Below are 57,671 nucleotides of genomic sequence, written 5' to 3' on the forward strand. Positions count from 1 at the left end.
CTATCAACGAAACGATCGCGAAAAAAGGTCTGGACCTGTTCGTGCTTGTTGTAACGGACATCCTGAACAGCGACTCGATCGCGCTCTCGCTCGGTGCTAAAGCTAACGCTGTTGAGCAAGCTTACAATGTAACGTTGGAGAACAATAAAGCGCTTCTCAAAGGCGTAGTATCGCGTAAATCGCAGATCGTTCCGGTTCTAACCGAAACATTGAGCAAGTAACATAGCGAAAGGTTTCTGGTTAAACCGAAACATTGAGCAAGTAACATAGCGAAAGGTTTCTGGTTAAACCGAAACTTTGAGCAAGTAGCATAGCGAAAGGTTTCTGGTTAAACCGAAACATTGAGCAAATAACATAGCGAAAGGTTTCTGGTTCTAACCGAAACGCGGAGTAAGTAATACGCTATATAATAGAAGAAAGAGGTTGCCCCCGGTGGACAACCTCTTTTTTCTTCCCATCATCCGCTTATTTCAACCGAAGCACCATATCCTCTTCATCCCAGTATTGATCCCCGGATTTCATAGCATTCCGCTCAATGCCGAATACTTCGAACCCGCAGCCGGCGTAGAGGGCTTTGGCGGCCGTATTATCCGAAATGACGGTCAGATTAATCTGCTCGAGCCCCTCTAGCCGGGAAGCCTTTCTTACCAGCTCCTTAATGAGCTGTTTGCCTATTCCAAGGCCGCGTGCCTCTGGCGCAACGTACATCGCATAGATATTCCCTTTGTGAAAAATCTTCGGCTTATATTCTCTGACGAAAGTAACCATTCCTGCAAGCTTGTTATTGTAAAAAGCGCCTAATGTAAATCGTCCATCCTCCGGCCTGAGCTGTTCCCGGATTTCTTCGATAGGTCTTGCTGCTTGGATCTCATAAGTGGTGAGATAAGCTTCGGGACTGTCGAGTAAGGATTGCAGCCGCAGCTCATGGCATGTTTCCGCATCATTTTCGTTCAAGACTCTGATTTCCAAGGGAACCCCTCCAATAATTATAGCTAATCATGAATGATTCCATACGGGGAGCAGGTAATCCTGTGTTCCAATAAAAAAATGGATGAGCTTACATCGCTCAACCATTTTATAATAGAAAATTTAGTTTACTACGCGGCGCGCAGTAACATATTTATTTGCCCAGTAGGAGTTGTTCATGTCAGTTACCGTAATGCCTTGGCTTGTGGAGCTATGAAGGATCTTTTTCGAGCCGGCGTAAATCGCCACGTGGCTGATGCTGATGCCGTTTGTCTTGAAGAAGACAAGATCGCCTGTGCTCAGCTCCGTCTTTGGAACTTTTTTACCTACTTTTGCTTGCTCAGCTGCTGTGCGAGGAAGGTTAACGTCGAGACCGGCAAACATGAATTTCGTGAAGGACGAGCAGTCAAAAGCATATGTAATGCCGACTGGAGCACCGTATTTGTAAGGTACGCCTAAGTAGTTTTTGCCTTCGCTGATCAAGGCCAGCGTTTTTTCAGTTGCAGCATTTGCGTGATTGGCTGCTGTTGCAAGAGTGAACGCCGAAGCGGCGATCGTAGCAAGCAAACTCATGGTCATCATTTTCTTAAGGGATTTAAGTGTTTTCATGGTTGTATGGTTCCTTTCGCTTCTAAAATTCATCCGAATATAGATTCCATCTTGACTGGGATTACTATACCACATCCGAAACAGCATAAATTTTGCCAATTAGAGAGAAAGATCAATGAATTGTAAAGAAAGACACCTTTATGAGAATTAAATGAGAATCTGTTTAGAAACCTTCTCATGACAGTCTCATCATATTGACGGCTGATGGATCAGTGCCATATAATTAGGTAGCCTATTATTATTAGTCCTAAAATAATTGGTTGCTTACATATTTAAAGGATGAGGTGATCAAATGGCCGGCGGTGAAGAAGAGACCGCAGCGCGGAAACTGATTGAAGTGTTTATGCTGTTCAACAAGATGAACTGGAACCATCAGCCGCTGGATCTCAAACAGAAGCATAGCGAGCTTCGGCTGCTTGTTGTAATCAAACGTATGGGCAAAGGGGAAGAAGAAGGAATCAAGGTATCGGATTTAAGCAAGTTTCTGCGCGTAACCTCACCAACCGTCACGCAGCTGCTTAACCGGCTGGAAGAGATGGGGCTTGTTGTTCGCAAGGAGGACCCGAAAGATAGAAGAGCGGTCCGCGTATTTCTAACCGAAGAAGGCGACTTAACCGCCAAAAAGGCATTAAAGGGTTTTCTAGATCGGATGAACGGTTTGATTGATTACTTGGGCGAGGATGACACGGAGCAATTGATCCGCCTGCTCAAGAAGACCACGACGTATTTCGAACAAATGAATCTGAACGATTCAGGTGGAGATGATTAATTCATGTTGAAATTGTTCCGCTATTTGAAGCCATTTCGGCTCTTAGTAGTTGGGGTATTAGTATTCGTCTTCCTGCAGACGTTGTCGGACTTATATTTGCCGACTTTGATGGCGGATATCGTAGACAAGGGCGTTTCGGTAGGCGATAAATCTTACATTTGGAAAATTGGCGGCTTCATGCTGCTTGTTGCGGCAGGGGGCGGAATTTGCTCCGTGCTGGCGAGTTATTTCTCGGCTAAATCGGCAATGGGGTTTGGACGGGATGTCCGCACCAAAGTGTTCGGACATGTGGAGGATTTCTCCCTGCAGGAGTTCGATAAGATCGGCACGGCTTCGCTAATTACCCGGACTACCAATGATATTACGCAAGTTCAGCAAGTGCTGATTATGATCTTGCGCATGATGATTACCGCGCCAATGATGTGCATCGGCGGTATTATTATGGCGATTTCCAAGGATGCGAAGCTGTCTCTTGTCTTCGTTGTCGTGATCCCGGTGCTCGCGGGAGCCATCTTCCTGGTAGTCCGCAAAGGGATTCCGCTGTTTAAGGCGATGCAAGTGAAGATTGATAAGCTGAACCTGGTTCTGCGCGAAGGGTTGACGGGTATTCGCGTTATTCGTTCTTTTGACCGGATCAGCCATGAGAACAAGAAGTTTGATGCGGCAAACACGGATCTGACGGATACAGCGGTACGCGTCAATAAAATTATGGCGGTTCTTATGCCGCTTATGATGCTCATTATGAACATTTCGACCATCGTGATCATCGCAATCGGCGGCATGCGAATGGATCATGGCAACATGGAGATTGGTTCTCTGATGGCTTTTATCCAATACGGCATGCAAATTATGTTCTCGCTCTTGATGATGTCGATGATGCTTATTATGATTCCGCGCGCCCAGGCATCGGCCGTACGGATTAATGAAGTGCTTGAGATGATCCCTACGCTGACGGACAAAGATTCGACGAAGAAAAACAGCGGCAAAGAAGGTTATGTGGAGTTTAAAGGCGTTACGTTCAGCTATCCCGGTGCCGAGCAGCCTGCATTATCAGATATTTCGTTCCAGGCGGGACCTGGTGAGATTACAGCCATTATTGGCGGTACCGGAGCGGGCAAATCTACGCTGGTGAGCTTGATTCCCCGTTTCTATGATGTGGATTCCGGTCAGATCTTTATTGACGGCATGGACGTAAGAGACATGTCCCAAGAGGATCTCCGTCATAAGATCGGCTTTGTTCCTCAGAAGGCCGTATTGTTCACGGGAACGGTGGCGGAAAATATCCGTTACGGCCGGGAGGAAGCGACGGATGAGGAAGTGACTCATGCCGCGGCGATTGCGCAGGCTTCCGAGTTTATCGGCAAGATGGAGCAAGGCTACGATTCGATGATTGCGCAGGGCGGAAATAACGTATCCGGCGGTCAGAAGCAGCGCTTGTCCATTGCCCGCGCTTTGGTCAGAAGACCGGAAGTGTACGTGTTTGACGACAGCTTCTCGGCGCTGGACTTCAAGACGGATGCGAAGCTGCGCGCGGCTCTGAAGTCTGAAGTCGGCAATGCGACGGTTATGCTGGTTGCGCAACGCGTAAGCACCGTTATGGATGCCGACCGGATTGTCGTTCTGGATGAAGGACGCATAGCCGGAATCGGCAACCATAAAGAGCTTATGCAAACTTGCGATGTCTACAAGGAAATTGTATCGTCGCAGCTGTCTGAGGAGGAGATCGCATGAGCCAGACAAAAGGAAACGGCCGTCCGCCCGGCGGACCCGGCGGGCCAGGCAAAGGCCCTGGCATGGGTGGTCCCGGCGGATTCGGGATGCCCGTGCAGAAAGCGAAAAATTTCAAAGGTACGCTGTTTCGCTTAATGGCTTATTTGAAGCCGCATCAAACCAAGCTGTTAATGGTGCTGCTTACGGCGATACTAAGTACCGTATTTAGCATTGTCAGTCCAAAAATCATGGGTCATGCGATGACGGAGCTGGCGGAAGGGTTTTTTACAAAAAACATTGATTTTGACGCGATTAATAAAATTCTGGTTATTCTCGTCGTCCTGTATCTCATCAGCTCCGTGTTCAGCTATATCCAGCAGTATCTGATGGCGGGCGTAGCCCAGAATACGGTTTATGATTTGCGCAAGCAGGTGAATGCGAAGTTTAACCGGCTGCCTCTTAAATATTTTGACTCAAAATCCAATGGTGAAATATTGAGCCGCGTCGTTAATGACGTCGACAATATCGCCAACACGCTGCAGCAAAGCTTGACCCAGCTGATCACGTCGGTCATTACTCTGATCGGTATTATCATCATGATGCTTACGATCAGTCCGCTTATGACGTTAATCGTGTTCTTAACCATTCCGGTGAGCTTGGTCGCAACGGCTGTTATTGCAAAGCGCTCGCAGAAATATTTCGTCAAGCAGCAAGCGGAGCTCGGCAAATTAAACGGTCACGTGGAAGAAATGTATACGGGGCATAAAATTGTTAAAGCCTTTGGCCGCGAGCGCGAATCGATGGAGAAGTTTAATGAAATGAACGATCAGCTGTATGATGCCGGCTGGCGTGCTCAATTTATCTCCGGCATTATTATGCCGATCATGAGCTTTATCGGAAATATCGGTTACGTGTTTGTCAGCATCGTTGGCGGTATTCTTGTTACGAATCGGGCCATTCAAGTGGGGGATATCCTGGCCTTCATTCAATATACCCGTCAATTTACATGGCCAATCACGCAGCTGGCTACGATCTCGAACGTAATCCAATCGACTATCGCATCTGCGGAACGCGTCTTTGAGCTTCTCGATGAGGAAGAGGAAGTACTGGAGGCTAACCAAGCGAAGACGGTCTCGCGTCCGAGCGGCTCCGTGAAGTTCGATCATGTGAAGTTCGGCTATACGGCTGACAAGACCTTGATCGACAACATGAACATCGACGTGCTGCCCGGTCAGACGGTTGCGATTGTTGGTCCAACCGGTGCCGGCAAAACAACCCTCGTTAACCTGCTCATGAGGTTCTATGAGCTGAACGACGGTAAAATCACAATCGATGGCGTTAACATTACCGACCTGAGACGCAGCAATTTGCGGGGCATGTTCGGAATGGTGCTGCAGGATACCTGGCTCTTTAACGGCTCAATACGCGACAACATCGCTTATGGACGTGAAGGCGCAACGGAAGAGGATGTCGTGAACGCTGCTAAAGCTGCCCATGCCGACCACTTTATCCGGACGCTGCCGGATGGTTACGATACGATTCTGAACGAAGAAGCTTCCAATATATCGCAAGGGCAAAAGCAGCTGCTTACGATTGCCCGGGCAATATTGGCTGATCCGTCTATTCTGATTCTTGACGAGGCAACCTCCAGCGTTGATACGAGGACAGAGGTTTACATTCAGAAGGCAATGGGCCATCTGATGGAAGGCCGAACAAGCTTCGTTATCGCGCACCGTCTATCGACGATCCGCGACGCCGATCTGATTCTCGTCATGAACCAAGGCTCGATTATCGAGCAGGGTACACACGAAGAGCTCCTCGAGCAAGGCGGCTTCTATGCGGATTTGTATAATAGCCAGTTTACGGGGAAGGCAATCGAGGCGGTGTAATCGAGCAGTTGTCTTTAGAACCTAGTAAACCTAGCAAAGCCTCCCCCTGCATCGATGTGGGAGGCCAAGTGAAAAAGAGAAAGCGCGATTTATTGCGCTTTCTCTTTTTTGTTTCTTATATGTATTTTTCAAGTTCGATTTCATCTTGTATAGGAATGTTGTAATTGCCAAGAAGCGGGATGGCCGGCTTCAGCTTTCTTGATTCAATAACGGCATTAGGATAGATGGCGATCACGCGATACCCGCGCTTTTGGTAAAACCTCAGCGCGTCTATATTATCGTTTGTTGTTATCAGCCAAAATCGATTAACTCCGGATTTTTTTACAGTCTGCTCCACGGCCGTTATTAACTTACTCTCAATGCCTAAGTCTCCGGCTGTTGAGTTAATACTCGTTAGTTCACTTTCATTTGCCTCTATTCGATACGTGGCAGCTCCGACCCGTTTACCGTCTATCCAGGCAATAACGATATTCAAATCTTTAAAATGATGCTCTTTACCTTTGGATATGACGGTTTCACCGCCCCACTCACGCACCCATAGTTCTCTTAGCCATTCATGGTCGCTGTCTGTCAATGAAGGCAGTATGATTATCTCATTATTTTTTTCCATAGATATCAACGGAGACCTCCTTCTCTAATTAAGCATGGCATAGTATAATTGTTAGTTCCAAGATATGTAAGTATTTAGTGGGGGCGGGATTAAAATCAGAAATTAAGAACAACTCGACTATCGGAGGTAATATAATGAAGCCAATACGAAACTCGGCTAAAGCCATTATTATACGAGATCAGAAGATTTTGTTGACGGTTAACAAAGATGATGAGGGATTGTTTTATATTTTTCCAGGAGGAGGGCAGGAAGCGGGAGAAAACCTGCATGATGCCGTAAAGAGGGAGTGTTTGGAAGAGCTTGGTGAGGGAGTAACGGTTGGGGATCTAATGTACACCCGCGAATATATAGGGAGAAACCACGAGTATGCGGAATGGGATTCGGAAATGCATCAGGTTGAGTTTTATTTTGAATGTGCTCTTATGGCGGAGCAGCCAACCTTCGAGAATGTAACGATTCCTGATTCTAACCAAGTAGGCATTGAATGGATCGAGATCGACAAGCTGGATGAGTTCAGAGTATATCCCAAAGCAATAGTGCAGCCAATAAAAAGCATGGACCGTGACATGCGGTATCTAGGCGATGTGAATTAAAGGCGATTTGGAGTTTCGCCGGAAGGAGGGATCAGGCAGTTAATAAGGTTGTTGCTAATCTCAATTGCCAAGGGGGAACCTATGAGGTTCGAAGAGAATCAAATCCTAGAGCTGTTTAATAGTCTAAAGGCGGCAGAACAAGATGAACTAATTCGTCTGCTTACGCAAGCATTCCGGACGGAAATATCGCTAACACCAGAAGCATTGGCTGCTTCACCGTTGGAACAATTAATGCCCATGCGGGATATTATTCGCGGATATGTATTAACGAAGAAGAATGTACCCGATATTAAACAAGCTTATGCAGCGATGCATAACAAGAATCTGCCAAGGAAAATCAGATTTGGTCTCGTAAAGGAGTCAACGAAGAATGACGATTAAAGCGGCGATTTTTGATCTGGACGGCACCTTGCTCGATCGGGACACTTCGCTTGCTTGCTTTATTCGAGATCAATATGAACGATACCCGGCATTTCATAGCGTTGAGAAGGAAGCTTGGACAAAGCGGTTCATTGAGCTTGATCAGCATGGGTATGTGTGGAAGGATCAGGTGTATCGGCAGCTGCTCGCCGAATTCCGGATTCAGCATGTGCACGGGGATGAGTTGTTGGAGGATTATTTGAGGTCTTTTCAAAAGCATTGCGTTGGGTTCCCGAATCTGATCTCTATGTTGTCGTCCTTAAAGAATCAGGGTATCAAGCTCGCTTTAATCTCAAATGGGTACGGCCAATTTCAATATGATAATTTCAAAGCTTTAGGCATAAGCGAATACTTCGACGAGGTACTTATCTCGGAATGGGAAGGACTGCGTAAGCCGGATCCGGCTATTTTCCATCGTGCATTAGCCAGACTTGGGGTCAAAGCGGAGGACTCCCTATTCGTAGGCGACCATCCCGACAGCGATATTAGAGCAAGCCGTGCGGTTGGCATGAAAGCCGTATGGAAGCATAATCCTTTCTTTTCTCCGGAAGTTGAGGCAGACGGTGTCATTCAGGATTTGGAGGAACTGATCTCGTTTGTATGCTGTTGATGAATTGACCTATGACACCAAACAAACTATACCGATTGCGGATTCGTACCTTGCTTGGTATTAATCAATTTAAAAGATGGATAGGGACTTCGGATACTTGCCGAATCTCTATCCATTTTCTGCATTCCGGCAATATTTCTTCAAAATGTCATTCCCTCTATCCTCCATTCTCGAAATCTCCCATTGATTTGTACAAATCATCACTCTCTCCATCCATATAAATGGCGATATCCTCAATTGCCCCTTCCCAATTGCCCATCCGATTGCACGTTTTGCCCATATCGAGCCAAAGCTCTCTCCATTACATTGTGGATGTAGCCATTTTCACTACACAATAAACGGAGGTAGGGTCATGAAAAGATGGGTAGCAGGTTCGCTCAGCATCGCGTTGCTGGGAACCATGCTCGCAGCGTGTTCTTCTAATAATGATAAGAACAGCGGGAGCAGCAATACGGGAAATAACGGCAGCAATGCTTCGGAACAACCGGCGGAAGCAACAACCTATCCGATTAAGACGGATAAGACGCTCTCGTACTGGGGCGAGATTAACGGTCAGCTTATCGGGGTGAAGGAGTCTCATAAGGATATCCCGTTCTTCCAGGAATGGCAGAAGGTAACCGGCGTACCGCTGGAATTTACGGAGCCGCCAACCGGCCAAGTGAAGGAAGCCTTTAACGTCATGCTTGCTTCGGGCAAGCTGCCCGATATGGTGGAATACAACTTCATCGGCGACTTCCCGGGCGGTCCCGAGAAAGCGATTCAGGACGGCTATATCGTGAAGCTGAACGATCTGATCGACAAATACGCGCCTAACCTGAAGAAATACCTGCAGGATAATCCGGACATCGACAAAATGGTGAAGACGGACAGCGGCAGCTATTACGCATTCCCGTTCATTCGCGGCGACGAGTACCTTAGGGTCTTCCAAGGTCCCATTATTCGCAAGGACTGGCTTGATGAGCTTGGCCTGCCGGTACCGGAAACGATCGACGATTGGACAGCAGCGCTCACCGCATTCAAAGAGAAGAAAGGTGCAGCGGCGCCGCTTACCTTCAACAGCAAACCGCGCTTCTTCAACGATGGCGGCAACGGTGCCTTCATGGGCGCGTTTGGCGTAACCCGCGGCTTCTACCAAGAGGATGGCAAGGTTGTGTTCGGTCCGGAGCAAGCAGGCTACAAAGAGTATCTGGCGTTATTCCGCGACTGGTATTCGAAAGGCCTGATTGACAAGAACATCGCAACGGCGGATACCAAATCAGTGGACGGCAACATCGCATCCGGCGCAACAGGCGCATCGATCGGCAATGCCGGCGGCGGGATTGGCAAATGGCAGCCGCTTGTGGAAGCGAAGGATCCGAAGGCCGTTCTCGTCGGCGCGCCTTACCCGGTTCTGAAGAAAGGCGACACGCCAAAATTCGGTCAGCATAACACGGCTTACGCTTCCGAAGGCACGGTAGCGATTACAACGCAAGCGAAAGATCCCGAGCTCGCTGTCAAAATGCTCGACTTCGGCTACAGCGTAGAAGGCGGCTTGTTCTTCAACTTCGGTACCGAGGGCGTCAGCTACAACATGAAGGACGGCTATCCGACTTATACGGATCTGCTGTTGAAGAATCCGGACAAGCTGGCTCCTGCACAAGCGATCTCGCTGTATGCGCGGGGCAGCTACAATGGTCCATTCGTTCAAGATAAACGTTATGCGGAGCAGTTCTTCGCTCTTCAAACGCAGCGCGACGCTGTATCGACATGGCAGAAAACGGACGCAGCGAAATACCAGCTGCCGCCCATTACGCCATCGCCGGAGGAATCCTCCGAGTATGCGGCCATCATGAACGACGTGAATACGCTGATCGACGAAATGTCCCTCAAGATCATTCTGGGAACAGAGCCGGTTGACGCGTTTGATAAGTATGTGGAAAAGATGAAATCGCTGAATTTGGATCGCGCGATTGAGATTCAGCAAGCGGCTCTTGACCGTTATAACAGCCGTTAATAGATAGAAGTTAGAGGAGGAGAGGGCCCAGCCTTCTCCCTCTCCCTCAATATGGAGCGAGGTGAATACCGACGTGGGCACGAAAAACCGCTATATCCGCGATTTCAAGCTGAACAAACTGCTGTATCTGATGATGCTTCCTGTTCTCGCGTATTATATTATTTTTCACTACATTCCGATGTACGGGGCGTTAATTGCATTTAAAGACTATTCGCCAATGAAGGGCATTCTGGGCAGCGATTGGGTTGGCCTCAAGCATTTCCACGATTTCTTCAGCAGCTATTACTTTACTCGGATCCTTAAGAATACGCTTGTCATCAGCTTGTACTCGTTAATCTTTGAGTTCCCCGCACCTATTCTGCTGGCGCTGCTCATCAACGAAGTTCGCAACAGGACATTCAAACGGGTAGCCCAGACGATAACGTATATGCCTTATTTTATCTCTTTGGTCGTTATTTGCGGGATCATTACCGATTTTACGAACGCTGACGGCATTATTAATAGATTGTTTATGCTATTTGGGTATGACGGCCAGGCCATGCTGCAGAAGCCGGAGCTGTTCCGTCCGATTTATATTTTGTCGGAGATCTGGCAGCGGATCGGCTGGGAGTCGATTATTTATATCGCTGCGCTGATGAGTATCGATCAGGAGCAGTACGAAGCGGCAAGGATGGACGGCGCAAGCCGGCTGAAGCAGATTTTCTACATTACGCTTCCCGGCATCCTGCCCACGATTACGATCATGTTTATCCTGCGGATGGGCAATATGCTTAACGTTGGTTTCGAGAAAATCATTCTGTTATACAATCCGGTGACGTACAATACGGCGGATGTCATCTCGTCCTTCGTCTACCGGAAAGGTTTATTGGAATTTGGATGGAGCTACAGCTCGGCGGTCGGACTATTCAACTCCGTGGTTAACCTTGCCTTGCTCGTAACCGCCAATTATATCAGCCGCAAGGTGAATAAAAGCAGCTTATGGTGAGGTGAGAGTTGATGCAGATAAAAGCGACTTTTTCCGAGAGAGTGTTTGACGTCATTGTATATGCCGTTCTTACACTATTGATCGTGTCGACGTTATATCCGCTGTTATATGTCTTATTCGCTTCTTTCAGCGATGCGGGACGGCTTGTAGCTAATAAAGGCATTCTATGGCATCCGCTCGGATTAAGCCTGGATGCGTACACAAGCGTATTCAAGAACCCGGGGATTACGACCGGCTATAAAAATACGCTGTTTATTCTGGTATTCGGCACCGTGCTTAACCTGATTATGACCGCTCTGGGCGCTTACGTGTTATCCCGCAGAGACGTGTTATGGAACAATCTGTTTATGGGACTGATTCTGGTCACGATGTTTTTCGGGGGCGGATTAATTCCGCTGTACCTGGTTGTAAAAGGCGTTGGCCTTCTCAATACGTTATGGGCAACAATTATCCCGTTTGCGATCAGCACCTTTAATCTAATCATTATGCGTACAGCCTTTAAGGGCATTCCGGAGGCGCTTGAGGAGTCGGCGAAGATCGACGGGGCGAATCATTTTACAATCTTGTTCCGGATCATTATCCCTCTCTCGATGCCCGTTATCGCGGTTATGATTCTGTATTACGCGGTAGACAAATGGAACGGCTGGTTTTACGCGTCCATCTTCATCCGGAGCCGCGAGCTGTTCCCGCTGCAGCTCGTATTGCGCGAGATTCTGATCGCCAACTCGACCGACAGCATGTCGTCAGGCGCATCCGCAGGAGACCGGTTCCAGATCGGCGAAACGATTAAATACGCGACCATTATGGTAGCGACGGTTCCGATTCTATGCGTCTATCCGTTCGTGCAGCGCTTCTTCGTGAAGGGCGTTATGGTAGGCTCGGTAAAAGGCTAGCTTGTTCAAATCAAATCCGGGAGGCAGGACCATGCAGGTAAGCTCAACGCAAAGCAAATTAGATCTATCGCTTATTTGGAAACAGCTTGAAGAGAAAGTAGACCGGATGATCGTTCAAATCGGGAATAAGTCTCCGCATGTCGCAAAGGCTGACGGAATCTATGATGATCAACGAGTCGACTGGTGGACTTCGGGCTTCTGGCCGGGCATTCTGTGGCTGATGAACGAAATGACCGGCGAGGAGAAATATAAGTCGGCAGCGTGGGAATGGGACGAGAAGCTGGAGAGGCAGATGCTTGTCCCGAACTCCTTCGACCATGATGTAGGCTTCCACTTCCTGCCGACAGCGGTCGCGAAGTACCGGATCACAGGAGATAAAGAAGCACGGCGCCGCGGCTTGTACGCCGCAAACTTTATGGCCGGGCGCTTTAATCTGAACGGCCGGTTCATCCGCGCCTGGAACAGCGACATGCATGGCTGGTCGATTATCGATACCTGCATGAATCTGTCCCTTTTATATTGGGCTTCGGCGGAGAGCGGCGATCCGCGGTTTGCTCAAATCGCAAGCGCGCATGCGGATACCGTATTACGCTGCTTCATTCGCGAGGACGGCTCGGTGAACCATATTGTCTGCTTTGATCCGGAGACCGGCGATTTCGACCAGGTGCGCGGCGGACAAGGAGCAGCGCCTAATTCCGGCTGGAGCCGCGGTGCATCATGGGCCTTGTACGGCATGGCGAACACTTACCGCTATACCGGCAATATTGATTATTTGCGGGCAGCGCAGCGCGTCGCTCATTACTTTATTGCCAATCTGCCGGAGGATCATGTTCCCCACTGGGATTTCCGGGCATCCGAGCAGATGGACGAAGAGCCGCGAGATACATCGGCAGGTGCCATTGCGGCTTCCGGTCTGATTGAACTGGCTGCTCTCTTGACGGAAAAGGAAGGCCGCGTCTACCGTGAAGCGGCGCAGCGGATTCTCGGTTCCCTCTACGCGAACTACGGTACATGGAACGAGCCTTCGCATGAAGCGATTCTGAAGCATGGCACAGGTCATAAACCGGCCGGGCAAAATGTCGACGTGTCACTTATCTACGGAGATTACTTCTTTGTTGAGGCCATTGCCAAGCTGAACGGCTGGAAGCAGCGCATGTTCTAATCGCTTTACGGCTTTATCCCCTAATAGCCCGATTGGATGATTCCATCGGGCTATTTGTGCTGTTTTCGGCGGCAAGTTGAGCTATCGTCAATCGTTTTGCACATATTGCAACTTCCTCTGGCCTCTTTTCTATGCTTATAATAGGGTTCTATAAACTCTTAAGTACAGGCGAGGAGATCTTGGCTTGAATATTCGATCCATATGGCAGAAACGGAAGAGCATTATCGTGACATGGCTCATCTCCTATTGCGCGGTATTATTCGTACCGATTCTAATTAGCTTAATTGTATATTCGCAGTCGGGTGCGGCGCTTCGGAGCGAGATTCACCGCGCCAACGACTCGCTGCTTAAGCAGGTCGGATATACAATCGACAATCAGGTAGATCAGATGAAAAGGCTGACGATGGAGCTGACCTGGAATGCGCGGCTTCAGACCCTGATGTATTCGAGCAGGTCGGAGGCGGATGCGCAATTTGACGCTTATCAGCTTGTGAAGGAATTTCAAACCTATCAGACCTCTTATGCATCTATCGATGAATTCTATGTGACATGGGAGCGGGAGCATGCGGTATTGCGCTCCGGCAATGTCCGGGATATGAAGACGGCTTTTGAGACCCTTCACGATACGGGGCGGATGAAATATAACGACTGGCAGAATGCCGTCGAGAATTCGGAGCATAATCAATTTACCCTGATGCCACTTACGGAAGCCGGAGCTACTCAATCCTCGATTGCCTATATTACTCATTTGCCGAAGGATTTGAACGGCAGGCAAGCCGGAACGGTTGTCGTGATGACGGATTTGGCCAGATTCCAGAATGCGATCAAGAGCATTTCGGGCTTTAGCGGCGGATATGTATTGATCCTGAACCGCAGCAATGAAGTGCTGCTGTCCAATCTGCCGAAGAAGCAAGGCGAAGAGGTTGTGCTGCAAAAGGTGCGAAGCGGCGGCGAGGAGATGCCGACTTCGATGAAGTATGGAGACTCGGAAATCTTTTACCTGCAATCGTCCGTATCGGATCTCAAGTATGCGCTTGTTATTCCAAGCAGCATCTACTGGCAGAAGGCGGAATATGTACGCAAGCTTACGTTAGTCAGCATATTGATCAGCGTCATGGGAGCGGGCGTGCTCACCTGGTTCTTTATGCGCCGCAACTATTCGCCGATTCAGCAGCTTGTCCAGTCGCTGACGGACAAGAATAGCACCGAGGAGCATACGGAATGGAATGAGCTGAACTTCATTCAGCGGGCGGTCAGCAAGGCGAGGAACGAGAAGGATAATATTGCGATGCAGCTTCAGATGCATCATCATGTGCTGCGGTCGAATATGCTGAGCAGGCTGCTGAAGGGACGTCTGGATTCGCCTATCCCGTACGAGGAAGCGTTCAAGACGTATCGCATGGAACAGATTTCGGATGATTACGCCGTTATCTTATTTGTAATCGAGAATGATGAAAGCCTTTACGAGAAGCTGCCGGGCATCGACGGTAACGAACGGAGAAGATTCCTGCAATTCATTATCAGCAATGTCGTGGAGGAGCTTGCCGGACGTTACGGTCATGCGGGATACGTGTCCGAGGTGGATGACATGATGGCCTGCCTTGTGAATTTGACCTGTGAGAGCGTTACGGAGGAGGATTACAAGAAAGAGCTGCATGGGATCGCGACAGAGGCGCAGCGCTTCCTGAAGCGTTATGATCTGGATTTGACGGTGGCGATCAGCGGCAGGCATAGTACGCTTCCAGGTATTGCAGCTGCCTATAGCGAAGCGGTGGATGCCATGGAGTACAAAATGGTGCTCGGCAAAAAAGGCATCATTACGTATGACGATATCCGCAAGGCACCGTCGGATGCGGTGCAGTTCGGCTATTATTATCCCCTGCAGGCCGAGCAGCAGCTGATCAACCTGATTAAGATCGGCGATTTCGATCAAGCCTCTGCTTTTATGCAGGAGATAACGGAGCGGAACTTCCGGCAGCCGATGATGAACTTAACGCTGGCCAAATGCTTCATGTTTAATATGGCTGGCACCATGGTGAAGGCGATTAATGAACTAGGCGACGGCAAAGGCAGCGTTCTGAACGATAATCCGAATTGGATGGACAGGATTATGGCTTGCGATACCGTTCAGGAGATGCGGCAGGAGCTCCATTCTTTGCTGAAGGATGTATGCGCTTTCGCCTCTACAAGGCTGGAAACCAATATGACGCATGAACGAGCGGAGTCGATCCGCGATCTGTCAGCCCGTGTTGCCGGCTATATCGAGGCGAATTACGGCGATTCCAACATGAACGTGAATACAATTGGCGAGCACTTTGATCTGAAGGGCAGCTATCTGTCCAAGCTGTTTAAGACGCAGACGGGAGAAGGGCTGCTCGACTATCTGCATAAATACCGGATCCTTCAAGCCAAGCAGCGAATGACGGAGCGCCAGGAATCCGTGAATGAAGCATCGAAGGCAGTAGGCTATAACGATGCGGCAACATTCATCCGGGTATTCAAGAAATATGAAGGCATTACGCCTGGCAAATACAAGGAAATGAATTAGGGGGAACGGGCTTAATGAAGAACTATCGCATAATTACGATCCTCCTGATCGCCGCTTTAACGATTGGCTGCCTGGCAGGCTGCAAGTCGGATAATCATGCCGGCCAAGCCGGGAAGTCTCCAACAGCATCAGGCGATACGCTCACCTATTGGGCAGAGCTGAACGGCAATGCGGCTAGCGTGAAACCGCGCTTCCAGGACGTTCCATTCTTCCAGGAATGGCAGAAGCGCACCGGCGTCAACCTGCGGTTCATTCAGCCGCCCTCCAATCAGGCGAAGCAGGCTTTAAATGTGATGCTGGCGTCGGGCGAGCTGCCGGATATGATCGAATATGAATGGGCAACCTTCCCCGGGGGTCCGGAGAAAGCGATAAAAGACGGTTACATTCTAAGGCTAAATGATCTGATTGATCAGTATGCGCCTAATCTGAAGCGGTACTTGAGCGAGCATCCGGATATCGATAAGCAGATCAAGACAGCGGATGGCAGTTACTATGTGTTCCCCTTCATTCAAGGGGATGCCAAGTTGCGCACGTATCAAGGTCCAATCATCCGCAAGGATTGGCTGGAGGAGCTTGAACTGCCAGTCCCGGTGACGATCGGCGACTGGTATACGGTGCTTAAGACATTCAAGGAGAAAAAAGGAGTAAAAGCGCCTTTAACGTTCCTCAGTACGCCCAGCCCCTTGTTTGGGGTCGAGAATGGTGCCTTCGTCGGGGCGTTTGGCGTGAAAAAGGGCTTCTATTTGAAAAACGGACAGGTTAAGTTCGGACCAATCGAGCCAGGTTATAAACAGTTTCTTTCCTTGTTCCAGGAATGGTATGCGGAAGGGTTGATAGACCGCAACATCGCAACGGTGGATACCCGGACGATTGATTCCAGCATGATGTCGGGAAGAAGCGGCGCAAGCATTTGGAATGCGGGCTCCGGGATCGGCACCTGGCTGCCGCTGCTCAAGGAGAAGGATCCGAAGGCCGAGTTTATAGCCGCGCCATATCCGGTGCTCCATGCGGGGGAAAGGCCGATGTTCGGCCAGCGGGTAAATCCTTATATGAGCAGCGGGGGTGTCGCGATCTCCGCGAAGAGCAGTCATGCCGTAGAAGCCGTGCGCATGCTGGATTACGGCTATGGAGAAGAGGGCCATCTTCTGTTCAACTTTGGCATGGAAGGCGTGAGTTATACCATGAAGGACGGCAAGCCGACCTATACCGATCTGATTCTGCACAATCCCGATAAGCTTGCCCCGTCGCAGGCGATTGCGATGTACAGCAGAGCAAGCTATTTTGGACCGTTCGTCCAGGATGTAGCTTACATGGAGCAATATTATATGCTGCAGGAGCAGAAGGACGCGGTGGACATCTGGTCCGATACCGATGCGGAGACCTACATGCTGCCGCCGGTTCAGAAGACGGAGAGGGAAAGCGCGGAGTTCTCGGCTATTATGCAGGATGTCACAACGCTTGTCGATGAAATGTCATTGAGGATCATTCTTGGAATTGATCCTCTTGATTCCTTCGAGGATTACGTGGCCAAGTTCAAAGCGCTGAACATCGACCGGGCGATTGCGATCCAGAAGGCCGCAGTTGACCGCTATAACGCGGATTAGCCCATTTGATAGAATGTATACAAGTAAACAAGCATCGCGCCCCTTATGTGCATAAGATAGAGAGATTTAAGGCAGAAAGGGGTGGCGAGAGTTGCAGTTAGTCATGGTTTGCTCGGTCAGCGGAATTATCGGCTCCGTGATTACGTTTGCATTCGGCGGATGGATGGAATCTTTGACATTATTGGTTGTAGCGATGGGAATAGACTATGTTTCTGGCATAACCGCGTCAATTAAAGAAGGGAGAGGATTGAACAGCTTTTTTGGAGCCTGGGGGCTTGCGCGCAAAGGGATGATGCTTCTCGTCATTCTTCTTGCACATCGTGTTGATATTTTGCTTGAATTGGGTAATGTAACTATGGGAGCGGCTATTTATTTCTATATCGCAAATGAGATCATTTCCATTATAGAGAACTATGGCCGGATAGGTCTTCCGCTTCCTGACCGATTACGCAAAATCATTGAAGTGCTGAAGGAAAAAGGGAAGTAAGAATAGGGTTGCGCCGAACACGGTGTCTTCGCTATAATGAGAACAAGTGTTCGATTTATAGGAGGCGATAGCAATGGCTATCCGGTATGCTGATGTGCAGGTGAGGGAGCATGGGGCTCCGGCCTATTTGACGGATGAGGATACAGCGCTGGTGCAGCGCTATATCCTCCTTGGAATTGTGATGCTCATATTGGATCATGATATAGGGGTGATGGGGACGGGCTCAATAAAGCTGCCTAGGCTGTATGAATCGCTGCTGCGGGGCATACAGGACAGGGTGCTGCTGGAGCAGGCTTCACTGCGCCTGCAGTTCAGGAAGACGGGCATCAAGCTAATGGAAGAACGACGATTGAAGGACGGACTTGAGACGGTCTACATATGCCGCGGCACCCATCACCGCTGTTTCCTGCTATGGACTTATTTGAAGGCGGAATCCGAGCAGGTGATCAAGCAATTTTTTAAAGGATAAGTCACAAAAAGTTCATTGTTTTGTCATATTCGGGAAAAAACTTTTCCTGATTCTGCAGTTTAAGGTTGAGAACTTCGGACGATCTTATGTAATATAAGAATTAAATTAAACACTTAAGATCGCAAAGGGGAGCACGTAGCAATGCACAAATGGATCATGTTCGTACTATTATCAGCGGCCTCTCTTCTGGGAGTATATTTGCTGACTTTCGGCCTCCCAGCCAAGCCGGTAGACGAATCCGCTTCACTTCCTGAAGGCACTGTATTGGTTAAGGTTGAGGCGAACAGCGACTTTACTTTCAGCGAAGCAGAGTACAAAGTTAAAGTCGGCGATAAAGTTATCCTGAAGCTGCAAAATAAAAGCGGTATCCACGGTTTGAAGATCGACGCGCTGAACGTTGATCTGGAAGGTGACAACCTTGAAACAAACCTGGAGTTTGACAAGCCGGGTGAATATGAGATCCATTGCTCCGTACCATGCGGTGTTGGCCATGCCGAAATGAAAACGAAGCTGATCGTTGAAGCAGCATAATAACAAGAGAAGAGGAGCCCAGGGGCTCCTCTTTCGATTTGTATCAGGCTCTGCTGCGATCGCGGTCATTGCTTCTTCCGCGCTCAATCAATTTGTCGGCTATGAATCCGAGGAATGCCCAGGCGGCCACCGTTAGAATATACATCAGAAGTACGTTGACATCGTGGATGTCAACAAACAAATCCACGAGCCATGCCGGAGGGCTGAACATAAAAAACACGAAATTATGCGGGTCGTAACCGGTTGAATTATAGACACATAGTGCAAGTCCTATGAGGGTAGCTACAAACATAACGGGAAAGCGCATAACGTACCGATCCTTTCTCAGGCTAATGTTGCCGTAATGCGACTGCTTGGGTTATTATGTGACAAAAGGATATTTGTCATTCGACAAGTTGAAGGGAGCATTGTTCATTTATGGTTACGCATATCGTATTGTTCAAGCTGAAAGACGGAAGCGCGGATAGCGTGGAGCGCACGGCACAAGTATTGCGTGATATGGAAGGCAAGATTGATGAACTGAAATCGATCGAGGTTGGACTTGACGTTATCCATTCGGCACGCTCTTATGATATCGCGCTTATTACGAAGTTCGAGTCGCTTGAGGCGCTCGAAGCGTATCAGGTTCACCCTGTACATAAAAAGGTAATTGACCATATGAACGAAGTTCGCGAGGCTTCTGTCGCTGTTGACTTCGTAAGCTAATTCGGCAAGGGAGCGCGGACCGTTCATGGGAGACGTCTTTGAAATTATGACTTATCTGATCATCATCCTCATCAGCAGCGTTGTGATGGTGGCATGGCTCAAACGAAAAGGGAAAAAGAAGAAAGCAAGGCTGAAAGCGGGCGAATAAGGTATGTATTATGTAAATCAAGAGCAAATAGCGGTCAGACTTAACAGCATCCCGGATGTTGCGGCGGCACTCGAAGAGCTGGGTTCAAACTGGAAGGGCACTTTGCTCGAAGGCTTGGCGCAGGAGAGAGCTATACATCTCGCGATTGAGACCGTTACGGATGTTGGCAGTTACCTGATTGACGGATTTATTCTGAGGGACGCGAGCAGCTATGAGGATATTGTTGAAATAACGGGTGAAGCCGGGGCATTCCCCGAGGAGATGCTGCCATTCTTGATTGAGCTGGTCAAGCTCCGCAAACCGCTGGTCCAGGATTATTACAGCTGGCCAAGGGAAGAGCTTCATCCGATGACGCGCGATCTCCCGGGGCAGCTGCGTCTGTTTGGCGAGTCTGTCCAGAAGTATTTGGAGCACGAGCTGCCGAACGAATCCGATTTACGAAAAGATTGAAATACGATACAATGACCCTAACAATGCCTGCGAAGGTGGTGATGGGTTGATGCTGGAGAAACAGCGTGTGATGGAGACGGAATCCCGCAGCGTGGAAGGGACGACACGGGGCCGAATCCTGCTTTTGTTGAAGACAAACGGACGGTTAAGTGCAGGGCAGCTGTCCGGCGAGCTTGGTTTAACCGAAATGGCGGTTAGGCGGCATATGTATGCGCTGGAGCGTGAGGGCAGCATCAGCGTAGTCTCCGTTAAGCAGGCCATGGGGCGGCCCGTTCATGCTTATGAGCTGACGAGGCTTGCCGATGACCGGTTTCCCAAGAATTACAATTTGCTTGCGCTTGATCTTCTTGAAGAGCTTGCGGAGGACCCGGAGACGGCGGGACTGATTACCCGGATGTTCGAGGGCCGTCAGAAGAAGCTGCTAGACCGGTATGAACCGCGAATGACCGGCAAGAATCTGGCACAGAAGGTCATGGAGCTTGAAGTCATTCAGAATGCCGGCGGTTATATGGCGAAGGTGGAAGACAAGGATAACGGTCAATACGTTCTCCATGAATATAATTGCCCGATTGCGCAAGTAGCGGGTAAATACGAGCAGGCATGCAGCTGCGAGCTGTCCTTGTTCGAATCCTTGCTGCAAACGAAGGTGGAGCGGACGGAATGCCTCGCCAAGGGCGGGGGAAGATGCAGCTATCTCATTGGAACGAGTCATTAAGCTAACGGTTCTTAACGGACCGTTAGCTTTTTTTATTTGTGCCTGTTGTGTCAGGTCAAGCCCATGCTGCTTATAATGGCAATACGAAATGGGCATTCGCCCGCTTTGACAAAAGGAGGGAATGTTCATGACGGTTATGGAATGGAGTGCGCTGATTGCGGCAATCACCTTTGTTATTCTTGCTGCTGGCCTCTTGATTGGCGTTCGTACCGCTCTTGTCAGGCTGGCAAAGCTGCAGCTCTCGGCGGAGGCGATGCAGGCGGATCTGAAGCAAACTTCGGGTAAAATGGGAGCATTCGCGGATTCGGCCCAGCAAACCGTCCAGACCGCTCATCATCAGCTGCAGCAGGCGAACCGGCTGTTTGAAGCGGTCGGCGAGATCGGGGATACGATCGGGCATACAACGACCGCAATCCATCGAGTGTCCAGCGTCATTTCGCAGTCCGCAGTGAAACATGCGGAAAGCGCGGCGGCCGAGCGGCAAGCGAGCTCCATGCTGGAATGGATGGAGCTTGGTATGGCTTTCTGGCAGCAATGGCAGACTAACCGTAAACGTTATGAACCCTCCAACAACGGGCAGGGCGAATAGTTCTAATTTGAAGGGAGCGATTTTGACATGGCAAGAGGTAAACAAACAAAAGGGTTTCTGTTTGGCGCAATAGCAGGTGGCATCATTGGTTCGGTAACGGCGTTGTTGTTTGCGCCTAAAGCGGGCAAGGAGCTGCGCCAGGATATTTCGGACGGAGCGAGAAGAGTGCAGGAGCAAACGGCAAGAGCGGCTGGGCAAGTATCGGATACAACGGTAAGAATCGCGAAACAAATCGGCAATCAGGCAACTGAGCTTGCCGATACGGCCAAAGCTGCAGCCGGAGCGGCTGTATCAAGCGTGAAGCAGCGCCGCGCTGAACTGGCCGGTGCAGTTGACGAAGTAACGGATGAAGTGACGGAGGCTTTCGAAGATAAGGTCGAAGAGGTATTCGAGGACGCGAAAGAGCTTCAAACAATCAACTAATCAAGGTTTACGTAACGTATCGAAGTCGGTTGCTGCATCATCGACAGAAGCCAGCGATTTCCTTGAACCTTGTCCGCAATTGAGATAAGATGTTGTAGGTACGTTTTTGTACCTGGTTTCATATAGTATTGAAGCTTTAAGGTCCCCTTTACAACAAAGTTCAAGAAAGCGGTGTGTTTGTGCAGCAACCGATTGCGATACTAGACTCAGGCGTAGGCGGCCTCACCGTCGCCAGAGAGGTCATGCGCCAGCTGCCGCGTGAGAGAATCGTTTATTTTGGCGACACAGCCAGAGCTCCTTACGGTCCCCGCGATCCGGAGGAAGTGACTCGTTTTACGCGTGAAATCGTAGATTATCTCATTCAATTTCGTCCTAAAATGATAGTTATAGCTTGTAATACCGCTACCGCATTTGCTTTAGAGGATATTCGCGAAATGGTCAACATACCGGTTGTGGGTGTGATTAAGCCAGGTGCAAGAGCGGCGATTGGCCGTTCGCTTACTGGCTGCATTGGCGTCATCGGCACGGAAGGAACGATCAACAGCGGCGCTTACGAGGATGCTTTGCGGGAAATTTCCCCGCATGTGCATGTCATTAGCGAAGCTTGCCCTCTATTTGTTCCGCTGGTGGAGAAAGGGAATTTCCGTTCCTTCGAGACCTATGAGGCGATCCGCAGATCGATTGGACATCTTCGCAAATTTCCGATGGACAGCTTGATTCTGGGCTGTACCCATTATCCGTTCCTCTCCGAAGTCATTCAGGAGGTTATTGGTCCCAGCATTAACCTGATCAGCTCAGCTGATGAGACAGCCCGAGAAGTCAGCACGATTCTTCAAGACCAAGAGAGGCTGTCTCGCGGTGAAGTATTGCCGGTCCATCAATTCTTCTGCAGCGGCGATCCTCTTATATTCAAGTCGATTGCCCAGCAATGGCTTGGAGAACAAATTGAACTGACACCGGTCGTATGGCAAGTGCCGCAGATCGGGTAACAAATGAAATAATGGCTGTCCTGAATCGCCTTTCGAGGCGAGAGGGGCAGCTTTTCTCGTTTTACGCGCTTTGCAAGCCTTGGTCCTGGAATGCGGTGCTCTTCCCTTGAATAGCATGATAAAAGGTTACATCCAATGTACGGGATATCAAGGAGGAACGCGGGCATGACAGAGTTGGTGAACGGGCAATACGGGTACAGGGAAATGGTGGCGGATTGCGACAGGCTGATGCGGGCTTATCCTTTTGTCCGGGGATATGTGATAGGACATAGCGTGCTTGGCAGGCCGATTGTAGCGCTCAAATGCGGGGAAGGCGCCAAGCGTATTCATATGAACGGTTCCTTCCATGCGAATGAATGGATTACAACTCCACTGCTGATGAGATTTGTAGAGGAATGGGGCGAAGCATGCGCAAGGGATGGCGTTCTGTTCGGGGAACGGGCATGCCAGCTATACCGGGAGGCTGAATTATGGATCGTTCCAATGGTGAACCCGGACGGGGTTCAGCTTGCGCTGGAAGGCATCGACGCGGATAATCCGTTCCGGCAGCAGCTGCTTGCATGGAACAAAGGCTCCGGGCGGTTTGACCAATGGAAAGCCAATATACGCGGAGTGGACTTAAATGATCAATTTCCTGCCCATTGGGAGGAGGAGCGGCTTCGCAGAGGGATGGAGGGGCCGGGTCCCCGCGATTTTCCCGGTCCCTTTCCATTAAGCGAGCCTGAAGCGCAGGCGCTTGCCCGCCTGACGCAGACGCTGCAATTCGACTCCGTTCTTGCTCTGCATACGCAAGGCGAGGAGATTTACTGGAACTACCGGGAGTATGAGCCGGAGCAGGCTGAAGAACTTGCAGACCGGCTTGGCCGGGCCAGCGGCTACAAGCCGGTGAAGCTGACCGGAAGCGATGCCGGGTATAAGGATTGGTTCATTCAGCGGTTCCGGCGGCCGGGCTTCACCGTTGAAGCGGGATACGGCGTGAATCCTCTGCCTTCCGAAGAGTTCGATTCCATTTATTCCAAGATTGGACCATTGCTAACCGAGTTTTTGCGGCTGCACCGCTGATCGGCTGAAAAGATGCTTCCAAGGCACACCTATGCTATAATGTTCGGCAAAAGCTATTGAAGGTGGTGTGCCTCATGCGTAAATGGTTATCGCTTCGGCATTGGAAGAGCACATTTGTCCGGATCTATAAGCTGATCATCTCACGAGATGTTGCTATTACTGACAAATTATTATTTCTTGTTCCGGTTATTCTATATTGGGTACTGCCGGACGCGCTCCCTTTTGTTCCGGTTGACGATATCGCGGTAACGATGCTGCTTGCCGAATGGTTTGCCCGGAGAATGGAGAAGAAGTATAATAGGATCAGGTAATGTTAACCAAACGACCGTATATTTAAGCTAATTTTATAAGGAGTGGACAGGACATGAATGTCAAAATTACGCGTAACGCAGCAAAAGTACTGAAATTGGAATTGGACAAGCCTGAGAACGAAGGCAAGAAGCTTCGCGTATACGTGACGCATTCGCATGGCGATCATGCCCATTACGGGATGGCGATTGACGAGCCTAACGAGAAGGATGTCGTTGTATCGACCGACAAAGAAATCGATGTAATTCTCGAGAAGGACAACGAATTCCTCGACGGCGTACGCATCGATTACTTCTACGTGCCGGAAGAAGGCTTTGCGGTAACGAATCCGTCCAAAGGCAACAGCGGCGATCATTAAGAGCAGGAATAGATAGGCTCGGAATGGAAAGACTCAACATCAGATGTTGGGTCTTTTTTTTGAATGTTATCAGTCAGGGAAGTTGGTGTTTGCGGATGATTCGCCATGCTCGTTATTATCTCTTCGGGATGATTATTGTCTTATTATTTGTCCTGGCAGCGGAGCTGATCTGGCTCCCTGCACCGCTGCGGACTTCCTCCGGGATGCTCTGGATTGATATGATCGACGAACTGCTGTACGGGCTTGCGATTATACCGTTGTTCTGGGGATTCGGAGCCCTGACTGGGATCAGGCGGTTATGGAGTGATCGCGGTTCTTACGGCAGGCCAAGACGAAGCTGGATGCTGCTGCTCATTCGCGGGCTGCTGTTAGCGGTAAGCGCAGCTGGACTCTTGTTCCTGCTCATGAAGCCGGATGAGCTCATCATCGGGCTTGGCGTGCTTGGGGTTGCTCTCCTTCTGCTGTTTGCCGATCTGATCTGGAGCGACACGGTTTATCGCCGGCTTGTTGGTACAGGCGGAGGACTCCGATGGCCTTGGCGAAGCTTGGCATGGCTGCTGGTGACGGCTGCTCTATTTGGCTGCCTGGCTTATCCGACGAACTATAATGTCACTTATCCAGGTCTTACGATGGCGATGAACCGGTATGCGCATGTGGACGGAGGGAAGCCGGAGGGCAGCATCAGCGGGGTGCTTGTGTTCGAGCGGATTGCCGTTCCGGCGGATTGGCTCTACGCCAAGCTGCTGCCGAAGTACAGCTTCGAGAAGAGAAGCAAGGATGAGCCTCCTTTAACGGAATCCTACTCGGAAGTCGTGCAGATGAAGCAGGGCGCTGACGACGTGGCAGGGGCTATCGCGATGGGCAAGGCTGGCATTGGAAAAGGCATTGAACTGACCGGAGCCAGAGTGCTTGCCATTGCCGACAATGCTCCGGCCAAATCCCTGATCAAAGCAGGCGATGTCATTATTGCACTAAACGGCAAGTCAATCAGCAATATGACCGAGCTGACGGATTATATGGTGAATCAGGTCAAGCCCGGAGATCGGGTTGAGGTTACGCTCCGGCGCGGCCAGGAGACGGTTAAGGTTCAGGTGCCGACAGGCGAGGCTGAAGCGGCGGGAGACCTGCCGAAGCGCGCGGCATTTGGCATCGGGGCACAGAATGATTGGCATGCGGATATTCCGCGCCAGATTGAGTACCGCCACTATATCGCGCATATTGGCGGCCCATCCCATGGCGCCATGCTTACGCTGGCGCTGATTGACCAGTTAACGCCGGGCGGAGTAACCCACGGCGTGCGTGTTGCCGGCACCGGTACGATCGAGCCGGATGGCTCGATTGGCCTTGTTGGCGGCATACCGCAGAAGGCATACGCCGTCAGCCGAACCGATGCCGATGTGTTTTTCGTGCCGGTGGCTTCTCTTGAGGAAGCAAAGGCCGCTGCTCCCGGTCTAAACATCGTGCCGGTAAAGACAATTGATGAGGTGCTGGATTGGCTGAAGGCTCATCCGCGAGCATAAAAAAGGGCTGTCCCCTGAGGTCATGACGACCGGAGGGGACAGCCCTTCTTGCTGCGGCGCGGCGCTACTTGCCCGCGCCGCCTGTATCGGCGGCGGTTTCCTTGCCGCCGTCCGCGCTTGCCTCTACGGCGGCTGCGCGGAAGGACGCAATCAAATCGTGCTGTACGATTTGATCAGACATGGACAGCTCGGTGCGCGCGTCTTCCACCGCGCCGAGGCAGTTCTGCACATCGCCCAGCGCATTCGCGGCGATGTTCCAGCACTTCCCATTGCCTGCGACGTTATCGCTGGAAGGCATGTAGTAGACGGTGCCGTCGGTGAAGGCACCGTTACGCTGTACGACCAGCTTGCTATGCGGCTGGCTCGTAATAAGCGGCTGACCAAGCAGCGTCTTGTCAGCTGTCGAGATGCCAAGCAGATGCAGAATCGTTGGCGTCACATCCAGCTGGCCGCCTACGTTTGTATGCGTGCCGGCATATTTGCCGTCCGGCAGATGGACGATAAACGGCACCTGCTTCAGAATCAGTTCGCGCTGCAGGTCATTAAGCGGCTGTCCGAGGAACGTCTCGAACAAGCTCCAATCCCGAATGGAATTGTCATGATCGCCGTACATGGCAACAATCGTTTTGTCCCAGAGTCCTTCGGCCTTCAAACGTTCGATGAAGGTGCCGATGGAAGCATCCACGTAATGGACAGCCTGCAAATAATCACCCATTAAAGTGCCGTCCAGTTCGCCGACATTCAACTTTTGCTCCGACTCCGGCATCGTAAACGGATAATGGCTCGAGAGCGTAATCATGAATGAATAGAACGGCTGTTGCTGCATGGCGATAATATCGGCCGACTGGCGGAAGAAAGAAGTATCGCCAAGCGACCAGCCAACCGGCTCGTCGATTTGATAGTTCTTTTTGCTATAGAACGTGTCATAGTCCATATTCGCATACATCGTATTCCGGTTCCAGAACCCGCCCTCATAGGCATGGTAAGCGGCTGTCGAATAGCCGTTGTCCTTGAGGGTGCTGCTCATGCAGTTATACTGATGATTCGCGTACTGGATAAATACGGAGCCGCTCATCATCGGCTGCAGCGAGCAGTTGCTCAGGAAATCCGCGTCCGAGGTGCGGCCTTGCGCCGTCTGGTGATAGAACTGGCTGAAATACGCGCTTTCCTTCACCAGCTTATTCAGATTTGGCGTAATTTCCTGGCCTCCGATCGACTTGCCGATCATGAAGTTCTGGAACGCTTCCATCTGAATGAGAATGACATTGCTGCCTTTGTATTCGCCAAACGTGGGATCGGACTCCAGCGCTTGGCGGTTATCGCCGCGTGCTTCCTTCCAGGCCAGCGCCTCCGCCGTTTCCTCGGCTGAGGCCTGCTCGGAGTCGATCCAATGCAGCTTCGCGTAGCGGTACATATCATAGCCATGGAAGCCGACAATGCCGGTTACGTTATAGAGCGAGACATTCCACCAGTTGCCGTCGAAGAGACCAAGCGCCCATGTTTTCTTCGCTTCGTTCACGTTTCCAACCGACATTGAAATCCCGATCGCAAAGATCGCGGCACTGACCGCCACCCGAATGATGACTTTGCGCCATAGCGACGGCCGCCGTTGAGAGGAATAGCCATACTCATAGGAATCTTTGCGAAGATCTGAGCGGCCTTTCCAGATTACGTAAACGGCGAACGGAATGATGAGCAGCCAATCGGCTGCCAGCAGAAAATCCTTCGCATGCAACAGCGTCCCGATGCTTTCGCCAAGCGAATCCACTTGGCTTGCCTGCATAAGCACGGGTACCGAGATGAAATCCTGGAAGTAACGGTAATAGATCAGATCGGCATACATGATGAACGATAGCAGTAAGTCAAGCACGATGAGAGCTATAATTCGGCCGCGTGTCGGCAGCCAAAACGTCCAGAAGGTGACAAGTCCAAGCGTTCCAATCGCAACAACGGTATCATAACCGTCCATGTCCATATTCGGAACATGAATTAACCGGTTGAACAAGAGCTGCTTGAGCAGCATGACAATAAAAAAGAGTAAAACGTCGACGCCCTTCAGGCGGTTCAGCCAGTCCAGCGTGAAACGCGCCAAGCGGCGTGCGGCGTTAGGTCGTTCGGTATAACTTAGCATAAATATTAATAATCCTTTCAGTTATTTCCGGGGAGGCAGCGGGCCAAAGAACTGATAATAGTTACACTGGATGCGGCCGTTAAACAGCTTCCGCTTCTTGTCTGCAGGCTTGCCGAAATAATGCTCCACGCTTGCAGAAGGACTGATCGCAAAGAACGACCATGTCGGCAAATAAAGCGCGGACCGGCCGAATTGCATCAGGGCCATCTCCGCATCCTTGTCATCGCCTAACCGCTCGCCATAAGGCGGGTTCGTAATGATAACCCCGTAATCGCCCTCCGGCTTGATCTTTGCAACCGGCATCACCTTTAACTTAATTTCTTTGCCAAATCCGGCTTTTTTAACCGCGGCTTCCGCAATTTCTATCGCATAAGGGTCAATATCGGAGCCTGCAATTTGCAACGGGATATCATCCTTGACCGCATCAAAGGCTTCCTCGCGCGCTTCATCCCACAGCTCGTGAGGGACAAGCGGCCATCCTTCGGCGTTAAATGAACGGCGAAGGCCAGGGGCAATATTCCATGCGATCATCGCAGCTTCGACCAGAATGGTGCCGGAGCCGCAGAACGGATCATACAGCGGGCGTTCCGGCGTCCAGCGGCTGAGATCAACAAGAGCGGCCGCCATCGTTTCGCGGATTGGCGCCTCTGTGGATACTTTACGGTAGCCGCGCTGATGAAGGCCTGCTCCGGTTGTGTCGAGCGTAAGCATCGCCATGTCATTCATAAGGGTAACCTCAATGACATAACGTCCGCCGTCTTCATGGAACCATTCGGTACCGTAGCGGTCCTTCATTTTCTCAACAACGGCTTTCTTTACGATGCTTTGGCAAGCTGGAACGCTTGTAAGCTGCGATTTCTGCGAGCGGCCGTTTACCGGGAATTCTCCGTCCTCGGGAATCCATTCCGGCCATTCCAATGCCTTTGTTCCTTCGAACAGCTCCTCGAAGGTTGTTGCTTTGAATTCGCCCATATTCACGAGAATCCGTCCCGCGGTACGGAGCCACAAGTTCGTGCGGCAAATATCAATCGGCTGCCCGGTGAAACGGACGCGTCCGTTCTCCACCTGGAGGTCTGTGTAGCCGAGATTTTTCAGCTCGCGCGCAACGACCGCTTCCAGTCCCATCGGTGCGGTAGCGATCAGGTTAATCGTCGTCATTATCTGCATTCTCCCCTTACCTGTGAAAACATGAGTTGTATCCACACGGTCAAAATCATACAATCAAGTATAGGACAAACAGGGTAGCTTTTACAAATTGTAAAAATAGAGAGGTTGAGAGTAAATTGACGGACGAACAATATGTTGACGGGCTATTTGGCGAGGATGAGGATCTGGTCCGCACAAAAAAAGGAATTGCCGAGCGCGGCATGCCCGATATATCGATTGCTGACGGTTATGGAAGGCTGCTGACGATGCTGGCCGCAATGTCAGGGGCCAAGACCGCCCTTGAGATTGGCGCGCTTGGCGGCTACAGCGGGATCTGTATTGCGCGCGGGCTTGCCGCTGGAGGACTCCTTACTTCATTAGAGCTTAAAGCGGAATATGCGGAAATAGCCAACACGCATATGACGGAAGCAGGACTTGGCGACGCCGTCGAATACATCGTTGGAGATGCGCGCGAAAGCCTCGCGAGGCTGCGGGAAGAGGGAAGAACATTCGATTTCTTCTTTATTGATGCGGATAAGGAAGGCTACCCGGTTTACCTGGAGCACGCGATTGCGCTTGCCAATCCGGGCGCAGTGATTATCGGTGACAACATCCTGCTGAGGGGACGTACAACGGATCCGGCCAAAGAAGGTCCATCGGTCAAAGCCGTGCGTCATTTCAATCAGCAGATTGCGAGCGATGAACGTCTAATGAGTACCGTTCTCCCGGGCTACGACGGTCTGGCGATTGCGATTGTGAAATAATCATATGGGGATGCGGAAGGGCAAGCGATGCGGGAGTATCGCTTGCCCTTTTTTTGTGCTGTCCTTGCCAAGGAGTATTTTTGAATTTTAGTTCTTGCGACTTATTTTATTTGTTTGGTATCTATGAAAATAGAACTACATTTCATGGAAAATAAAGCTAGATTATAGTAAGATGGAAGTAGTTTCAACTCTATTAAAAAAGCTTGCGGATCGTAGGTGCTGATGTTGATTAGAAGCCGAAATGGAACAGAGGAATCGGGCTTCAGCCTGTTGGAGGTACTGGCTGCGCTCGTTGTGTTGTCGGTTGTAAGTCTGGTGCTCACATCCTTTTTCACGAATGCACTTACTTATGCGAAAGGCAATCAGAGCAAGACCGTGATGGTCAATCTGGCTCGCAATGCGTTGTTTTATATGGAGAAACAGTCCTTTGAACCGATTCAGGCTTATTTTGCGGACTCCTCGCACACCGCAATCAGCTGCCGGATTTCCGGCTGCGATGCTCTAGTCAGCCCATTGGCTGAAGATGCCTCCATCTTGCAGCAGATCCTTAATCCCAATATTAACGGTGTGCAGTACACGATATCCGTCATTTACCAACGGGAAATGCATAACGATATGCTTCATGATCCCGATCAGAAGAATATGGCGGAGGAGCTTCTGCCCGTCATGGTGAGGGTAGATAGGGCGGGCGGAACAGCCAGCGCGCGCAACCGGGCGGAAGTGGAGGGATATATCGCCAGTGAGAGAGTTCGTTAAGAGATGGCGTAAGGATGAGAAGGGCTTGACCTTGGTCGAGCTTATTGCGGCAATGACCTTGTTATCGATTGTAGCCGGCATTATTTTTTCGGTTGTTACATATGGCATCAAGACCTATAGCCGCATCGAGACGGAGAATGCCTTGCGCGATGACGCGGATCTGCTGATGTCCTCCATTATTACGGAGCTGTATTCTTATGGTCCGGATTCGATAGCGCGTGATGACGATGGAATCATATTGGTACGCGATAACGGCACAAAGGAAGAGCTGCGGATTTTTTTCGAAGATAGGCAGCTGCATATCGGGGACCGGATAGTTGACACTAGATCGGCTGTTGAGCTGCCGGATCAGGCCGTACCCGCGGCATCCGCTTCAGCCATTCAGCTGACATGCAGGACAAGCGCCGACGAATGCAGCAGCGGTCTTATCGAGATCCGGCTGGTGCTGGAGCAGAATCGCATCGGGCGTGATCAGCAGCTGACTCTGGAAAGCAAATTTGGTTTTTAGGGGGAAGGGTGCATGCCAAACGTGAAGGAGCGCGGTTACGCGCTGGTTATGGTCTTGTTTATGATCTTGATGCTGACGATTCTGGGCACGGCGGTTGTCAGTTCTACGCTGGGCGGGGCAACACGGGCAGAGACGCGGGAAAATGACGTGCAGAGCCTTCATTTGGCCGAGAAAACGTTAAGTGAAGCAGCCTCCTATCTCGTCACGAAGTACGACGGCAGGGAAGATATCGCTCCCGAGGAGCTCTCGCATCTGATACAGACCGGTGTGGACGAATTGGAAGATATGACGACCCATACCGATCTGCCGGGAGCCAGCGGAAGAATTACAGCCATCACAACGGAGCAGGTAAGCGTTGGCGACCAGACCAGCTACAAGCTGAACCTGACAGCAGAGGCAGTGGTCAACCATGTAAAAAGGCAGCTTACCCAGCAGATTACGATAGGGGCGTATCCGGATTTTCTGAATTATGCTTTTGGTTCGGAGAATGACGTCATAATAAACGGTGCTGCCTATGGTCTTGGCAATATTTATGCCGGTCACGAGTTTCTGATCGATAACACCGCGAAATACGTTTATAACAATGACCCGAATAAAACAAAAGAAACGAAGTATCCGTATTTTGAAAAGGGCAACATCTATATTCAGAACATGGACTCCATTAGGGTAATGGACAAGCTCAGCGGCAAATATCAGCCCTACGCCAGAACGAATCTGACTTTACAGCAGATTCTTGGGGTGGACAATAGCAAGATTCAGCTTCGCGACCAGACAAAATTCATTTCGATTAACGTAGCGGAGTCGTTTATCGATAAGGCAGAAGAAGCAACGAACGTAGATCGGAGCAACATTAAGGCCGCAGTGGATTACGGCCTGACGCATAGCGGAGAATCGGGCAGGTTCAACAATCTTTCCGCTGTCCTGAGGGCAGGAAGCGGCGTGGTAACCACCTCGGGTCCTCCGGTTAAGCCAAGCTTGCCTACGGATTTGGATGATACCGCAGCCATGGAGGCCTATAATAAAGCTCTTGCGGAGTATGAAGCCTATTTCGTACAGTTTAACTCGCTTTCCAGTACTGTCCTGTATAACGGCAATTTGACATTGGACGGCTTGGATTACACAAGCTTGGTCTATACCGAGTCTGCCAAGAAGGATTATCATAAGTGGCTGATCGTAAACGGAGATTTGACGATTTCCAACTATTCCAACGATCCGCTGGTGGTAAAGGCGAATATTCTGGTTACTGGCAATGTATTTATCAGCGATACGATTAAGGTGGACTCCACGATTTTTTCTCTGGGAAGTACAACCATTGAAGACGCGCAAATACAAGGTATTCAGAAAGATGGAGAGCGCCAAAAGCTAATCCTGATTTCAAAAGGACCGGTGCTGGTTAACAAGGTTGATTCGTTTGGGGATTTCGGCGAGTATAAACAAGATAATCCCAAGATACTTGATGCCTTCTTCTACACGGATGAAGACGCTGAGCTGTATGGAGTAGGTTCGATCTTCTGGCTGAGGGGAGGCTTCTTCTCCAAAGGTGATTTAACGATAAATGCCGTTCTGGGCAAGGCCACTGATGGAGGCTCGGATATTATGTTTGAGCAACAGAGCACTCTTGCCAAGGAAGACTCGCGATTCATCATCAACTACGACTATGATTTCTTCGAGAATCAATACGAAGGCTTGCCCCGCGTCAAGAAGCTAAGCGTTATCGTAGGGAAAAAGCAGCTGTTAACCTCATCAGGAACATGAAGCACTGCGTGAAATAATTTCAGAAGTCATTGTATACGACTTTTGAAACAGTGTTTCCTTAGAAAAAAGAAGCTGTCCCGTTAGCCTCAGGCTAGGGGCAGCTTCTTTTTCGTTAATGAATTAATATTTCTCGCCGTTGGTAGTGCTGCGCTCCACTATAATGGTCGTTTCGGCTTTGATAGACGGATCATTTTTGTGGGTGACCGTGATCTTTACGGTCCCGGCTTTCACGCCCGTCACCCGGCCATTACTGTCTACGGTTGCGATCGATGTATTGCTCGACGACCACTGAAGATCGCTTTTAATATTGGTTTTGCCTGCAGCTGGACTGGAGGCAAGGGCAGCAAACAAATCTTTGTTTTTGCCTATCTGGATCCGGTAACTGCTCTCGAGTCGAAGAGTAACCGTTTTGACGGTGATCTCCTTTTCGGTAACATAGGTTTTTCCGTTCTTCGTATGAATCGTTACTTTAATCTTGGTAATTCCCGGTTTGGTACCGGTAAAGGTCAACGATTTGCCGGTCGTTGAACCTTTCATGGCTGCTTGATCGGTACCTACTGTAATTGCCCATTCATAAGAAACGATCTCGTCAGCGGTTGCCGTGTTCAATTCGACGGAGAGAGTGCCATTTGTTCCAAGGTCTATTGTGCTTGGTCCGGAAATTTGCGGAACAGGATCAATAACCTTAATGACCGCACTGCCCGTCACTCCGCTTCCGTCCTGCGCTTGAACGGTAATGGTAGCTTCTCCGACGCCAACAGCAGTGACAAGTCCGGAGCTGTTCACGGTTGCTGCACTCGAATTGCTGCTCGGCAGCCATGCAATAGATTTATCCGTTGCGTCTGATGGATTTACAACAGGATTAAGCTGATAGGTGGAGCCTACAATCATGGTTGTGCCGGTCAATGCAATTGAAGTTACTTTTTTATATACCGTCAGGGTCATATCTTTCGTATAGGTCCGGTTCTGATCGGTTCCAACGGAAAGGCGGACCGCGGCAGTTCCAACGCTTCTGCCTGTGACGCCAACAACATTATTAGTCGATGAGCTTAAGCTGATATTGCTGCTTCCGGATACAATGCTCCACTGGTAGCTAGTGATTTTCTCATAGTCCGCAGTATACAGATTGCCCGTTAGATTAATAGTGTCTCCTGAAGCGACACGGTCTTGTCCAACGATATTAAGTCCGGGAACAATGGCGTTAACGGCTGCTGTGGCCGTTAATCCACTGCCATCCGTTGCTCTTACGGTGATTTTGGCCGTCCCGGCTGCTACGCCTTTCAAGATGCCGGAGCTGTCTACCGTAACAAGGTCCGGACGGTCAGATTCCCAAATAAAGCGGGAGCTGTAGGTTGCATTGTCCGGTGCATAAGTCGGAATCATTCTCCGGCTGTCTCCGACTAGCAGCGTTGTGTTCGTTAAACTAAGCGACGTCAGTCTGGTTACAGCCTCCAGAACATAACTTGGGAATGTCAACGATCTTGCAGTTTGCTGACCGATATCGTTAAACGATAATACTGCGTTCTGAAGCGGGTACAAGCCGTCAGCGGTTGGCTTAACTCCAATCTGGAAGGATACAGGCGATGCAATATAGCTGCTTCCGCTTAGCGTATACGTGATTTGGTTAAGCGTTCCGGAGACGGTGTAGCCGGTCGCTGCTGTACCGCTTTTTGTCCAGCCGGACGGAAGACTTGTGACTTCCAGCTTCGCAGGCAGCGTTTCGCTGAACGATAGATTTGTGATCTTCATTTTGTCTGCGGGCAAAGCATTGCTCGACTCAATAGCTTTTGGAGTAACGGTATAGGTGAATGTAGCGGTTGTATTGGTCTGCACCCGGTTATCCGTCACATTGCTCGAGACCGTCCGGCTGAGATCAATATTGGATTCTACTTTTACAATTTTGACATTAATGGTCTGGCTGACTACGGCTCCGCTTTTATCCTTGGCGGTAATTTCGACCTTGAGATCTCCACCGTTAGGAAGCGGGTTGGCAACTTGTTCGTTAATAGTGCCGCCCGAAAGCAAGGTCTTGTCTGACAGAACCGGGACAGTCTTGCCGTTATAAGTGAAATTGACCGATGTCTTAAGCTCGCGGTCCGCAAGATCAAAGTCATCTACTTGATAGTTAAGCAAAATATTCTGGTAGGACGGAATAAAGTTATTGCTTGTTGAATTGTACTCGACTGGCGAATTAACCGTCAGCTGAGGTGCATGGTTGGAGCCGATATATGCCCGGTACATCGTGTTAACAAACAACTGCTGCTCCCAATCCGGGAAGCGGCTGTTTGTATGTCCGGAGCCCGAGTAGGTGACGTTCCCCTTCGAATAAGTGTAGTAGGAGTTCCAGCTGTCGCCGGATGTCCGTTTGCCGCCGCTCATGTTATACCAAGGGATAACGCTCCGGTCTTCCAGGTTAAGCGTGTAATACTGGTTATGGGTGCTGGCGACATTTGTAGTGCCGCTTAGCAGGAATGGGAATTGGGTTAACAAACCGTCATTCACTTTTTCCGTTGTTGTTGAAGATTCCGGAGCGCCAAGGCCAAGATCCGTTCTAGGAGCGATCTGACCGGTTATCGTCTGGAATTTATTCAGCCAGTTGCTGCTGTTCGAGTTGCTGCTGTTATAAATCGTATCATGAGTAAACATGACGCTTTGTCCGGTGTTGATGAATTGAATAACGGCCGCGGCGGCATTATTGCTGATCGGAGCGTTATTGTTATAGATGTCGCCAAATCCAAATATCAGCATATCGTATTTGCCGTTCAGAGTGGTGTAACCCGTGTTGTTAAAGGTCGTCATATTCATGACATCAATCGCAATGTTATACGCATCTTTCGTATTGCCGGAGGCAGGCGAGAGGTAGGAAGCCTTCATATTATTTGTATCCTTCAGCGTACTGGCATTGCTGTCCGTAGGCATAACCTGAAGAACCTTGATATTGATCTTTTGATCCTGGAAGCGGTAAACCCCCGAAGCATAATCCTTCAGCTTGGTATTGAAATCAACCGCCTCAAGCCGCCAATATTGAATGCCGGAATAACCCTTGGGCAGCGTGTAAGAGATCGTTCCCGTCGCGCTGTCAGCCTGCTTGGTAGCTACGACCTGCTCGGCACCAAAGGGCAAGGCACTGTCCGTACTGATGTACAGGTTGACCTCGATATTTTTCTGGCTGATATCCCCTACGTTATCAATCGTGTAATTAAAGGTGATTTTGTCTCCCGCCTTGTACTGACTGGCCTGATTGGCCGTATAGTCGGTTGGTTTGCTTGTCACCGTCAATTGCGGACGAATATTGGCTTTCTCGAGCAGATTTGTCTTGCTCATAAAGTTTGCTGCCGAAGAGATATGGGATGAATCAACAAAAATAGCGCTTGTCGTGCTTTGTTTATCTTTGTAAGGAAGGAAGTTTTGCTTCAACAAGGCTTTCGAGCTTGAGCTTAAATCCGCCTGATATTCAATGCCGTTCTTGGTGGAAGAATCATTGTAAAAGATAACCGGCAGCCCTTTGCCAATAAAATCTTTCGTTATCTCATCGGCTTTAAGCTGCGTAATGTCGTTTTGAATGCTGCTTGTATTATGGTTGTTGCTTTGCGTCGTGCCTTGAGATTGCGTGCCTAACAAGGACATATTGTACGGTGTCTTCGTCTTGTTGTCCTTATCAACCAATGTACCTTTTCCTATGTATACCGCATCGTATTTCCCGTCCAAATCATCGCGGGATGCTACAAATTCCTTCATGCTGTATGTATGAATGGTGAACGGAACAGGGGAACTGCTGCCGAGAATGGAGGAAAGATCCGATGTTCCGGATTCGGTTACCTCGAGAATACGAATAGAATCGCGGTAGGAGGTAAGCTTGAATTTCTGGGAGCTCTGAATGGTGGAACCGCTGCTAAGACGCAGACTGCTGCTTGATGAGGTGGTACTCATATATCGGTTCTTGCTTAAAGAGTAGAAAGAAACCGTTCCGTCCGAATTGGATGTGACCGAAAATTTCTGGTTATTGTTCGTATTGGTATCGCTGCTTGCAGTCAGTGAACTGCTGCTGTCGCTGCTCGCTGTCAGATATTTTCTCGTATTGATGGACTTTAAAGTGTAATAGCTGCCGGACTTTTCAAGGACAAATAGTTCCTCTGTCCAAACGTCATCCGAACTGGCAGAAGCCGAGGTGCTGTCCGACGTTACTCTCACGTAGTTCCCTTTTTCGACCGATTTCAGTGCCACAAGACCCAGGTCAAACGTATCCGCTGCTTCAGCTTGTTTCACGGGGAAACCAATAAAAGCGAATAACGTTGCAAGGAGTGTAATGACTAGGGTGATGGAAATTCTTTTCTTAAATTTTACGATTTTCATAGTCCCAACCTCCTGTTTTTACATCTGGTTTACATAGTACAATATACCTAAAATAAATCTTGAAATCTAGTAATAATGAGCTATAATCAGTGTAAGTCAGCAGGTCAATGGATGCAATATATAATATTATAAATTTTGTAAAAAATGGTTGCACAGTTCGATGTTCTCTGACATATTGACACATAATTCGACGAATTTTGATACTGATACCTGCAAGTCTATTGTGATGAGATAAGAGATTGGGGCTGTTAAGAGATGGTGGCTATCAAGAAGAGACTAGGGGATCTATTGGTCGAGAGTGCCATAATATCCGAGGAACAGCTGCAGAAGGCGCTGCAGGAACAGAGTAAATCGAAGCAAAAGCTAGGCGACTTGCTTATTGCGCAAGGATACATAACCGAGCAGCAGCTCATTGAAGTATTGGAGTTCCAGCTTGGAATTCCCCATGTAAGCTTGTATAAATATCAAATCGATCCGGAAATCACCCAGATCATCCCCGAAAGCATGGCCAAGCGTTATCAGGCGATTCCGCTCCACAAGGACGGCGGCAAGCTGATGGTTGCAATGGCAGATCCTCTAGATTACTTCGCGATTGAAGAGCTGCGCATGAGCACGGGCTTCCGAATCGAACCGGCTATTTCAAGCAAAGACGAGCTGCAGCGGGCAATTGCAAGGCATTATGGTCTGCAGGACTCGATGAGTCAGATGATGATTGATCTTCCTACGCAGGAAGAGATCCGAGAGACCGAGATCACCGATGAAGATTCACCGGTGGTCCGTCTCGTGAATCAGATGATACAGCAGGCCGTACAGCTGAGAGCCTCGGACATTCACGTTGACCCGGGCGAGACAAGCGTGACCATCCGTTACAGGATTGACGGCGTCCTTCGAACGGAACGGGCAATCCCGAAGCAGATGCAGGGGTTTATTACAGCCAGACTCAAAATCATGTCCAAATTGAACATTGCCGAGCGCCGGCTGCCGCAGGATGGCCGGATGAAGATGCAGTTTGAATTCAAGACCGTTGATATCCGCGTCTCTTCCTTGCCTACCATTTACGGGGAGAAAATCGTACTCCGGCTTCTTGATCTGAGTACCGGCGTTAAGGCAATCGATCAGCTTGGCTTTAATAACCATAATGTCCAGGTCTTCAAGGAAATGATTGAGCGGCCTTATGGCATTTTGCTTATTACTGGTCCAACAGGCAGCGGAAAAACAACGACTCTGTATTCCGCCCTCAGCCATCTGAACGAGGAAGACACCAATATTATTACCGTCGAGGACCCGGTGGAGTATCAGCTAGACGGCATCAATCAGGTGCAAGTAAGTCCAACGATCGGATTAACGTTCGCAACGGGTTTGCGATCTATTTTGCGGCAAGATCCTAACGTCGTCATGGTCGGAGAGATCCGGGATACGGAAACGGCGGAGATAGCGATCCGCGCTTCCCTGACCGGTCACCTGGTATTATCGACGCTTCATACGAATGATTCCGTCAGCTCCATTACGCGTTTCAGGGATATGGGGGTTGAACCTTATTTGATTGCTTCCTCCCTCATTGGGGTTGTTGCCCAGCGTCTCGTTCGCCGGATATGCAACGACTGTAAGGACGCGCATGAGCCTACCGATCAGGAAAGGCTGTTCTTCAAGAGCCGAGGCATCCACGTTGATAAGCTGTACCGAGGCAGAGGCTGCGGGAACTGCGGCAGTATGGGATATCGCGGCAGGGTGGCTATACATGAAGTGTTACATATCAATAATGAGATTCGCGAGTTAATTACCTTATCCGGTTCGCTGGGCGAGCTCCGCGAGGCTGCTGCGAAGCAGGGCATGATTCAGCTGATGGATGACGGATTGGAAAAAGTCACCAAAGGAATTACGACGCTGCAGGAAGTCCTCCGCGAGACAGTGGCCAATTAAGGGGGAGAACAACATGCATAACGAACTCATCTTAAATTGGCTGAAGCAGACATATGAGCTCCGGGCTTCGGACCTTCATCTATCCGTTGGCAATGTGCCGGCATTCCGGATTAACGGAGAGCTTCGAAAGTTAGGCGACAATATCCTTACCGCGCAAGCCGCAGAGGCGATGGCGGCCAGTCTGATGACAAGTGATCAGGCAGAGAAGCTCCGTTTGAATGGAGAGGTGGATTTTTCGCTAGCTCTGCCGGGGTACTGCCGTTTTCGGATTAATGTGTATAAGCAGAGGGGCTTCGTAAGCCTTGCTGCCAGAACGATTTCAACGCAAATCCCGTCCTTCGAGCAGCTTCAGCTGCCGCCATCGCTAGCCTCGCTGTCAGAGAAGCCTCAAGGGCTGATTCTGGTGACAGGCCCAACGGGAAGCGGGAAGTCTTCTACGCTGGCAGCGCTTATCGATCATATCAACCAGACGCAAGCCAAGCATATTGTCACTCTTGAGGATCCCATTGAATTTGTACATAAAAGCCAGTCATCGGTAATTGATCAAAGAGAGGTTGGCCAGGATACAGGCAGCTTCTCTAGTGGCCTTCGGGCTGCGCTCAGACAAGATCCCGATGTCATTCTGGTAGGCGAAATGCGTGATCTGGAGACGATATCCGCTGCCATTACCGCAGCCGAGACGGGCCATCTTGTACTGGCAACCTTGCATACAACCGATGCGCCGCAGACGATTGACCGGATTATTGACGCATTCCCTGCGCATCAGCAAGGACAGATAAGAAGCCAGCTTGCGGCAGTGCTCGTTACCATCGTCTCGCAGCGTCTGCTTCCGAAGCGGGGCGGAGCCGGCAGAGCTTGTGCGACAGAGATTCTGGTAAATACGCCGGCCGTATCCAATCTGATCCGGACGGAGAAGGTACATCAGATCAAAAGCATTATGCAGACAAGCCGTGCCTTAGGCATGCACACGTTGGAAATGTCCGTGAAGGAGCTGCTTCAATCCGGCGTTATCCATCCATCTGCGGCTAAGCCGTATATGGCGGAAGGAGGCTTCTAATGCCGCAATTTGCTTATCATGTCAAGACGGGCGGGGGAAAGCAGCTGCAAGGAAAGCTGAACTCCATGGATAAGTCCTCGGCGGTCGAGGAGCTGCGCAGGCGGGGACTGACGGTGTTGTCCGTTGAAGAAATCCGCAAAAGCGTATTGTCCACTGAAATTTACATAGGCAATCCGGTTAAGAGCATTCATTTTATTATTTTTTGCCGCCAATTCTCTACGCTTATCCGCGCAGGGGTAACGATTGTAGAAGCAACCAACATCCTTGCCGAGCAGACGGAGAGCAAGCCGCTCAAGAAAGCGCTAATGGAAGTAAGCTCAGCACTGCTGAGAGGGATTCCCTTCTCGCAGGCGGTTCAGGAGCATAAGCGGATTTTTCCGCCGCTGTTCGTCAGCATGATCCGTGCCGGAGAAGAGACGGGTGATCTGGAAGGAACCTTGGATAGGCTGGCTTTGTTCTTTGAAAAAGCTCATACGACCAAGGAAAAGATCAAGTCCGCGATGACTTATCCAACGGTTGTTGGGCTGATGTCTATCGCTGCGGTTATTTATTTGCTGCAGGGCGTTGTGCCGCAATTCGTGACCATGTTCGAATCCTTCGATACGGAGCTCCCGGCTATTACGAAGATCGTTCTGGCATTAAGCAAAAGCTTGTCCCATCAATGGTATTTCTGGGCAATAGGACTAGTTCTCCTCATAGTGGCTTATCAGCTGTACAAGCGAACGGAGCGAGGCAGGTATGTACTCGATTATGCCAAGCTGAAAATGCCTATCTTCGGCAAGCTGGCGCAGAAAGGCGCAATCGCGCAAATGTCGAGGACATTGTCCTCGCTTTACGCAAGCTCCGTACCGGTGCTCCAATCCTTGACGATTGTGGAGGAGGTGGTAGGAAACAAAGTAATTGGCGGATACATACGGAAGTCAGGGGAGTCATTGCGGCAAGGCAATTCCTTGTCGGAGCCGTTCAAGAAAGCTTGGGTATTCCCTCCGCTAGTGACGCAGATGATCGCAGTAGGGGAAGAGACGGGCTCGCTCGATCAGATGCTGGCCAAGATCGCGGACTTTTACGAGATGGACGTCGATAACACGGTTGACCGTCTGAAGTCGCTGATCGAACCGTTGCTCATCGTATTTTTGGCGGGAGTTGTTGGCCTAATCGTTATGGCGATTATTTTGCCGATGTTCACTTTGTATTCAAATGTTCATTAATTCAATGGGCTTTAAGAGCATTACAACATAGAAGAGACAAACAATTAATATTTAGGAGGAAACCATTATGTTGAAAAAAGTGATGAAACGTCTCAAAAAAGAAGAGAAAGGCTTTACTCTGATCGAGCTCCTGGCCGTAATCGTTATCCTGGCTGTTATCGCGGTGATTGCGGTTCCGTTGATTGGTAAGATCATTGATAATACGAAAAAAGATGCGGATGTTGCGACAGCGCAACAATTGTATGATGCAGCAAGACTGTATGTTACAGGTGAACTAGATGGAGACTTTAACGGCAAGTCCGTTACTTTCAAAAATTTAGTGGATGCTGGATATATTGCTTCTAATACTTCATTGCCTAGTACAAAAGCTCAACTGAATGATACTTCATCTGTAGTAACATTTAATGCTACTGGTGAACTTCAAAGCGTTGCACTAAATGGAAAGTCATACACTGCTGCTCAAATAAAAGATGGGAAAGCTCCGGCAACTACAGCAACACCTACCGCGACCTAATTTTACTTAAGTATATCTAAACTCACCAGAAATCCAATCCGATTTCTGGTGAGTTATACCATCACATCGAAAGCGAACCCGCCTATGACTCTATTTCTCACGATCTATCTATTCTTTTTAGGCTTAGTAGTAGGCTCCTTTTATAACGTTGTGGGACTGCGCGTACCGATCAGGCTATCGGTTGTATCGCCGCCGTCGCAATGTCCAAAATGCGGCATGCGCCTGAAGCCGCGCGATTTGATGCCCGTTGTCAGCTACATTTTGTCCCGGGGCCAATGTCGTCAGTGCGGCAAGCGGATCTCTCCCTTGTACCCGATGGGGGAGCTTGTAACCGGATTATTGTTTGTATGGATTTATCTTACCTTCGGAAACAGCTGGGATACGGTAATCGGACTGCTGCTTGTCAGCATGTCGGTGATCCTTACCGTGTCCGATTTGAAATATATGCTTTTGCCCAATCGTATTTTGCTCGTTTTTGCACCCTTCTTTCTTGTGCTAAGATGCTTATTCCCAGCGGGCTCGATCTGGCTTCATATCGGGGGAGCACTCGCAGGAGGCGGCGTTCTGCTGTTGGTTGTCATCATTACAAAAGGTGGCATGGGACTAGGCGACGTTAAGCTGATCTTCTTGCTTGGCTGGATACTTGGCCTGCCTAACCTGATCCCGGCGTTTATACTGGCCTGCTTCTTCGGCAGCTTGATTGGCGGCCTGCTGATGTTGTTCAAGATTGTGAAAAGAAAGCAGCCTATTCCTTTTGGACCGTTTTTGCTGCTAGGCGCGTTATTGTCCTTTGCCTATGGGGATACCCTAATCGATTTCTACCGTTCAATTCTGATGTAGTGGGATGTGATGAAGAATGCTCGACAGCAATAAGCGAGTTGGTCTTACGATCGACCATGGCGGTGTGCGTTATGCGAGAGTAAGAAAGAGAAAAAAGGGCTGGGAAATCGAAAAAACCGGCTTTCTGCCATTTGCCGACGGAGTTATTCTTGACGACCAGTTCACTTCCATCGAAGAACTGCGAACCAGTCTCAAGGACTGGGTTAAGAAAGAAAGACTGAACGGCACATCGATTACGCTAGCCATACCAACCTCGCAAATTATTATCCGGAAGCTTCAGGTCGGAACCGTCCATCCGAAAGAGCTTAACCAGCTTATTAATCTGGAAGTGGAGACAGCGCTTCATCTGCCGTTTGAAGATCCCGTCTATGATTATATTGCGGCCGGCTCGGCCGAGCAGTCTACGGATGTGCTGGTGTACGCTTCTCCGCAAAAATGGATCAAGCAATGCATCGAACTGCTTGAAAGCGCAGGGCTGAAAGTAAAAATTGCCGAGCTGGCATCAACGGCTTTTGCCAGAGCGATTCAAGCCCGGTATAAAGATTCGCTCGAGAATACCATGCTCATTCATCTGGATAAAGCAAATGTTGAAGTCTATATGTTCCATCAGGGACATCCGGTCTTTATGCGGGTTATTAACGAATATGACTACAGCGGCTCTGAGGACGGAATGTTCACCCCGGAGCTGATCTCCAGCATTAACGCGGAGATTTCCCGCTTGCTCAGCTTTTATCAATACAGTATTCATGACGGTCAGGCACGCATTGTTCAGGCTATCATTGCCGGAGAGCTGGCAGGGCGCACCCAGCTGGCAGCCGAGCTGCAGCAGGCGCAGCCGGACATGAGAGTCGAGACCGTCGAGCTGGAATCGCCTCTTCGCAAGAGGGTACGCAGAAAGCTTGACGAGTATATGATTCCGTTTGGCCTTGCCATTCGCGAGAAGACCAGCCCGGGCATTAACCTGATGCCGGAGAAGGTCAGGAAGACGAAGCAGATTCCGGCCAAGCTGTTAATAGCGGGTATTGTGTGGCTGCTTTGTCTTGGAGCTATTCTGGCTCTGAACACGAACAACAGGCTTCAAATCTCGGATTATGAGCATACGGTACAGGTGTTAAGGGATAAAACCTCTTTGCTTCAGCAGCAGCTTTCCTCGCAAAATACGGAGGCGGAAGCCGACAGCGATCCGCAAGCCGTTGTGCAATTTATTAATGAGCATAGGCAGGATGCCGCTGCCGTGTTGGACGAATTAACGAATCATCTTCCGTACGGCTCCAGGATTACGGCGTTGGAATACAACAACCCCGGCAGGCTTGCGCTCACATTCAAAAGCGCGGATTTAACCGCGTTGTCGACCTATTTGACAAGCCTTCGCGCGATGACATTCGCAGGCAGCGTAGAGCTGCAGTCTTTTGCCGATAATAACGGACAATGGTTTGGAAGCTACGAGATTACCTGGAAGACGGCGCCTCCGGATACCCAAGAAGCGACGGGAGGGACGGATAATAATGGATAACACGAAAAACCGCTCGCTAGGCTTAATCATTATGATGCTGCTCTTCCTTGTCCTGCTGCTCCTGTATGTCGCCTTGCTTCAGCCGTCCAGCAGCAAGCTGTCGGATCAGAAGGAGCTTGCCAATCAGACCGAAATGCAATTAAACGCGCTGCAAGCCAGCGTAAACAAACAAAATGACGGGAGCAGCCTGCCGGAGCGGGACATTCAAGCCGCTCTGCCGCTATGGGATAATTCGGAGCAGCTAGTGGTCACGATCAAAAGCTTAAGTCAGCGGACAGGGGCGAAAGTCAACAGCGCAACCATGGATCTGCCCGGCGACAATAAGCTGAATGCCTTCACCGGCGTCAGCGACCCGTTATATCCTACCGTCAAGGAAGTCAATGTCCACGTCTCCCTGCTTGGCACTTATGCGCAAGTGAAGGGATGGATGAGCCAGCTTCAGCAGCAGCAGCGTCTCATTGTTGTGAATGCCTTTACCCTGCAGCAAACGGACAGCGGGATAAATACGGCGGAGCTGTCCTTTACCGCTTATTTTGACCCATCCTATGAACAGATGCTGAAGGATCCAATCCTGCCGGCAAAGGCAGATTAAGAGAAGATAGACAGCAGTAACGGCGCTCTTTGCTCGCAGGGAGATCCGTGCTGTTGTCTTTTTTTATGACGGGGATTATTCATCGGTTCTTCATGCAGGGATGGTTTGATTGTCATACTATTGTCATAGGAAGTCAGGCGAGAACGGTTGTTAGGGGTAACGAAAACGGGCATAATGGAAATTAGTGAAAAAATACAGAAATGAGGAACGGCAACATGAGTTATAACGACCGTTTCATTCGGGCATGCCGGAAGGAACTTGTAGACCGCGTACCGGTGTGGTACATGCGTCAAGCAGGACGATATGATCCTGAATACCGTAAAATCAAAGAGAAATATTCTCTTCTTGAAATTTGCAGTCAGCCTGAGCTTGCGGCAGAAGTAACGATGATGCCGGTACGCAAGCTGGGCGTGGATGCGGCTATTTTATATTCGGATATTATGAACCCGGTCGCTTCGATCGGGATTGATTTCGACATTGTCGCCAATGTCGGGCCTGTGATTGCGAACCCGATTCGCACGGCAGCCGACGTTGAGCGGTTAAAGCCGATTGACGTGGAAGGCGATCTGGGCCATGTACTGGAGACTATCCGTATATTGGACCGGGAGCTTGAGGTTCCGCTTATTACTTTCGCGGGAGCTCCTTTTACGATTGCCAGCTATCTGATTGAAGGCAAGCCTTCGAAAAATTATTTGCGCACCAAAGCGCTCATGTACAGCGAGCCCAAAGTATGGTTCAGCCTCATGGACAAGCTTGGCGACATGGTTATCGCGTATTTGCGCGCCCATATGGCTAATGGCGGCAAAGCGTTCCAGCTGTTCGACAGCTGGGTTGGGGCACTCACGCCGGCTGACTTCAGCAAATTCGTGCTGCCGACGATTGAAAGAATTTTCGCAGAGCTGTCGGATCTGCCGCAGCCTAAAATCTACTTCCCGGGCGTAAGCTCAGGCGAGCTTCTGCCGGAGCTGCACAATTTGCAAGCTGATGTGATTGGTCTCGATTGGCGCGTAACGATTCCGGAAGGCCGCCGCCGCCTAAACGGCAAGTTCGCGGTTCAGGGCAATCTGGATCCGGTTATTCTGACCGCGCCTATGAGCGTCATTGAATCGTATGCGGCAGAAATTATTGACCAGGGGCTTGAGCAGCCGGGCTTTATATTTAATCTGGGTCATGGCTTGTTCCCGGAAGCTTCACTTGAGAAACTGACAGAGTTAACGGCATTCATTCACTCCTATTCGGAGAAAGCTATTGCAGCGCGAGAGGGGAAGGAAACGAGTCATGTCTGAGATCCATAACAAGATTGGTGTCCTTGTCATGTCCTATGGGACACCACAAAGCCTGGATGATGTCGAAACCTATTACACCCATATCCGCCGCGGCCATGCGCCAACGCCGGAGCAGCTCAAAGAGCTGACGGACCGTTATGAAGCGATTGTTGGCGGGGTATTCCCGCTGCGCGAGAATACCAACGGACAAGTGGCAGGACTGCAGGATAAGCTCGAGCAGCTTGCGCCCGGCCGTTATGTCTGCTACCAAGGCTTGAAGCATGCCGTTCCCTATATTGAAGACGGTGTGGAGCAAATGGCGCAAGACGGCATCAAAGAAGCGGTGGGAATCGTGCTTGCGCCGCATTATTCGGTCATGAGCGTAGGCTCTTATATCAAACGCGCGCAGGAAAAAGCAGCCGAGCTTGGCATCAAGATGTCGTTCGTCAAGGAATATCATCTTCATCCGAAGCTGCTTCAGGCTCTTAGCGAGCGCGTAACGGACGGTTTACAGCGTCTGGCCGCATCGTCCGGTAACGCTAAGCCGGTTAAAGTGTTATTCAGCGCCCATAGCCTTCCGGAGAAAATCCGCGAGATGGGCGATCCGTACGAGCAGCAGCTGCTTGCCACATCGGAGGCGGTTGCAAAGCTGGCTAACGTCGACGAGTCGACTTGGCAGTTCACTTGGCAAAGCGCGGGACGCACAAGAGAGCCTTGGCTTGGGCCGGACATTCTGGATACGCTGAAGACTCTTGCGGATGATGGGGTTAAAGCCGTGCTGGTAGCGCCAGTCGGATTTGTATCCGATCATCTGGAAGTGCTGTACGACCTCGATCTTGAAGCCAAGCAAGCTGCAAGCGAGTTGGGAATTACGCTGGAACGCATTACGATGTTGAATAAAGATCCCCTATATATGGAAACGTTAGCTGAATCGGTACGGACTGCCGGTTCTTTGGAATAGCGAAAGGATGAAGAACATGCGGAGAATCGGAATGATTGATCGAATTGTCGTTATCGGCGGAGGGATCAGCGGACTGAGCTCCGCTTTTTATTTGCAGCGGGAAGCGGAGCGGCAAGGGAAAAGAGTGCGGTTGACCATCGTGGACGGCGCGCCTGACCTTGGCGGGAAAATTAATACGCTGCAGCGTGACGGCTTCGTCATCGAGAGAGGACCGGATTCGTTTCTGGCGCGCAAGCTGCCAATACTTGAGCTTGCAAAGGATCTGGGAATCGAGCATGAATTGACCGCACAGAACGAAAATGGCAAAACCTCGTATATTATGCGGGACGGAAAGCTGCACCCGATGCCGAAAGGTATGGTACTCGGCATTCCGACGAATCTGGATACGTTTATGCAGACGACCCTTTTGTCCGAGGAGGGCAAAAGGCGGTCTCTTCAGGATCTGGAGATGGCAAGCGCGGCACCGGAAGGGGATGAGTCGCTGGGTGATTTCCTGTCGCGCAGAATTGGACCCGAGATCGTTAAGCATATCTCGGAGCCGCTATTGGCAGGCATCTACGCGGGTGATCTGAGCAAGCTGAGCATCCAAGCGACCTTCCCGCAATTCGCGGAGGCTGAGCGCGAGCATGGAGGCTTGATTCGCGGAACGCAAAGCCAGCAGCAGAATAAAGCGCCTCATCAGGCGCCGGACTATTTGCCGGAGGAGCTAAGGAACAGCGTGTTCTTAAGCTTCAAGCAAGGGCTGTCTACGATGGTTCGCGCTCTTGATCAAGCCCTGCAAAGCGCGGAACGGCGCATGGGCGATGCCGTGGCGGCAATTAAGCCGCTCGGCGACGATGCTGATGCCAAATACGAGGTTGTCCTGGAGTCGGGAGAAGTCCTGCTTGCGGATCAAGTGCTTGTAACCGTACAAGCCTTTAACGCGGCGGATCTGCTCGAACCATTGGTTGACGTGACAGAGCTTCGTGCGATCAATTATGTGTCTGTCGCAAACGTGGTAATGGCTTTCGAGAAATCAACGTTTGACAAGACCTTTGACGGCTCCGGCTTCCTGGTTCCCCGTTCGGAAGGGCTTCGGATTACAGCGTGCACCTGGACATCGAACAAATGGCTGCATACCAGCCCGGATGATAAGGTACTGCTAAGATGTTATGTTGGCCGCGCGGGCGACGAGGAGGTGGCTATGCTGCCGGACGAAGAGCTCAAGAAAGCGGTATTGGAAGATATTCAGAAGGTGCTCGGTATAGATGCCGTGCCTATTTTTACGCAAATAACACGCATGCCGCGTTCGATGCCGCAATATCCTGTAGGGCATCTAGACAATACGGCAAGATTCCGCAAGCGTCTATCGGAGGAGCTGCCTGGCGTGCATGTGACGGGTGCAGCCTTTGGCGGCGTAGGTCTGCCGGACTGCATTCGGTCGGGGAAAGAAGCGGCGCTTGAAATCCTAGCAACTCTATGAATCTTTCGCAATATACAGACAACCTTGTTATAATGGAAGAGATAGCCTAAAAGAATTGCGAAGCAATTCTTGCATCGTAAGCATTAGCTTTAAAAGAATTGCGAAGCTGAAAAGGAGCCGATTCATGTACGCATCCCGTTCTGAAGCACATCAACATGAAAAACGAAGACGTAAGAAGAGATTTCGCCTTCTGTTAACTGTGAATTTGATGATTGTTGGCCTAATTGTCGTAGCAATCGCAGTATGGGCCTCTTTGCAGGACGGTGGCATTTTTCATAAGGACAGCAAGCCGCAAACGGAAGAATCAGCCAATGCGGGCGGGCCTGCCGCTAATAATGCCGCAGCCGAAGACGAACCCGAGATAAGCGCGGCTCCCGATGAATCTGCTGCTCCGGGTGAAGAGAATACCGACGGAACGGCAAGCGAAGGAACAAAGGAAGAAGACAGCCCGAGCGGGCAGAACGATCCAAGCCCATCTCCGGATGACAGCGTCTCCGCCGGGGCAGGGACAAGCGATACGGTTAGTCTGGCCTTCGTTGGAGATATTTTGCTGGCTGAAAGCGTTGGCGATATGATGAAGCAGTATGGAGACGCATATCCATACAAGGAAGCTTTATTCCATCTAAGCGAGCCGGATTTGACGGCTGCCAATCTGGAATATCCGGTTACAAAACGGGGCATTCCCGCCGAGGACAAACAATTTGTATTCAAAGGCGATGCTGGTGCTTTGCCGGCATTAAAGGATTCGGGCATTGATATTGTGTCGCTTGCCAATAACCATACGCTGGACCAAGGCGTTGAGGGATTGCTTGATACGATGACTCATCTTGATAAGGCAGGCATTAACCATATGGGTGCCGGCAACAACGACACGGAAGCTTTTGCCCCGGTTATTAAAGAAGCAAATGGCATTAAGGTTGCTTACATAGGCGTCAGCCGGGTGGTGCCAACCGGTGAATGGAAAGCGGATAAGAACCGCGCTGGCGTTGCCGAGACTTATGATACAACGAGAACAAAAGCGGCGATCAAGAAAGCGAAGAAGCAAGCGGACTTGGTTGTCGTAATGGTTCATTGGGGGATCGAGAAGTCGGAGACGCCGGAGCAGTATCAGCGTGATTTTGCCCGGGAATATATTGATTCGGGTGCCGATCTGATCATTGGCAGCCATCCCCATGTCCTGCAGGGCTTTGAACAGTACAAAGGCAAGTGGATTGCTTACAGCCTCGGTAATTTTATTTTTAGCGCATATCCAAAAGGGGCTACGGCGGACACGGGCGTTTTGAACGCGGTGTGCGCCAAATCCGGCGATTGTGATCTGACGTTTGATCCGATGAACAATAACCTCGCGCAACCGAAGCCGGTTGAAGGCGAACAAGCGAAGACGCTGCTGCAACATCTGAGTGCGATCTCGTTTGGCGTAAAAGTGCGTGAGAACGGTACCGTTCTACCGAAGTAAGGAATGCGAAAGGATGGTCGGCGCCTATGAGAAATTCATGTGTAGCGCATCGGGGCTGGTCCGGACGCGCACCGGAGAACACAATTGCAGCTATTAAATTGGCCATTAACGAGCCGGATGTAGAATGGGTGGAGCTTGATGTGCAGCTGTCAAAAGACAAGGTACCCGTTGTTATCCACGACTACAAGCTGAAGCGGACGACTAACGGCCGCGGCGAAGTGAAAAATTTTACCGCGGCAGAACTGTGGGCCCTTGATGCGGGAAGCTGGTTCTCGCCGCTGTACAGGGGCGAAGGGGTTCCCTCGCTTAGTCAGGTGCTGGATATATCCCGCGGGCGTATCCGGCTTAACATCGAGCTGAAGACGGATGGCATCCGCTATCCGAAGCTGGAGGACCATGTCGTTCAGCTTGTTAAAGACTATGGCATGGAAGACAGCGTTGTGCTCACTTCGTTCCATGCCGGAACGCTGCATAATGCCCACAAGCTGACGGGGGGAAGCATTCGAACAGGTTTAATTCTGGACGGCTGGCGCAATTCGCTGCCGGTGGAGCTGGAGCAGCTAGGCGCGGAATTCTTGTCGATTGAACATGGCAGGCTTAACGCTGTCCGGATGGAGCTGTTGAAGAAATCGGGCATTCAGGTCATGGCGTGGACAGCGAACGACGAGCGGTCAATTCGCAAGCTGATTAACCTGGACCCGGATCTGATGATCTGCACGAATTATCCCGACCGCTGGCATAAGGCTATGCTAACGGCTGGCGTGTTGTAGATAGTGTTGCGAGTTAGGCTAGGGAGGCGCTGTTAGTCTGTTATGGGCTTAGCAGATGCCGATCTGGCCAACTGGTGCTTTGCCAGGTAGAGAACCGCCTCACAGGCGCCGGTGTTGAGACAAAGATTGAAGTTTGAGAGTAGCGTGGAGTATTGAGGAGCGTAGATTATGGTTGGATGGATAGATGAGTGGTGGCTGCGGCTGCTTGCAGGTCTTGTCGGCAGCGGACTTATTGCCGTAGCGGCTTACCGTACGCGTTCGTTATCCGGCTCGGGAGCCTGGTCGGCCTTAATTATGGGGACAGGCTTCGTTACGCTCGGGGAACCGGTGTGGTTTGGCTGTTTAATTGCTTTCTTCGTATCTTCGACCATCTGGTCAAAGTGGAAGAAACGCCACCGGGCCAAAGCAGCCGCGGAAGCGAACTACGAGAAAACCGGCAGACGCGATGCGGGGCAAGTATGGGCGAATGGGGGCATTGGCCTGGTCCTTTGCGCCGGCCATGCGCTTCAGCCGGACATTGCCTGGTTATTTGCTTATATCGGCGTGATGGCCGCCGTAAACGCGGATACATGGGCCACCGAGATCGGGGCCCTGAGCCGTACCGCGCCGCGGTCGATCACGACCGGCAAGCGGGTGAAGCCGGGCACGAGCGGCGCGATAACGCCGCTCGGCACGCTTGCAGCGCTGGCTGGCGCCGCCTTCATCGGCGGCGTCGCGGCAGCGCTGCTGGCGCTCCCGCAGCAGGCAGACGCCGCTGCGATCAGCGCCTCTGGCGGCGCGGCGGCGGTAGTCATCGCCGCCGCTGCCGCCGGCCTGGCCGGATGCTTCGCCGATTCTCTGCTCGGCGCCACCGGCCAGGCCATGTACCGCTGCCGGGTCTGCGGCAGCGAGACCGAGCGCGCCGCCCATTGCGGGCAGGCGGCGGAGCGGGTGCGCGGCTTGGCCGCGCTGAACAACGACAGGGTAAACCTCCTGTCGTCGGTCTTCGCCGGCCTGCTCGGCTGGGCCATCGGCGCCCTTTTCTAAAAACCAAACCCCTGCAAGATGCAGCTTGACGGAAAGCTGCATCCTGCAGGGGTCTTTTTCATATTTTTTCGTTACGACATGCGACTGCTGTATTCGCTTGCGCCGTTTTCGTTAACAGTAAAAAAACAGTGGAATCCTAATTGTATTTCCTATAAAATGGGATTATATATTGAAACTGTGTTTCATACTGTGAAACATTAAAGGGTGGTAGGTACAATGTCTTTCCATTTCACTGGTATTGATCACGTTCAATTGGCCGCCCCTGAAGGCTGCGAACCGGAAGCAAGAAGCTTTTTTACCGGCTTATTGGGATGGATGGAGGTGCCGAAGCCTGCAAGTCTGATGAAGCGTGGCGGCGTATGGTTTCAATGCGGAATGCATCAAATACACATTGGAGTTCAGAAGGACTTTATTCCCGCGAAGAAAGCTCATCCTGCATTTCATGTGCGGAACATTGATGCCTTAAAAGAGTATATACTCCAGAAGGGCATCCCAGTGATAGAGGACGATACCCGCCCTAATGAAGGCGTAAAACGTTTTTTTCTAACCGACCCGTTTGGAAATCGACTTGAATTTTTGGAATGGCTTTAGTTATTAATTATATAAGGAGATGAAAGCATGAACAGCAAAGAACGTTTCTCCGATCGGGTAGATCAATACGTGAAATACCGTCCGAGCTATTCGGAAGAGGTTATCCACTATTTATACGAGACTATCGGGTTTCGGCCGGAATCCGTCATTGCCGATGTGGGAGCAGGAACGGGAATTTTCACCAGGCTGCTGCTCGAACAAGGAAGTGCCGTCATCGCGGTTGAGCCTAATCCCGATATGCGAAAAGCGGCCGTAGATCAATTAAGCGGACATCCGGGCTTCCTAGCTGTATCAGGCTCGGCAGAAGAGACCGGTCTTGCCGACGGCTCCGTTGATTTTATTGTCTGCGCACAGTCCTTTCATTGGTTTGACCGTACGGCGGCCAAGACGGAATTCAACCGGATTCTGAAGCCCGGCGGCAAAGCAGTGCTGATCTGGAACTCCCGTTTAACGACCGGCACACCATTCCTCGAGGGCTACGACCGGCTGTTACGGACCTACGGTATCGACTATGAAAAGGTAGGCCACAAGAACATTACCCAGGATGCGCTTACCCCATTCTTCGAGGATGGAGGACTGCATAAAGCATCCTTCCCGCTGTTACAGCCGCTTAACTTCGAGCAATTAAGCGGACGAATGTCATCTTCCTCTTATATGCCGCTGCCTGGCCATCCTAATTACGAGCCTTTAATGGAGGAGCTTCAGCAGCTGTTTAATGCCACCGAGCAAAATGGGATTGTCTCCTTCGATTACGAGACCGAGATCTATTGGGGCGAAGTTTAACTTCATCTTCATTTGACTCAAAAAATTTATAAATCCCGCTGTTTCCGCAACTAAACGATGTCTTGCATCGTAAAGATTATTAATACCTGGCATAGCGGCCGCCTTAACGATGTACCTTATCGTTAAGACGAATATTCCATATAAAGCTCCTTTACAAACTCTTTAAAAAGGAGAGTCCTGACCATGAAACCTAAAACCATCGAGAGCATAACCCCAACGATTCTGCAGGCTATCCCGGATTTATTGCGAATTCTGTTCCGTTTAATCAAAGGATTGTTAAATTAGTCCCTGGCTAGTGAATTTAAGGATTGTGGTATAATGGGCTTGAATCGGGATACAAGGGAGACATACGTGATGAAACTGATCGATTTAAGCGTACCAATTAGTCCAAGCATCCGGGAACCATTACCGGCGAAGATTGAATATTCTAGCCATGAGGCTGGAGCACAGCAAGCAGCGGCCATACTGGGGCTTAAACAGGAGGATTTTCCGGAAGGCAAAGCGTGGGCGACGGAAACCGTAACCTTGAATACGCATGCAGGCACTCATATCGACGCGCCATGGCACTATTGGCCGACTTCGGAAGGGAAACCGGCTAGAACGATTGACGAGCTTCCGCTCGAATGGTTTTACTCCGATGGCGTATTGCTGGATTTCAGCAACAAGCCGCCTGGATACGAGATTACGACCGATGATTTGAAAGCCGAGTTAAATCGGATCGAATATACGTTGAAGCCGTACGATATTGTTCTTATTCGGAACGATGCCGACAAACGGTTGTACCATGAGCATTACGCGTTCCTGCATGCCGGTGTATCTGCCGAAGCAACCGTGTGGCTGCTCGATCAAGGCATCAAGGTAGTTGGTACGGACGGATGGGGCTGGGATATCCCGCTTAATCTGCAGGCTGAAGCATATAAGCGGCAGCCAAGGGACGGCGTCCTGTGGGCGGCGCATTTTGTCGGCAAGGACCGTGAATATTGCCAGATCGAGAAGCTCGCTAATCTGGATCAAATTCCGAAGCCATATGGCTTCAAAGTGAGCTGTTTCCCGATCAAAGTCGAAAAAGCCAGCGGAGGCTGGTCGCGTCCGGTCGCAATCATTGAAGATTAATAGGCAAACGGCAGCATGGTAGATATAAACCTGCTGCCGTTTTTTTAGTTTATTGCGTTGTCCGGGGCAGCCAGAACATATCTTTGGCCACCGCTTTGACATCCCGTTGCATAGAATGCATTTCTTCCTTCCTCGGTCTGCTGCACGATGTTCAAGCATTCCGTTTGGGAAACGCCTTTGTCGCCTCCGGCAAAAGCATCCTCGCTGTTATCACTCGCGTACCGCAGCTTGTTGCCGTCCGTCAGCAAATAAGTATAGATCGGATCCCCTTCGATCGTTAACGATGTTACTTTCAATTGATCCGCTTGATGATTGTTGAAGCTGTTTATGAAGCTCTTTAATTTAGCGATATTATAGAATTTAGTGTGCTGGACATAGATTTCATCGCCTAAAAGTTGTTCAATAGAGTTTTCGATAGCGGTATTATAGGCGGTTCTTTCTTCGGGACGAACACCGCCTACATGGTGCTGGTACAGGATTAATGCGTTTTTGACGTTATAAAATAGAGGCGAATTCATGTCCATTAGCTTTGTTTGCTCCGCAAAATCGAGTCTTGCCTTTTTCGTAGCTTTGGCATTGTCATATACGTACAGCATGATTCTCTCGTTGCCAGGGAGCGCGTAGATAGAAGCCTTTACTTTGTTTAGCTTAAAATAAGAGGCCGAAGGGTCGACCTTCAACTCGATTTCGTTTGTCTTTAAGGCTGTAACGATATCCTCCTCGTTTAACGGAGTTTCTTTATACGAAAGACCGGCATTCTTGATAGCGTCTGGAGCAGTAGGATCAGGCTCCGGTTTGCAGCCGGCTAGTCCAACAAGCAGTATCATTATAATAAGCATAATTAGATATCCTTTTCTCCAGCTTTCAAGCATCTTATCACCCTTTCTAACTCTTCTAAAATAGACGCAGGGAATAACTGGGAAGTTACGCGAAGGTATCAACAAAAAAGACAGACTCGAAATCAATCGAGTCTGTCTTACGATCCAAGTAAAGCACCAATCGAGCCGTTTACTTCGTCAACTCTTCCATTTGCTCAATCAAGCTCTCGAACACGCTCATGGCCTGCTCGATTGGCTCCGGAGAAGACATGTCGACGCCGGCCTTCTTCAGGATGTTGATCGAGAAATCGCTACCGCCGCTCTTCAGGAAGCCGAGGTAACGGTCAACAGCCGGAGCGCCTTCTTCGAGAATTTGCTTCGAGAAGCTTGTAGCGGCGGAGAAGCCCGTCGCGTATTTATACACGTAGAAGCTGTTGTAGAAATGGGGAATACGCGCCCATTCCATCTCGATATCCTTGTCTACGACCATGTCTTTGCCATAGTAGAGCACGTTCAGGTCATAGTAGATTTTGCTCAAATCCTGCGGAGTCAGCGACTCGCCTTGTTCGGTTTTTTCATGAATGATTTTCTCGAACTCGCCGAACATCGTTTGACGGAAGACTGTCGTGCGGAACTGGTCTGCATAGTACGTCAGCAGGTACATTTTTTCCTTCGCATCCGTTGACTTGCCGAGCAGATAATCCATCAGGAGCGCTTCGTTCAGCGTGGACGCTACTTCCGCAAGGAAGATCGTGTACTGCGCGTCACGGTAGTTCTGATTCGTATCCGAGTAGTACGAATGCAGCGCATGGCCCATTTCGTGGGTCAGGGTGAACATGCTGTTCAGGTTGTCTTTATGGTTCAGCAGCACATACGGATGCGTGCCGAAAGCTCCCCAGCTGTAAGCGCCGCTGCGTTTGCCTTCGTTCTCGTAGACGTCGATCCAGCCGTTATCAAAGCCGTCCTGCAGCACGGTCAAGTAATCCTCGCCAAGCGGCTTCAAGCTTTCTTTTACGGTCTTTTTCGCGTCTTCGTAAGAGATTTCCATATCGAATTCATCGACCAGCGGAGCGAACAGATCGTACATGTGAAGCTCGTCAACGCCAAGCAGCTTCTTGCGGAGGTTCATGTAACGGTACATAAGCGGAAGATGCTTATGGATCGTATCGATCAGGTTCGTATATACGCTGTCCGGAATGTTATCGCCATACAGCGACATGCCAAGCGCGGAAGGGTATTTGCGTGCCCGGGCGTAAAAAATATTTTTCGTTACATTCGCATTTAGCGTTGTAGCGAGCGTATTTTTTAATTTACCGTATGTATCGTACATCGTATGGAAAGCATTCGCGCGTACTTCACGGTTTTTGCTCTCCAGGAACTGAATATAGCGGCCTTGGGTTAATTCTACTTCCTCGCCGGCTTCGTTTTTCACCTTGGGGAATTTCAGATCCGCGTTGTTCAGGATGCTGTAGATCGAGCCCGGAGCGGAACTCACGTTGCCGACTTGCGCCATAAGCGCTTCCTCCGCTTTAGACAGAACATGTGCTTTCTGACGGCGCATTTCTTCCAGCGTATGCTTGAATAGGGCGAGATCTTTATTCTCAATAAGAGCATCAAGCTCAGCATCCGAAAGCGACAGCACTTCCGGTGTGATGTAGGAAAGCGCTTCGCCCGTCTCTACGCTGATCTTCTTAGCCTTGTCGGACAACGCCTGATAAGTCGGCTCTGCCGTATCCTCATGATGCTTCATATTGGAATATACATAAAGCCGTTCAACATGCAGGGAAAGCTCATCTTCCAGCTCGAAGCAGGCTTTGAGCTGCGCCGGATCGTTAAGCTTGCCTTCAAATGCTCCAACCTTCTTGATCAGAGCCTTCGCCTCGGCATATTCTTTATCCCAGGCAGCTTGGTCGGCAAACAGATCCTCCAGCTTCCAACGGTTTTCTACTGCGGTCTCGGAACGCTTAGGTACGTGATTCATCGAACTCCTCCTCGGTACGGATATAGATGATTGTTGTTGTGGCGCGTCCTGCTTGCCGGAATCGGCTGATGCCGAACCGGGTGCAAGACATAACGCTAATAAGACAGGCAGCCATTTCATTCGCGGAAGATCACCTCTGGCACACAGTTTGTCCTAGTATGTCCAGCGATGCTTCCAATCATGTTCTACGTTCCCAATGTAAAGAAGCTGTATACAATCAGGAAAAAGGCGAATGCGATTAAAACGATGGAGATGATAGCCATCCACCTGCG

57 protein-coding genes (2 of these 57 running past the window's edge) are annotated in these 57,671 nt (G+C 50.2%); 47 read left to right on the top strand and 10 right to left on the bottom strand.

Annotated features, from left to right (window positions below):
* Window positions 1-221: the 3' portion of a manganese-dependent inorganic pyrophosphatase gene (locus M3194_RS07025; protein WP_251652721.1), read on the top strand. 709 nt of this gene lie to the left of the window's left edge; only the last 221 of its 930 coding nucleotides appear in the window; its start codon lies beyond the left edge, outside the window; the stop codon is at window positions 219-221.
* Window positions 222-465: 244 nt separating this feature from the next.
* Here M3194_RS07025 and M3194_RS07030 read toward each other — a convergent pair whose 3' ends face one another.
* A complete protein-coding gene (locus M3194_RS07030) occupies window positions 466-969 on the bottom strand; it encodes a GNAT family N-acetyltransferase (protein ID WP_251652722.1) in 504 nt (167 codons plus the stop codon).
* A gap of 120 nt (window positions 970-1,089) precedes the next feature.
* Window positions 1,090-1,575, bottom strand: coding sequence for a C40 family peptidase (locus M3194_RS07035; RefSeq protein ID WP_251652723.1), 486 nt, complete (start codon window positions 1,573-1,575; stop codon window positions 1,090-1,092).
* 292 nt (window positions 1,576-1,867) lie between these two features.
* On the opposite strand from M3194_RS07035, the gene M3194_RS07040 reads away from it, so the two are divergent.
* From M3194_RS07040 to M3194_RS07050, 3 genes are read left to right on the top strand one after another with little or no spacing between them, the layout of a single operon-like run.
* Window positions 1,868-2,344 carry a MarR family winged helix-turn-helix transcriptional regulator gene (locus tag M3194_RS07040; RefSeq protein ID WP_251652724.1) on the top strand — a complete coding sequence of 159 codons (477 nt, stop codon included), beginning with the start codon at window positions 1,868-1,870 and terminating at the stop codon, window positions 2,342-2,344.
* A 3-nt stretch (window positions 2,345-2,347) separates the two neighbouring features.
* Window positions 2,348-4,075 (top strand): ABC transporter ATP-binding protein, encoded by a 1,728-nt coding sequence (locus M3194_RS07045; RefSeq protein WP_251652725.1) that lies wholly within the window; start codon window positions 2,348-2,350, stop codon window positions 4,073-4,075.
* Window positions 4,072-5,943, top strand: a complete 1,872-nt coding sequence (locus tag M3194_RS07050) for an ABC transporter ATP-binding protein (RefSeq protein ID WP_251652726.1) — start codon at window positions 4,072-4,074, stop codon at window positions 5,941-5,943. The genes M3194_RS07045 and M3194_RS07050 overlap by 4 nt, the downstream gene beginning before the upstream one ends.
* 115 nt (window positions 5,944-6,058) lie before the next feature.
* Here the strand turns inward: M3194_RS07050 and M3194_RS07055 are convergent, their stop codons facing one another.
* Entirely contained in the window at window positions 6,059-6,553 is a 495-nt protein-coding gene (locus M3194_RS07055; protein ID WP_251653194.1) for a GNAT family N-acetyltransferase, read from the bottom strand.
* 134 nt (window positions 6,554-6,687) lie between these two features.
* On the opposite strand from M3194_RS07055, the gene M3194_RS07060 reads away from it, so the two are divergent.
* From M3194_RS07060 to M3194_RS07115, 12 genes are all read left to right on the top strand, one after another.
* Window positions 6,688-7,146 (top strand): NUDIX domain-containing protein, encoded by a 459-nt coding sequence (locus tag M3194_RS07060; RefSeq protein ID WP_251652727.1) that lies wholly within the window; start codon window positions 6,688-6,690, stop codon window positions 7,144-7,146.
* Window positions 7,147-7,227: 81 nt separating this feature from the next.
* A complete protein-coding gene (locus tag M3194_RS07065) occupies window positions 7,228-7,527 on the top strand; it encodes a hypothetical protein (protein ID WP_251652728.1) in 300 nt (99 codons plus the stop codon).
* Window positions 7,517-8,176, top strand: a complete 660-nt coding sequence (locus M3194_RS07070) for an HAD family hydrolase (protein ID WP_251652729.1) — start codon at window positions 7,517-7,519, stop codon at window positions 8,174-8,176. Before M3194_RS07065 ends, M3194_RS07070 begins: the two co-directional genes overlap by 11 nt.
* Before the next feature lie 352 nt (window positions 8,177-8,528).
* Window positions 8,529-10,169, top strand: a complete 1,641-nt coding sequence (locus M3194_RS07075; RefSeq protein WP_251652730.1) for a type 2 periplasmic-binding domain-containing protein — start codon at window positions 8,529-8,531, stop codon at window positions 10,167-10,169.
* 130 nt (window positions 10,170-10,299) lie between these two features.
* Window positions 10,300-11,154: an ABC transporter permease gene (locus M3194_RS07080; protein ID WP_251653195.1), complete on the top strand. Its 855-nt coding sequence runs from the start codon at window positions 10,300-10,302 to the stop codon at window positions 11,152-11,154.
* An 11-nt stretch (window positions 11,155-11,165) separates the two neighbouring features.
* Entirely contained in the window at window positions 11,166-12,047 is an 882-nt protein-coding gene (locus M3194_RS07085) for a carbohydrate ABC transporter permease (protein ID WP_251652731.1), read from the top strand.
* A gap of 31 nt (window positions 12,048-12,078) precedes the next feature.
* Window positions 12,079-13,209, top strand: a complete 1,131-nt coding sequence (locus M3194_RS07090) for a glycoside hydrolase family 88 protein (protein ID WP_251652732.1) — start codon at window positions 12,079-12,081, stop codon at window positions 13,207-13,209.
* 184 nt (window positions 13,210-13,393) lie between these two features.
* On the top strand, window positions 13,394-15,757 hold the full coding sequence (locus tag M3194_RS07095; protein ID WP_251652733.1) for a helix-turn-helix domain-containing protein: 2,364 nt from the start codon (window positions 13,394-13,396) through the stop codon (window positions 15,755-15,757).
* Between the two features lie 14 nt (window positions 15,758-15,771).
* A complete protein-coding gene (locus M3194_RS07100; protein ID WP_251652734.1) occupies window positions 15,772-17,361 on the top strand; it encodes an extracellular solute-binding protein in 1,590 nt (529 codons plus the stop codon).
* Between the two features lie 91 nt (window positions 17,362-17,452).
* Window positions 17,453-17,848, top strand: a complete 396-nt coding sequence (locus tag M3194_RS07105) for a phage holin family protein (RefSeq protein ID WP_251652735.1) — start codon at window positions 17,453-17,455, stop codon at window positions 17,846-17,848.
* A 73-nt stretch (window positions 17,849-17,921) separates the two neighbouring features.
* Window positions 17,922-18,317 carry a hypothetical protein gene (locus M3194_RS07110; protein ID WP_251652736.1) on the top strand — a complete coding sequence of 132 codons (396 nt, stop codon included), beginning with the start codon at window positions 17,922-17,924 and terminating at the stop codon, window positions 18,315-18,317.
* Between the two features lie 141 nt (window positions 18,318-18,458).
* Complete coding sequence (locus M3194_RS07115) at window positions 18,459-18,848, top strand: cupredoxin domain-containing protein (protein WP_251652737.1); 390 nt, start codon at window positions 18,459-18,461, stop codon at window positions 18,846-18,848.
* Window positions 18,849-18,891: 43 nt separating this feature from the next.
* Here the strand turns inward: M3194_RS07115 and M3194_RS07120 are convergent, their stop codons facing one another.
* A complete protein-coding gene (locus tag M3194_RS07120; protein ID WP_251652738.1) occupies window positions 18,892-19,155 on the bottom strand; it encodes a hypothetical protein in 264 nt (87 codons plus the stop codon).
* A 110-nt stretch (window positions 19,156-19,265) separates the two neighbouring features.
* Here M3194_RS07120 and M3194_RS07125 point away from each other — a divergent pair, with 110 nt between their 5' ends.
* From M3194_RS07125 to M3194_RS07170, 11 genes are all read left to right on the top strand, one after another.
* Complete coding sequence (locus M3194_RS07125) at window positions 19,266-19,553, top strand: Dabb family protein (RefSeq protein ID WP_251652739.1); 288 nt, start codon at window positions 19,266-19,268, stop codon at window positions 19,551-19,553.
* Window positions 19,554-19,578: 25 nt separating this feature from the next.
* Window positions 19,579-19,701, top strand: coding sequence for a hypothetical protein (locus tag M3194_RS31215; RefSeq protein ID WP_281248420.1), 123 nt, complete (start codon window positions 19,579-19,581; stop codon window positions 19,699-19,701).
* A gap of 3 nt (window positions 19,702-19,704) precedes the next feature.
* Entirely contained in the window at window positions 19,705-20,151 is a 447-nt protein-coding gene (locus tag M3194_RS07130; protein ID WP_251652740.1) for a DUF86 domain-containing protein, read from the top strand.
* A 49-nt stretch (window positions 20,152-20,200) separates the two neighbouring features.
* On the top strand, window positions 20,201-20,866 hold the full coding sequence (locus M3194_RS07135; RefSeq protein ID WP_251652741.1) for a helix-turn-helix transcriptional regulator: 666 nt from the start codon (window positions 20,201-20,203) through the stop codon (window positions 20,864-20,866).
* A gap of 127 nt (window positions 20,867-20,993) precedes the next feature.
* The gene (locus M3194_RS07140; RefSeq protein WP_251652742.1) at window positions 20,994-21,455 is read left to right on the top strand and encodes a DUF948 domain-containing protein; all 462 of its coding nucleotides are present in this window, start codon (window positions 20,994-20,996) and stop codon (window positions 21,453-21,455) included.
* A 27-nt stretch (window positions 21,456-21,482) separates the two neighbouring features.
* Entirely contained in the window at window positions 21,483-21,878 is a 396-nt protein-coding gene (locus M3194_RS07145; protein ID WP_251652743.1) for a YtxH domain-containing protein, read from the top strand.
* Between the two features lie 179 nt (window positions 21,879-22,057).
* Window positions 22,058-22,867, top strand: coding sequence for a glutamate racemase (racE, locus tag M3194_RS07150; RefSeq protein ID WP_311289941.1), 810 nt, complete (start codon window positions 22,058-22,060; stop codon window positions 22,865-22,867).
* 165 nt (window positions 22,868-23,032) lie between these two features.
* Window positions 23,033-23,929, top strand: a complete 897-nt coding sequence (locus M3194_RS07155) for a M14 family metallopeptidase (protein ID WP_251652745.1) — start codon at window positions 23,033-23,035, stop codon at window positions 23,927-23,929.
* Between the two features lie 74 nt (window positions 23,930-24,003).
* Complete coding sequence (locus M3194_RS07160; protein ID WP_091188724.1) at window positions 24,004-24,240, top strand: hypothetical protein; 237 nt, start codon at window positions 24,004-24,006, stop codon at window positions 24,238-24,240.
* A 53-nt stretch (window positions 24,241-24,293) separates the two neighbouring features.
* Window positions 24,294-24,596: an iron-sulfur cluster assembly accessory protein gene (locus tag M3194_RS07165; protein WP_127496923.1), complete on the top strand. Its 303-nt coding sequence runs from the start codon at window positions 24,294-24,296 to the stop codon at window positions 24,594-24,596.
* 95 nt (window positions 24,597-24,691) lie between these two features.
* Window positions 24,692-26,116, top strand: a complete 1,425-nt coding sequence (locus tag M3194_RS07170; protein WP_251652746.1) for a PDZ domain-containing protein — start codon at window positions 24,692-24,694, stop codon at window positions 26,114-26,116.
* 64 nt (window positions 26,117-26,180) lie between these two features.
* Here M3194_RS07170 and M3194_RS07175 read toward each other — a convergent pair whose 3' ends face one another.
* Both M3194_RS07175 and M3194_RS07180 read right to left on the bottom strand, forming a co-directional pair.
* Window positions 26,181-28,247 (bottom strand): LTA synthase family protein, encoded by a 2,067-nt coding sequence (locus M3194_RS07175; protein WP_251652747.1) that lies wholly within the window; start codon window positions 28,245-28,247, stop codon window positions 26,181-26,183.
* Between the two features lie 21 nt (window positions 28,248-28,268).
* Window positions 28,269-29,405, bottom strand: a complete 1,137-nt coding sequence (locus M3194_RS07180) for a THUMP domain-containing class I SAM-dependent RNA methyltransferase (protein WP_251652748.1) — start codon at window positions 29,403-29,405, stop codon at window positions 28,269-28,271.
* A 125-nt stretch (window positions 29,406-29,530) separates the two neighbouring features.
* Here M3194_RS07180 and M3194_RS07185 point away from each other — a divergent pair, with 125 nt between their 5' ends.
* The 4 genes from M3194_RS07185 (at window position 29,531) to M3194_RS07200 (ending at window position 33,176) form a co-directional block, all read left to right on the top strand.
* Window positions 29,531-30,157, top strand: coding sequence for an O-methyltransferase (locus M3194_RS07185; protein WP_251652749.1), 627 nt, complete (start codon window positions 29,531-29,533; stop codon window positions 30,155-30,157).
* Between the two features lie 222 nt (window positions 30,158-30,379).
* Entirely contained in the window at window positions 30,380-30,913 is a 534-nt protein-coding gene (locus M3194_RS07190) for a prepilin-type N-terminal cleavage/methylation domain-containing protein (RefSeq protein WP_251652750.1), read from the top strand.
* The gene (locus M3194_RS07195) at window positions 30,897-31,421 is read left to right on the top strand and encodes a PulJ/GspJ family protein (RefSeq protein ID WP_251652751.1); all 525 of its coding nucleotides are present in this window, start codon (window positions 30,897-30,899) and stop codon (window positions 31,419-31,421) included. Before M3194_RS07190 ends, M3194_RS07195 begins: the two co-directional genes overlap by 17 nt.
* A 12-nt stretch (window positions 31,422-31,433) precedes the next feature.
* Window positions 31,434-33,176 carry a hypothetical protein gene (locus tag M3194_RS07200; RefSeq protein ID WP_251652752.1) on the top strand — a complete coding sequence of 581 codons (1,743 nt, stop codon included), beginning with the start codon at window positions 31,434-31,436 and terminating at the stop codon, window positions 33,174-33,176.
* A 120-nt stretch (window positions 33,177-33,296) separates the two neighbouring features.
* Here the strand turns inward: M3194_RS07200 and M3194_RS07205 are convergent, their stop codons facing one another.
* The gene (locus M3194_RS07205; protein WP_251652753.1) at window positions 33,297-37,529 is read right to left on the bottom strand and encodes a DUF5057 domain-containing protein; all 4,233 of its coding nucleotides are present in this window, start codon (window positions 37,527-37,529) and stop codon (window positions 33,297-33,299) included.
* A 255-nt stretch (window positions 37,530-37,784) separates the two neighbouring features.
* On the opposite strand from M3194_RS07205, the gene M3194_RS07210 reads away from it, so the two are divergent.
* The 16 genes from M3194_RS07210 (at window position 37,785) to M3194_RS07285 (ending at window position 54,600) form a co-directional block, all read left to right on the top strand.
* Window positions 37,785-39,449, top strand: a complete 1,665-nt coding sequence (locus M3194_RS07210; protein ID WP_251652754.1) for a GspE/PulE family protein — start codon at window positions 37,785-37,787, stop codon at window positions 39,447-39,449.
* A 13-nt stretch (window positions 39,450-39,462) separates the two neighbouring features.
* Window positions 39,463-40,506 carry a type IV pilus twitching motility protein PilT gene (locus tag M3194_RS07215; protein WP_251652755.1) on the top strand — a complete coding sequence of 348 codons (1,044 nt, stop codon included), beginning with the start codon at window positions 39,463-39,465 and terminating at the stop codon, window positions 40,504-40,506.
* On the top strand, window positions 40,506-41,714 hold the full coding sequence (locus M3194_RS07220) for a type II secretion system F family protein (RefSeq protein WP_251652756.1): 1,209 nt from the start codon (window positions 40,506-40,508) through the stop codon (window positions 41,712-41,714). The genes M3194_RS07215 and M3194_RS07220 overlap by 1 nt, the downstream gene beginning before the upstream one ends.
* Before the next feature lie 67 nt (window positions 41,715-41,781).
* Window positions 41,782-42,228 (top strand): competence type IV pilus major pilin ComGC, encoded by a 447-nt coding sequence (locus M3194_RS07225; protein WP_251652757.1) that lies wholly within the window; start codon window positions 41,782-41,784, stop codon window positions 42,226-42,228.
* Between the two features lie 84 nt (window positions 42,229-42,312).
* Window positions 42,313-43,068, top strand: a complete 756-nt coding sequence (locus tag M3194_RS07230) for a prepilin peptidase (protein ID WP_251652758.1) — start codon at window positions 42,313-42,315, stop codon at window positions 43,066-43,068.
* A 16-nt stretch (window positions 43,069-43,084) separates the two neighbouring features.
* Window positions 43,085-44,581: a pilus assembly protein PilM gene (gene pilM, locus M3194_RS07235; protein WP_251652759.1), complete on the top strand. Its 1,497-nt coding sequence runs from the start codon at window positions 43,085-43,087 to the stop codon at window positions 44,579-44,581.
* Window positions 44,574-45,173 carry a GspMb/PilO family protein gene (locus tag M3194_RS07240; protein ID WP_251652760.1) on the top strand — a complete coding sequence of 200 codons (600 nt, stop codon included), beginning with the start codon at window positions 44,574-44,576 and terminating at the stop codon, window positions 45,171-45,173. Before pilM ends, M3194_RS07240 begins: the two co-directional genes overlap by 8 nt.
* 215 nt (window positions 45,174-45,388) lie before the next feature.
* Window positions 45,389-46,459 (top strand): uroporphyrinogen decarboxylase, encoded by a 1,071-nt coding sequence (hemE, locus tag M3194_RS07245; protein ID WP_251652761.1) that lies wholly within the window; start codon window positions 45,389-45,391, stop codon window positions 46,457-46,459.
* Window positions 46,452-47,399 (top strand): ferrochelatase, encoded by a 948-nt coding sequence (hemH, locus tag M3194_RS07250; protein WP_251652762.1) that lies wholly within the window; start codon window positions 46,452-46,454, stop codon window positions 47,397-47,399. The genes hemE and hemH overlap by 8 nt, the downstream gene beginning before the upstream one ends.
* A gap of 16 nt (window positions 47,400-47,415) precedes the next feature.
* Window positions 47,416-48,861: a protoporphyrinogen oxidase gene (hemG, locus tag M3194_RS07255; RefSeq protein ID WP_251652763.1), complete on the top strand. Its 1,446-nt coding sequence runs from the start codon at window positions 47,416-47,418 to the stop codon at window positions 48,859-48,861.
* Between the two features lie 124 nt (window positions 48,862-48,985).
* A complete protein-coding gene (locus M3194_RS07260; protein WP_251652764.1) occupies window positions 48,986-50,317 on the top strand; it encodes a CapA family protein in 1,332 nt (443 codons plus the stop codon).
* 26 nt (window positions 50,318-50,343) lie between these two features.
* Complete coding sequence (locus tag M3194_RS07265; protein ID WP_251652765.1) at window positions 50,344-51,087, top strand: glycerophosphodiester phosphodiesterase; 744 nt, start codon at window positions 50,344-50,346, stop codon at window positions 51,085-51,087.
* 168 nt (window positions 51,088-51,255) lie between these two features.
* Window positions 51,256-52,113, top strand: a complete 858-nt coding sequence (locus tag M3194_RS07270; RefSeq protein WP_251652766.1) for a DUF92 domain-containing protein — start codon at window positions 51,256-51,258, stop codon at window positions 52,111-52,113.
* Between the two features lie 216 nt (window positions 52,114-52,329).
* Window positions 52,330-52,704 carry a VOC family protein gene (locus M3194_RS07275; protein WP_251652767.1) on the top strand — a complete coding sequence of 125 codons (375 nt, stop codon included), beginning with the start codon at window positions 52,330-52,332 and terminating at the stop codon, window positions 52,702-52,704.
* Window positions 52,705-52,731: 27 nt separating this feature from the next.
* Window positions 52,732-53,487, top strand: a complete 756-nt coding sequence (locus M3194_RS07280) for a class I SAM-dependent methyltransferase (protein ID WP_251652768.1) — start codon at window positions 52,732-52,734, stop codon at window positions 53,485-53,487.
* Between the two features lie 354 nt (window positions 53,488-53,841).
* Window positions 53,842-54,600 (top strand): cyclase family protein, encoded by a 759-nt coding sequence (locus M3194_RS07285; protein WP_251652769.1) that lies wholly within the window; start codon window positions 53,842-53,844, stop codon window positions 54,598-54,600.
* 44 nt (window positions 54,601-54,644) lie between these two features.
* Here M3194_RS07285 and M3194_RS07290 read toward each other — a convergent pair whose 3' ends face one another.
* The 3 genes from M3194_RS07290 to M3194_RS07300 form a co-directional block, all read right to left on the bottom strand.
* Window positions 54,645-55,439 (bottom strand): DUF4362 domain-containing protein, encoded by a 795-nt coding sequence (locus M3194_RS07290; RefSeq protein ID WP_251652770.1) that lies wholly within the window; start codon window positions 55,437-55,439, stop codon window positions 54,645-54,647.
* Between the two features lie 169 nt (window positions 55,440-55,608).
* Complete coding sequence (gene pepF, locus M3194_RS07295; RefSeq protein WP_251652771.1) at window positions 55,609-57,399, bottom strand: oligoendopeptidase F; 1,791 nt, start codon at window positions 57,397-57,399, stop codon at window positions 55,609-55,611.
* A gap of 185 nt (window positions 57,400-57,584) precedes the next feature.
* Window positions 57,585-57,671: the 3' portion of a hypothetical protein gene (locus M3194_RS07300; RefSeq protein WP_251652772.1), read on the bottom strand. It continues 90 nt past the right edge of the window; the window shows 87 of its 177 coding nt (coding positions 91-177); its start codon lies beyond the right edge, outside the window — the gene reads right to left on this strand; its stop codon occupies window positions 57,585-57,587.

The sequence above is a fragment of the Paenibacillus glycanilyticus genome (assembly GCF_023715145.1).
Taxonomy (GTDB): Bacteria; Bacillota; Bacilli; order Paenibacillales; family Paenibacillaceae; genus Pristimantibacillus; species Pristimantibacillus glycanilyticus_A.

Coding starts and splice junctions, on each gene's coding strand:
- M3194_RS07090 (WP_251652732.1), top strand. CDS start 12,079: ATGCAGGTAAGCTCAACGCAAAGCAAATTAGATCTATCGCTTATTTGG.
- hemE (WP_251652761.1), top strand. CDS start 45,389: ATGAGTTATAACGACCGTTTCATTCGGGCATGCCGGAAGGAACTTGTA.
- M3194_RS07130 (WP_251652740.1), top strand. CDS start 19,705: ATGTATTATGTAAATCAAGAGCAAATAGCGGTCAGACTTAACAGCATC.
- pepF (WP_251652771.1), bottom strand. CDS start 57,399: ATGAATCACGTACCTAAGCGTTCCGAGACCGCAGTAGAAAACCGTTGG.
- M3194_RS07155 (WP_251652745.1), top strand. CDS start 23,033: ATGACAGAGTTGGTGAACGGGCAATACGGGTACAGGGAAATGGTGGCG.
- M3194_RS07055 (WP_251653194.1), bottom strand. CDS start 6,553: ATGGAAAAAAATAATGAGATAATCATACTGCCTTCATTGACAGACAGC.
- M3194_RS07060 (WP_251652727.1), top strand. CDS start 6,688: ATGAAGCCAATACGAAACTCGGCTAAAGCCATTATTATACGAGATCAG.
- M3194_RS07205 (WP_251652753.1), bottom strand. CDS start 37,529: ATGAAAATCGTAAAATTTAAGAAAAGAATTTCCATCACCCTAGTCATT.
- M3194_RS07290 (WP_251652770.1), bottom strand. CDS start 55,439: ATGCTTATTATAATGATACTGCTTGTTGGACTAGCCGGCTGCAAACCG.
- M3194_RS07140 (WP_251652742.1), top strand. CDS start 20,994: ATGACGGTTATGGAATGGAGTGCGCTGATTGCGGCAATCACCTTTGTT.
- M3194_RS07070 (WP_251652729.1), top strand. CDS start 7,517: ATGACGATTAAAGCGGCGATTTTTGATCTGGACGGCACCTTGCTCGAT.
- M3194_RS07065 (WP_251652728.1), top strand. CDS start 7,228: ATGAGGTTCGAAGAGAATCAAATCCTAGAGCTGTTTAATAGTCTAAAG.
- M3194_RS07050 (WP_251652726.1), top strand. CDS start 4,072: ATGAGCCAGACAAAAGGAAACGGCCGTCCGCCCGGCGGACCCGGCGGG.
- M3194_RS07215 (WP_251652755.1), top strand. CDS start 39,463: ATGCATAACGAACTCATCTTAAATTGGCTGAAGCAGACATATGAGCTC.
- M3194_RS07160 (WP_091188724.1), top strand. CDS start 24,004: ATGCGTAAATGGTTATCGCTTCGGCATTGGAAGAGCACATTTGTCCGG.
- M3194_RS07240 (WP_251652760.1), top strand. CDS start 44,574: ATGGATAACACGAAAAACCGCTCGCTAGGCTTAATCATTATGATGCTG.
- M3194_RS07145 (WP_251652743.1), top strand. CDS start 21,483: ATGGCAAGAGGTAAACAAACAAAAGGGTTTCTGTTTGGCGCAATAGCA.
- hemG (WP_251652763.1), top strand. CDS start 47,416: ATGCGGAGAATCGGAATGATTGATCGAATTGTCGTTATCGGCGGAGGG.
- M3194_RS07085 (WP_251652731.1), top strand. CDS start 11,166: ATGCAGATAAAAGCGACTTTTTCCGAGAGAGTGTTTGACGTCATTGTA.
- M3194_RS07170 (WP_251652746.1), top strand. CDS start 24,692: ATGATTCGCCATGCTCGTTATTATCTCTTCGGGATGATTATTGTCTTA.
- M3194_RS07190 (WP_251652750.1), top strand. CDS start 30,380: ATGTTGATTAGAAGCCGAAATGGAACAGAGGAATCGGGCTTCAGCCTG.
- M3194_RS07270 (WP_251652766.1), top strand. CDS start 51,256: ATGGTTGGATGGATAGATGAGTGGTGGCTGCGGCTGCTTGCAGGTCTT.
- M3194_RS07135 (WP_251652741.1), top strand. CDS start 20,201: ATGCTGGAGAAACAGCGTGTGATGGAGACGGAATCCCGCAGCGTGGAA.
- hemH (WP_251652762.1), top strand. CDS start 46,452: ATGTCTGAGATCCATAACAAGATTGGTGTCCTTGTCATGTCCTATGGG.
- M3194_RS07100 (WP_251652734.1), top strand. CDS start 15,772: ATGAAGAACTATCGCATAATTACGATCCTCCTGATCGCCGCTTTAACG.
- M3194_RS07265 (WP_251652765.1), top strand. CDS start 50,344: ATGAGAAATTCATGTGTAGCGCATCGGGGCTGGTCCGGACGCGCACCG.
- M3194_RS07285 (WP_251652769.1), top strand. CDS start 53,842: ATGAAACTGATCGATTTAAGCGTACCAATTAGTCCAAGCATCCGGGAA.
- M3194_RS07275 (WP_251652767.1), top strand. CDS start 52,330: ATGTCTTTCCATTTCACTGGTATTGATCACGTTCAATTGGCCGCCCCT.
- M3194_RS07075 (WP_251652730.1), top strand. CDS start 8,529: ATGAAAAGATGGGTAGCAGGTTCGCTCAGCATCGCGTTGCTGGGAACC.
- M3194_RS07280 (WP_251652768.1), top strand. CDS start 52,732: ATGAACAGCAAAGAACGTTTCTCCGATCGGGTAGATCAATACGTGAAA.
- pilM (WP_251652759.1), top strand. CDS start 43,085: ATGCTCGACAGCAATAAGCGAGTTGGTCTTACGATCGACCATGGCGGT.
- M3194_RS07080 (WP_251653195.1), top strand. CDS start 10,300: ATGATGCTTCCTGTTCTCGCGTATTATATTATTTTTCACTACATTCCG.
- M3194_RS07260 (WP_251652764.1), top strand. CDS start 48,986: ATGTACGCATCCCGTTCTGAAGCACATCAACATGAAAAACGAAGACGT.
- M3194_RS07040 (WP_251652724.1), top strand. CDS start 1,868: ATGGCCGGCGGTGAAGAAGAGACCGCAGCGCGGAAACTGATTGAAGTG.
- M3194_RS31215 (WP_281248420.1), top strand. CDS start 19,579: ATGGGAGACGTCTTTGAAATTATGACTTATCTGATCATCATCCTCATC.
- M3194_RS07165 (WP_127496923.1), top strand. CDS start 24,294: ATGAATGTCAAAATTACGCGTAACGCAGCAAAAGTACTGAAATTGGAA.
- M3194_RS07230 (WP_251652758.1), top strand. CDS start 42,313: ATGACTCTATTTCTCACGATCTATCTATTCTTTTTAGGCTTAGTAGTA.
- M3194_RS07035 (WP_251652723.1), bottom strand. CDS start 1,575: ATGAAAACACTTAAATCCCTTAAGAAAATGATGACCATGAGTTTGCTT.
- M3194_RS07200 (WP_251652752.1), top strand. CDS start 31,434: ATGCCAAACGTGAAGGAGCGCGGTTACGCGCTGGTTATGGTCTTGTTT.
- M3194_RS07120 (WP_251652738.1), bottom strand. CDS start 19,155: ATGCGCTTTCCCGTTATGTTTGTAGCTACCCTCATAGGACTTGCACTA.
- M3194_RS07225 (WP_251652757.1), top strand. CDS start 41,782: ATGTTGAAAAAAGTGATGAAACGTCTCAAAAAAGAAGAGAAAGGCTTT.
- M3194_RS07115 (WP_251652737.1), top strand. CDS start 18,459: ATGCACAAATGGATCATGTTCGTACTATTATCAGCGGCCTCTCTTCTG.
- M3194_RS07220 (WP_251652756.1), top strand. CDS start 40,506: ATGCCGCAATTTGCTTATCATGTCAAGACGGGCGGGGGAAAGCAGCTG.
- M3194_RS07125 (WP_251652739.1), top strand. CDS start 19,266: ATGGTTACGCATATCGTATTGTTCAAGCTGAAAGACGGAAGCGCGGAT.
- M3194_RS07045 (WP_251652725.1), top strand. CDS start 2,348: ATGTTGAAATTGTTCCGCTATTTGAAGCCATTTCGGCTCTTAGTAGTT.
- M3194_RS07110 (WP_251652736.1), top strand. CDS start 17,922: ATGGCTATCCGGTATGCTGATGTGCAGGTGAGGGAGCATGGGGCTCCG.
- M3194_RS07175 (WP_251652747.1), bottom strand. CDS start 28,247: ATGCTAAGTTATACCGAACGACCTAACGCCGCACGCCGCTTGGCGCGT.
- M3194_RS07180 (WP_251652748.1), bottom strand. CDS start 29,405: ATGACGACGATTAACCTGATCGCTACCGCACCGATGGGACTGGAAGCG.
- M3194_RS07210 (WP_251652754.1), top strand. CDS start 37,785: ATGGTGGCTATCAAGAAGAGACTAGGGGATCTATTGGTCGAGAGTGCC.